Raw genomic sequence first — 57094 nt, forward strand, 5'->3', positions numbered from 1 at the left:
TGCGGGAATAGCTCAGTTGGTAGAGCACGACCTTGCCAAGGTCGGGGTCGCGAGTTCGAGTCTCGTTTCCCGCTCCAATCACTTGCAGATGACATTCTGTTGCGGGAATAGCTCAGTTGGTAGAGCACGACCTTGCCAAGGTCGGGGTCGCGAGTTCGAGTCTCGTTTCCCGCTCCAAACAGTGTCCGGTAGATATGTGTAAGTGACATTCCGTTGCGGGAATAGCTCAGTTGGTAGAGCACGACCTTGCCAAGGTCGGGGTCGCGAGTTCGAGTCTCGTTTCCCGCTCCAATCACTTGCAGATGACATCCTGTTGCGGGAATAGCTCAGTTGGTAGAGCACGACCTTGCCAAGGTCGGGGTCGCGAGTTCGAGTCTCGTTTCCCGCTCCAATCTCTCTTCGAACCCTTCGAATTCAATCTCTCCCCCAAGTACACGAATCCAGTTTCTCAGTACCATCACTGCCGCGTCCTGTTGGTAGAGCATGATCCGCGCTTGCCAAGGCTGGGGTCGCGAGTTCGAGTCTCGTTTCCCGCTCCAATCTCTCTTCGACGTCCTCATAATCCCTTTGAATTGCCCATCACATCGCGCCGCGATGATTTGTCGTATCCGGCGTTTGCCTGATTTCTCTCTTCCCCGCACATCCCAAGTCATAAGACCAAGATGTATTGCTTGCTAATAGCCTCCCGGAGATCGGGCACAACCCTTTGCGGTCGGCTAACAGGCTTGGCAGGGCCTGAATGACAGACAGTGGCTCGGTGTAAGTTAAAACCGGGGCATTTAACCAAAACTCATAATTTTGATTTATAGCGGCTGGTGGCGGCCATAAACGGCTTGCAGGTGGGGATGGCAAGCCCGGCAAGAGCTCTGCCGATCGGGGAGGGGAAATCGCGGGCAAAAAAATAGGAGGGGCGATGGCTCCTCCTACGGGTTCACTGGCGCTGGCTCAGATAACGGTGACGTTCTCGGCCTGAGGACCTTTTTTGCCCTGGGTCACAGTGAACTGGACTTTTTGACCTTCAGCCAGGGTCTTGAAACCTGCGCTCTGGATGGAGGAGAAGTGAACGAAAACGTCCGGTCCCTGGGATTGCTCGATGAAGCCAAAACCCTTGGTTTCGTTGAACCATTTTACTTGGCCGGTGCGAATGTCAGACATGTGGTAAGTCCTATCTATAACAAAATGAAACTAAGCCTGGTTGGGCAGCATTTGCCTGGAAGTCAGGGGTTGAAGCATGACTGACCACGTCTCTTTGTCCCAGTAGCATGTAGCACAATCCCTGTCTAAAGCCTGACCGATTGTACTGGAGCCCGATCCCTTGTCAATTTGGCACTTTTCATTTTTTGAGCGAGCTAAAAGTATTGTGAAGTCAGCAGTTTGTTTCATGCTTCACATCAAAAAAAACGGGAGGCCATGGCCTCCCGTCTGCATAAGGGGAAGTGGTCGAGCCCCCTTATTCCTTGAGGGCGAACCCTTCCCCCTGGCGGTCGTAGCGGTAGCTGACCTGACCGAGAGAGCGGACCTCGACCCGCTGGATGCGGCGGCTGGTGTCCACCAGGATGAACACCGACTTGCCCGACTGCAGCCGGGTCAGCGGCCTGTCCGGCCCTTCGATGGCGATGAGCCGGCTGAGCTCGGCCCCCGGCAACTCGAACTTGCGGAAGATGGAGTAGAGGGTTTCACCGGCCTGCACGTCGTGCTGCAACCAGGTGCCATCCACTTTCTCCTCGACAGGCTTGGCGGCCTGGGGCTCACCGGCGTTGCCGACGGTCAGGGCCTGGGCTGGCACGGCCAGGGGGACCGCCAGAGAGCCTGACGGCGCCGTGGTCGGGGCGGCGGGGGCGGGCTCCCAGGCCAGCACCAGCAGCCAGAGCGGGATCAGCACCAGCAACCCAATGGTGTGCTTGCGGGGCAGGGGGCTTGCCAGCTTGAACGAGGCCGCCTTCGGCTCCTTGTTGCGCTGACCCAGGCCACTCATGCCCTGGCCGAGACGCTGGCGCAGGGGCAGGGTAGCCGCGTTGATACGTTGGAGCAGGGTTCCTTGTGATTCGTCTTGGCGACGCTGCTGGGCTCGTCTGTTATGGCCACGTGGGCGACGGTCCGGGGTGGGCACGGCATTTACCTCTCACTACATTGCCTGCCATCAGGCAAATATGCCGCCTATGGTAAACGGACTCGCCCCCGAGGGGGAGAGTCCGGAGCATGAAAATTATCAGCTGAGACGAAACTGACCCAACAATTGCTGCAAACGTTCCGCCGCCTGACGCAAGGCCTGACTGGCGTTGGCCGTGCTGGTGGCGTCCCTGGCGATGTCGTTGGCCAGTGCGCTGGTTTTTGACAGATTGCCGGAGACGGTCTCGGAAACCGAGCTCTGCTCCTCGGCGGCGGAGGCGATTTGGTAGGTCATGTCGTTGATGGTGGCGATGGCCTGGAAGATGCTGCCGAGGGCTGCCTCCGCCTGATCCGCTTCCCCCACCGCCTGATGGGTCAGCTGCTGGCTCTGCTGGATGGCGTTGACCGCGTTGGTGGAGCTGTGGCGGATCTTGTCGATCAGCTCCTGGGTATTCTGCACCGCCTGCTGGGTGTTGCCCGCCAGCTTGCGCACCTCGTCGGCCACCACCGCAAAACCGCGCCCCTGCTCGCCGGCCCGGGCCGCCTCGATGGCGGCGTTGAGTGCCAGCAGGTTGGTCTGATCGGCGATCCCCTGGATGACGGTGAGGATGCTGGTGATCTGCTCGCTGTCGTGAGCCAGCCCTTCCACCACCTCGGCGCCCTTGCCCGCCTCGGCAGCCACCTTGTGCATGGAGTGGATCACCCGCTGGAAGCGTACCTTGCCCTCGTCCGCCGCGCCCTGGGCCTGCTTGGCGGAGTCGGCGGTGTTGTTGGCGTGGGTGGCCACCTCCTGGCTGACATAGGACATCTCCTGCACCGCGGTCAGCATCTGCTCCATCTCCGCCTGGTGATGCTGCAGGTTGCTGTCGGTCTGGCCGGCGATGCGATCGGTGTCCCCGGCGTGGCGATGGACCTCGCTCGCGGTCTTCTGCACATCCCCGAGCAGGGCCTGCAGCTTGTCGATGAAGCGATTGATGCCCCGGGCCAGGGCCCCCAGCTCGTCCCTTGAGCGGCTCTCCAGACGCTTGGTGAGATCCCCGTCGCCGTCGGCGATGTCATCCACCAGGCTGACCATCTGGCGGATGGGGCCCGTGATGCTGCGGGCAATGACCAGCATGGTGCCAAGGGCCAGCGCCAGTACGATGAGGGCACCGATGAGCTGCTGGGTCATGGCGGCGCGGTTCATGTCGGTGAGCTGGCGTGCCAGCTCGTCCGCTCCTGCCAGCACCACCTTGTAGGGCAGGGTGACGATGATGGCCCAGTTTCGGGCCATGCCGGGCACCGCGATGGGCACCGAGATACGGAACGCGTCGGTGAGCTCCTGGCGCTGCACGTCCGGTTTGAGGTACTGCTGCCAGCCGTTGCCGAGCACCTTGTCGGCGCGGCTGCCGAGCAGGCTGGCGTCGCCGCTGGTACCGGTGATGACGCCGGCGGCGCTGACGATCAAGGTTTCCCCCTTGCCGTCATAGATGTTGCTGTTGAGGGACTGGGCCTGGCGGCTGATGGAGTCCACCGCCAGATCCAGCGCGGCGATGCCCTTGAACTGGCCATCCACCAGGATGGGGGTGGTGATGGTGCTCACCAGCACCTGCTGGCCGTTGATGTCCACCTTGAAGGGGTCGATGAGGCAGGGGCGCCCCTCCCGTTTCGGGCAGGCGTAGTAATCGTTGGCCGGGTTGCCGAACTCGTCCGGATCGCTCTTCTCGATGGAGAGCAGCAGGTCGGTGCCTATGCTCTCCTTGTCGCGATAGAAATAGGGAACGAAGCGCCCCTTGTCGTCACTGCCGAGCGCGCTCTGGCCGGCGAAGCTTTCGTCCTGGCCGTCGAAGCCGTTGGGTTCGAAGCCCGCGAAGGCGCCATAGAGCTGGGGCTCCAAAGCAAGCTGGGCCTTGAGCAGGTCGGTGGCTTGCTGGCGATCCAGCGGCAGCTTGCCCTCCTGCTGGCGGGCGAAGACGCTGGCCATCTGCTGGGTGTAGGAGAGCCCCTTTTGCAGCAGCTGGGTGATGGTGGCGGCCTCGGCGCGGGCGTTGGCGCTCACCTTCTGCCACGCCTCCTGTTGCAGGGCGGCGCGGCTGGAGTCGATGGTGAGCTGCTGGGTCTGCCGGCCTGAATACTGGTTGAGCAGGATCAGGATGACCAGGGCCGTGGTCATGGCGACACCGGCCAGTACCAGGATACGATTCTGGATAGAACGAAACTGCATCGCGCGTTCCTTGTATCGTTGAGGGTTCGTTGACGGGGTGACTGAAGTATCGGCTGTGCGGGAGATCTCTCCAGCAACCTCGCCTAGCTAAGCGGGAAAAAAGGGAAAATTCTGAGACATCACTCTAAAACAGCGGTTTTTGCGGGAATAGACCCTATTTTCCCCTCTACCTCGCCATGGTTTTCCCATCCGTCATTGTCGGTGCTAAAATGCGACGGTTTTTTTAACGAATTGGCCCAAGGCCCTCTACACAAGGCTTAAAGATGAAAGTCAAAACCCGTTTTGCTCCCAGCCCGACCGGCTTTTTGCATGTCGGCGGTGCCCGTACCGCACTCTATTCCTGGTTGTTTGCAAAGAACCAGGGCGGTGAGTTTGTGCTGCGTATCGAGGATACCGATCTGGAACGTTCCACTCAGGAGGCCATCGACGCCATCATTGAGGGCATGGAATGGCTGGAGCTGAACTGGGATGAGGGCCCCTACTACCAGACCAAGCGCTTCGATCGCTACAACGGCCTCATCGACGAGATGCTGGCCGACGGCCGTGCCTACAAGTGCTACTGCTCCAAGGAGCGGCTGGAAGCGCTGCGTGAAGGCCAGATGGCCAACGGCGAGAAGCCCCGCTATGACGGCAAGTGCCGAGATGGCGCCCACGATCACCCGGCCGATGCGCCGCACGTCATTCGCTTCCGCAACCCGACCGAAGGTTCCGTGGTGTTCGATGACCACGTCCGTGGCCGCATCGAGTTCGCCAACACCGAGCTGGACGATCTGATCATTCGCCGTACCGACGGCGCGCCGACCTACAACTTCTGCGTAGTGGTCGATGACTGGGACATGGAGATCACCCACGTGGTGCGTGGGGAAGACCACATCAACAACACCCCGCGTCAGATCAACATCTACAAGGCGCTGAACGCGCCGGTACCGGAATTTGCCCACGTCTCCATGATCCTGGGTGACGACGGCGCCAAGCTCTCCAAGCGCCACGGTGCAGTCTCCGTCATGCAGTACCGCGACGACGGCTACCTGCCGGAAGCGCTGCTGAACTATCTGGTACGTCTGGGCTGGTCCCACGGCGATCAGGAGATCTTCACCCTCGACGAGATGATCAAGCTGTTCAGCCTGGATGCCATCTCCAAGTCCGCCTCCGCCTTCAACACCGACAAGCTCTTGTGGCTGAACAATCACTACATGCGCAGCCTGGATCCGGCCTATGTGGCCAAGCATCTGGCATGGCACATGGAACACCAGCAGATCGACACCAGCAATGGCCCGGCGCTGGCCGATGTGGTCACCCTGCTGGCCGAGCGCTGCAACACCCTGGTGGAGGTGGCTGCCCAGAGCCGCTACCTGTTCGAAGAGTACGAGGCCATCGACGAAGCGGCTGCCAAGAAGCACCTGCGCGGTGTGGCTGCCGAGCCGCTGGCGCTGGCCAAGACCAAGCTGGCGGCCCTGGAGACCTGGACCACCGAGGCGCTGCACGAGCTGATTGAAGCGACCGCCGCCGAGCTGGGTCAGGGCATGGGCAAGGTCGGCATGCCGTTGCGTGTGGCCGTCACCGGTCTGGGCCAGTCTCCTGCCATCGATGCCGTGATGGCGCTGGTGGGCAAGGAGCGGGTCCTCGCCCGTATCGACCGCGCTTTGGCGTATATCGAAGCGCGCATGGCCGCCGAGTAAGCTTGCCGCCGCACATTGCCGTCACCGGTCTGGGGTAATCTTTCCCCTGCCATCGATACTGTGATGGCGCTGGTGGGCAAGGAGCGGGTCCTCGCCCGCATCGATCGCGCCCTGGCGTACATCGAAGCGCGCATGGCCGCTGAATAAACATCGGCCATGGCATGAAAAGGGCCCCCTGACGGGGGCCCTTCGTATTTTGGCCTCAAGCGGATTTGCGACGTAAAACAGCGACATAGCGACGAGGTTGGCGGTAAAAACAGCTAACTGTCTGAATTTTGACTAAACGCTCCAGCGGGCGAGAATTTTGGGTTGACAGCAAAGCGGGTGATGCCTATCATGCGCCTCCGTTGCCAGAGATAACTTTGGTAGCGCCGAGGTGAGTTGGGGTTATAGCTCAGCTGGGAGAGCGCTTGCATGGCATGCAAGAGGTCCGCGGTTCGATCCCGCGTAGCTCCACCAAATTCTCCTCGCACAATCTGGAATCCAAGGGGTTATAGCTCAGCTGGGAGAGCGCTTGCATGGCATGCAAGAGGTCCGCGGTTCGATCCCGCGTAGCTCCACCAGGTTCCCGATTGACATGAAGTACCCAGGGCAGTGCGGTGTGTATCACCCAAGCCGACCTTTGTGGGGTTATAGCTCAGCTGGGAGAGCGCTTGCATGGCATGCAAGAGGTCCGCGGTTCGATCCCGCGTAGCTCCACCATTATTGAGGATGAATGGCCGCCAGAACCATTCATTCAGTGCCGAATTTGGGGTTATAGCTCAGCTGGGAGAGCGCTTGCATGGCATGCAAGAGGTCCGCGGTTCGATCCCGCGTAGCTCCACCAAATTCAGAGTGACTCAGCGTCACTCACACACATCGGGGTTATAGCTCAGCTGGGAGAGCGCTTGCATGGCATGCAAGAGGTCCGCGGTTCGATCCCGCGTAGCTCCACCATCTTTCGCAAGAAAGCACCAAGGCCACCGCATCGCGGTGGCCTTTTTGTTTGCCTGTCATTTGGATCTCCCATGATCTCGCCCTTTGCATTTGTCTGGCAAATGGCGTTTCACCCTGTCCGCGAGGGCATCAGCGGCCCTGGCCGCCGCTGACGGGGGTGAGGGTGGGGATTGGCGCCGATGCCGCCATGGCCATGGCGCGGGCTGCACGATGCCATCCTCTGCCGCGTGGCGGTTGGCTCGTTCGGCAGCCTGCGATGGCGCTTTACCCTGTCCGCGAGGGCATCAGCGGCCCTGGCCGCCGCTGACGGGGATTGGCGCCGATGCCGCCATGGCCATGGCGCGGGCTGCGCGATGCCATCCTCTGCCGTGTGGTGGTTGGTTCGTTCGGCAGCCTGCGGGATACGCCATCCGGCCCCTGATGTCAGCACCGGGTTTCCCCGTCGACAGGGTACCAGCCCCTGGGAAAGGGGCGAGGCGGGGGCAACAGGGTATTTATTAATCCCATGATGTGGCCCTTTGCATTTGTTTTTCAAATGGCCCTGGCACAAAAAAAGCCCGCGTTCATCGCGGGCTTTGCACCTGGCATCGAGGATGCCGCGTCTTAGCGACGGCGCCGCCAGGCGAGCGGCAACAGGGCCAGCAGCAGGGCGCCCATGGCGCCGCCACCCCCCTTGCTCGCTTCCTTGAGCTTGAGGTCAACGATGACGGGGTCGTGGTCCGAGGCGCTGAAGGGGTTGTCCGACTTGATGAGATCGCCGGTGTAGGCGCTGCCATATTCGAACAGGTTGCTCTCGAAGGAGTTGATGTGCCAGTCGGCCACCGCCACCACCTTGTCAGCCAGCGCCGGGTTGGCGAGGGCGTAGTCCAGGGTGCCGAGCTCGGCCTCGTAGCTGTAGGAGATGGCCTTCTCCTGGTTGAACTTGACGTTCAGATCCACCAGGCCGTAACCCTTGGCCACCGTCTGGCCCATCTGCTCATAGGGCTTGTCGCCGATGTAGGTGTGGGAGGCGGAGCGGATCTGGCGCTCCCCCGCGACCGGCGCATAGTCGGTCAGCACCCGGATGGGATCCTCCTTGGCGTAGGAGTTGAAGTCCCCCACCAGCAGCACCTGGCCCGGCATCTTGCTCACCGCCTCCCCCAGCACCTTGGCGGCGCTCACCCGAAACTCGGTGCACTTGCCCTGCAGATCCGCAGGCTCCGTCTTGCCATCCCCGTTCTCATAGCAGCCCGACCCCTTGGACTTGAGGTGGTTGACCACCAGTGTCAGGGGGGCGTCGCTGCCCGCCACGGTGAAGCGCTGGACCAGGGAGTCCCGCTGACCGGCGCTCTTGGTGACGCCGCCCGTGGTGTAGCGCTGCTGGGGCAGGGGGATGACGTCGGCATCCCCGCTCGGGGTGAGCAGGGCGGGGCGGTAGATCATGGCCACCATGATGGCGTCGCCGCCAAAGAAGCGATCCTCCGTGAGCAGGGCCTTGGGCAGGGTGACGAAGGCGTAGTGCTTGCTCGCCTCCTTCTGCCTGGCGTTGAGGCTCTCCACCAGATCGTGGAGGGCGGCGTGCTCGTCAAAGCCGTTGTTCTCCATCTCCATCAGGCCGAGCAGGTCTGCGTCCATTTCGGTGATGGCGTTGACGATCTTGTCGCGCTGCAACTGGAACTCCTCCAGGCTCTTGGCGCCGCGGTTGCAACCCTTGGCGCTGTCCGCATCCGCCTGATCCGCGCAGAGCACGTTGAGGGCGCCCCCCACACTGGAGTGGCTGGTGAAGTAGTTGAGCACGTTGAAGCTGCCGATGCGAAGGTCGGTGCCATCCAGGCGGGCCGGGGCGCTCTGGCGGTCGTTGTCGCCGGTGCGCAGCAGATCCCCCGCGGTGATGGTCTGATCCCGGGGCACGATCAGGCGGTACTCGTTGTAGCTGTAGCCGACCATGGCCTCCAGGTTGACCGGGGCATCGCCGATGCGCAGGTAACCCTGCTCCGGCTCCCAGGCGGGCAGCCAGGGGAGCTTGCCGTCCCCCGCCTTGACGTCCGACTCGAGGAAGACGCGGTTGCTGGCGTTGGCCTCGGCCAGCGCCACGGCCTCAGGGCTGCTCGCCACATGGAGCTGGGTCGGCTTCATCAGCGGGCCGCCGTGAGCGAGCACCAGGTTGTTGCGCCGGGCGGCATAGTCGTAGCTGAAGTTGCGGCTTATCTTGAGGGCGCTGTCGGCGTCAAGGCGTACCCGCATCCCTTCGTGACGCTCCAGGGCCCGGGCCAGGGTTTCCCCCTCCAGTACCCGCAGCGCCGTGGCGGCCGGGGCGGCGCCCTGGGCCAGGGTTGTCAGGCGCGGCGTGCTGCCGTCAAACAGGGGCTTGAGCTGGGTGTGGCCGTAATACTCCTCGACCTTGGCCTCCAGACAGACCAGAGCGCCCGGCTGGATATCCGGGTACTTGCTGGCGAAGTGCTTGTCGTTGAGGTAGACGAAAATGCCGTCCGACGTCTCGGGGTTGCCGTCCCCCTGCACATCCAGCAGGTAGAAGCCCTTGTTGAGGCTTTCCCCCAGACCCGAGACCACCGCCTTGACCGAGACGCTCTGGGCGCTTTCGAACTGATCGTCCGGGACGAGGGGGCTCTTGTCACCGCTGCCCTGGATGGCGGGGATGGGGGTGAGGGCACTGTCGGCCGGGCAACTGAAGCCGGCGGCGTAGAGAGACGGGGACGCGAGCGCGAGCCCCACGGCCAGCGACAGCAGGGTAGGTGTTCCTTTCATGGGTATTCCTTTTTTTATTTTTGCCAGTGTTTCCATAGCCTTGGCATCGTGGCCAAGGGCGCGCATTGTCACATTTCTGGCAGCTCTGACCAGTGAACCAACGCACATTATGAGGAGACAAAGGAGCCCATCTGCCATTTTTTGACGTGGCTAACAGTTTGATATTGATGATCTATTTGTCATCAGGTGGGATCGAAAAGTGTGAGGCCGCCAGCATTCACATATTTTCCTTCGAGAATAAAGATTGAGCAGTGGTCACTTGCTTCCTATACTCGAGCCGTTCCTCACGGAACCCAGGCAAAGGGCAAACCGGCAGTGATGCCGGGACGCAAAGCCTCCGATCTGTCCCATCCGGGCCAGACAGCGGGGTTACCCAGGGTGACTTGAGGGTTTGTGGCCCGTCCATGGCCTGTTGTCGCTCCCTTGTTCCCTGTTGCGATTGCGCTTTTCCCGGTATTGAAGCCAAGACAAAACAAGGAAGATAACAATATGCAACAGATCTTGAGGCCCAGCAGGCTTGCCATGCTGGTCGCCCTTGCGGCCGTCCCTGCCTGGGCGCAGGCTGCTTACCCCGCCTATCAGGCCGGCACCGCCTACAAGGCTGGCGACATCGTCAGCAACGCAGGCGCCCTCTATGAATGCAAGGAATTCCCTTACTCCGGCTGGTGCGGCGCGTCCCCCTATCACTACGCCCCCGGGGTGGGGGTGGTCTGGGCCGATGCCTGGAAGCTGTATGGTGGCGAGGTGCCGCCGCCGGCCCTGGTCGTCGCCATCGGCTCCCCCGCCGTGGGTGCCAGCGTCAGCGAGGGGGCCAGTGTGGCCCTGGCGGTGACGCTGAGCGGCCCGGTCACGGCGCTCGCCCGGGTGGAATACCTCATCGACGGCGCTCTGGTCGCCACCGCCACGGCTTCTCCCTGGAGTGCGAGCTGGTCTGCCGCCGGTGCGGGCAATCACGCCCTCAAGGCCCGGGCGCTGGATAAAGACGGCAAGGTGCTGAGCGAGGCGGATTCGAGCTTCAAGGTCGCCGCCGTGGTGGCGCCAGAGGCGCCCAGGGTGAGCATCGCAAGCCCGGCCGTCGGTGCCAGGGTGACCCTGGGCCGCGCCCTCACCGTGAGCGGCAATGTCACCGACGCCAATGACGACGTCGCCAAGGTCGAGCTCTTCGTGAATGGCCAGAAGGTGGGCGAGGACACCAGCGCCCCCTGGCAACTGAGCTGGACGCCCCAGAACAAGGGGCTGACCGGCCTCAAGCTGGTGGCGACCGACAAGACCAACCGCTCTGGCGAGTCGGCCCAGGTGGACGTGCAGGTGGAAGAGGCGGCCCTGCCCCCCACCGGCGGCAACCTCTCCTGCGACGTGCGCCAGATCTACCGCGCCGACGGCAGCGAGTGCATGGGGGATGACCACGGCCGCCGCGTCATCGGGTATTTCACCTCCTGGCGCACCGGCAAGAACGGCCTGCCCGCCTACCTGGTGAGCGACATTCCCTGGGACAAGATCACCCACATCAACTACGCCTTCGCGGCGGTGGACGAGCAGAGTCACACCATCAAGGTGGATGACGCCGCCACCAAGCTGACCTGGAACGGGGTGCCGGGCGCCGAGATGGATCCGGAGTTCGCCTATCAGGGTCACTTCAACCTGCTGTCCAAGTACAAGAAGCAGTACCCGGACGTGAAGACCCTCATCTCCGTCGGGGGCTGGGCCGATACCCGCGGCTTCTACGCCGCCACCACCAAGGGCGACTGCTCGGTCAACACCGCCGGCATCAACGCCTTTGCCGACTCGGCCGTGGGCTTCATCCGCCAGTACGGCTTCGATGGGGTGGATATCGACTACGAGTACCCCACCTCCATGAAGGATGCGGGCAACCCCAACGACTTCCCGCTCTCCAACCAGTGTCGCGGCAAGCTCTTTGCGAACTATGAAGTGCTGATGAAGACCCTGCGCAACAAGCTCGACAGCGCCGGCACCGAGGATGGTCGCAAGTACATGCTGACCATCGCCTCGCCGGCCTCGGCCTACCTGCTGCGCGGCATGGAGAACTTCCAGGTCACCCAGTACCTCGACTACGTCAACCTGATGACCTATGACTTCCACGGCGCCTGGAACCACTTCGTCGGTCACAACGCCGCCCTGTTCGACAACAAGGCGGATCCCGAGTTATCCCAGTGGGGTGTCTACACCCAGGCCCAGTTTGGCGGCATCGGCTATCTCAACTCCGCCTGGGCGGCCCACTACTTCCGCGGTGCCCTGGCGGCGGGCAAGATCAACATAGGGGTGCCCTATTACACCCGTGGCTGGCAGGGGGTCACCGGTGGCACCCACGGTCTGGGTGGCAAGGCGGCGCTGCCGAGCCAGAGCGATTGCCAGCCGGGCACCGGTGGCAGCACCATTCCGTGCGGCAACGGGGCGGTGGGCATCGACAACATCTGGCATGACCTTGACAAGAACGGCAAGGAGATTGGCGGTGGCGCCGTGCCCATGTGGCATGCCAAGAACCTGGAGCATGCGGCCAGCCTCGGCATCACCACCCTGCCGAGTTACGGCCAGGCCTGGGGTCTGGATCCCAACAACCCGGCCCACGTGATGCAAGGCCAGTATGTGCGTTACTACGACGACAAGGCCCATGCGCCCTGGCTCTGGAACGAGCAGAAGAAGGTGTTCCTCTCCACCGAAGATGAAGAGTCCATGGGTCACAAGCTCGACTACATCGTCAAGCGGGGCCTGGGGGGCGTCATGTTCTGGGAGATGGCGGGGGACTATGACTTCGACGCCGCGAAGAACGAGTACGTGATGGGCAGCACCCTCACCAGCCTCGCCTACGAGAAGTTCAGCAAGGCCGACAAGGCGGCCCTGAAGCAAAACGATCTGCCGGCTCCGGCCGCCCAGCTCGACATCGGCGTGAGCCTCTCCGGCTTCAAGGAAGGGGACTCCAACTACCCGATCAACCCGACCCTCAAGCTCACCAACAAGTCGACCCAGACCATTCCGGGCGGTACCCGCATCGAGTTCCTGGTCCCCACCTCCACCTCAGACACCATCACCGACCAGAGCGGCATGGGGCTGAAAGTGGTGGAGAGCGGTGGCAACCAGAACTCGGACGGCATCGCCAATGAAAAGGACTTCCACAAGGTGGCTCTGACGCTGCCGGCCTGGAAAGCCTGGACGCCGGGCACCGACGTGGAAGTGGCCATGACCTACTACCTGCCGGCCGCCGGCGTGCCGAGCGGCATGCGCCTGATTGCCGGCAGCCAGACCATAGGCCTGAAGTCCGACTTCCCGGCCCTGGCCGAGGCGGTGCTGGGCAGCAGTGGCGGTGGTGACGGCGGCAGCGGTGGCACCACCTGTGCCAGCCAGAACGTCAACCCGGCGGACTACAATGCCTATCCGACCTGGCCGCGCGGGGATCACGCCAATGGCACCGACCGCATGACCAACGGCAAGGCGGTGTGGCAGGCCAACTGGTGGACCAGCAGCGAGCCCAAGGCGGGCGACGGCAGCTGGAAGCTGGTGTGCAGCTACTGATGACCGTTTGAGCGGCAGGCCGGCACTTTGTATGGCCTGTTCTCTCGCAAGGCAACGACCCAATCCGGAGCCCAGGCTCCGGATTTTTTTGTGCCTTGCATCAGGAGAAGGAGGGGGAAAAGGGCAGGGGCGGTGCCATAAAAAAGACCGCTCCGAAGAGCGGCCAATTGCCACCAAGGCAATCTGCGGGGTGACCCCTTGTCGATGTGTCGCGGCCCGGATGCCGAGTCGGGGAGATCCCCGTCCCGCCAGCCGGGCCGCGCAGCTTTATTGGGTGACGGCGCCGCCCTGCTGCTCTTTCAAGAAGCTGATCCAGGGGGAAGCACGACCACTGACGTTGCCATTCTGGGCGGCCTGAGTGAAGGCGGAGAGCGCCTCCTTGGGCTTTTGCTGCTCAAAATAGGCGACCCCGGTCAGGAACTTCAGATCCGCCCGCTGCTCGCCGCTGGCGTTGGCGGCAGGCTTGGCGGCGAAGGCCACCAGATCCTGGTAGCGCTTGCTCTGGATCATCATGCGCGCCATCTTGAGCTGCAGCTCGGCATTGGGGGCCAGCTTGTAGGACTTGGCCAGGGTGTCGATGGCCGGGTCCAGCTCCTTGGCCTGATGCCAGTAGTTGGCCAGCGTCTTGTAGTTGGCCGCGGTGCTCTCGATCTGCCCCTCCTTCATGGCCTTCTCCATCACACGGGCGGCGCGGTGGGGAATGCCGGCGAAGGCGAGGTAGTTGGCGAGCCGCTGCAACTCGTTGGCTTCGGTCAGCATGCCGAGGTTGTAGGCCCCTTCCAGTGCCGCCAGGGCCTTGGCATCGTTGCCCGCCTGCATGTGCATGGCCGAGAGCTGGGTCCAGTACTTCTTCTTCTCCGGGTAGCGGTCCACCAGGGCGGTCAGCACCTCGGTAGCCGGCTTGTACTGTTTCAGCTCGTAGTGGGCCGCCATCTTCAGCAGGTACCAGGACTCCGGCGCCTTGCCCGCGGAGAGCTTGATCGCGTTGTCCACCGCCGGAATGGCTTCCCTGTACTGCTTGAGCTGCACATGGGCGTTGGCCAGGGTGATGTAGGCGTGCGGGGTCGGCTTCTCGTCCTTGCCGAGGTTTGCGAACCACTCCTTCATGGTGTTGATGGAACCCTTGAAGTTCCCCTCCGCCATGTAGAGCTGGGCCAGGTTGTAGCGCACCTGCTGGGCCACCGGGGGCGGCAGGCCGCCGGTGGCGATGGCGTCGGCGAAGTACTTGGTCGCCTGACCGTACTTCTCCTGCTGCGCCGCCACGAAGCCCAGGGTCTGCAAAATGACCCCCTTGTCGTAGACCCGCTCGCCGGCGCCGGACAGCGCCTCCTGCAGCTTGGCATTGGCCTCGCCGTATTTCTTCTCGGTGATCAACGCCTGGGCCTTGTTGACCGCGCGGTAGGCGCGGTCAGACAGGGCGGGTTGTTCGGCGGCCCAGGTGGCGGTGCTGAGCAGCACCGCCATGGCCACCGGGGCGAGGATCAGGGTATGTAACTTTTTCATCGCCACCCTCCTTAGTTGGTCGCAAACTCGATCTCTTGCTGCATGCGACTGGCCTGCGGCTTGCCGTCCACCATGGCCGGCTTGAAGGTCCACTTGGCGATGGTCTGGCGCGCCGCCTTGCCGAGGTCATAGCTGCGGGGCTCTTCCTTGACGATGCGGATGTTGCTCACGGTACCGCGCTCGGTGACGGTGAACTCCACCAGCACCTTGCCGGACGCAAGACCGGCCAGGGCCGCCTTGCGGGGCATCATGGGCTCGAAGGTCGCCATCGGGATGGCGCCGTTGTTGCCGCCCATGCCGCCGCCACCGCCGCCGGTGCTGTAGGCACCCAGGGCGTTGCCGCCACCGATGTTGACCGGGATGTCGAGTTTGGGCATGTCCATGGGGGAGCTGTCCATCTTCGGCCTGTCCGTGCTCGCCACCTCCATCTCGGGCGGGGGCGGCGGGCGTTTCGGGGGCGGCGGTTTGGGCAGTTCCCGTTGTTTCTCTTGCAAGGTCTCCTGAGGCTTGAGGCGGATGAAGTCGGTCATGGTGACGTCCTCCCGCTCCGTCAGCTCCCGGTGATCCGGCGTGATGAGCTTGTTCATTCCCAGGAACAGGAAGAACACCACCACGCAGGAGACCGCTAACGATATCAGGTATCTCATGGCATTCGCTCCGGCATCAGCTGCTCTTGTCGGCGGCGATGGAGATGTTCTGGACACCGGCCATGCGGATCTGGTCCATGACCTGCACCACCAGACCGGAACGGGATTCGCTGTCGGCCTGGATCACCACGGCGCTTTCCGGGTTCTCCGCCCGCAGCCGCTCGATGTTGGCACGCACGGCACCCACTTCGACGATGCGCTTGTCGACCCAGACCTGGCCGTTCTCGCGGACCGCGACCATGATGTTCCCCTTCTTCACCGTCTCGGCCGTGCTGGCGCTCGGGCGGTTGATCTCCACGCCGGACTCCTTGACGAACGAGGTGGTGACGATGAAGAAGATCAGCATGATGAACACGATGTCCAGCATGGGGGTCAAATCGATGGCCGCCTCGTCAGCACCGCTGTCGCTGTGACGTTTTCTCATGGCAAAAACTCCTTGCTTGTTCTGTGCCCCGGCGGGCATGGCCCGGCCGGGGATGTGCATCCTGCATCAGCCGTGTTTCAGGTTGTCTTCCAGCTTTTGCACGGCCAGCTTGGCCTTGTGATCGAGCCGGCTGACAAAAAACAGGCCGGAAAGGGCGGCAATCATGCCCGCCATGGTCGGTACCGTCGCCTTGGAGATCCCCGAGGCCATCGCCCTGGGGGAGCCGGTGCCGGTGATGGCCAGGGTATCGAACACCTGCACCATGCCTACCACGGTCCCGAGCAGCCCCATCAGCGGGCAGAGGGCGATCAGCACCTTGATGACCGGCATCCCCTTGTCCACCGCCATGGCGACCTGGGAGACCAGCTCGCGGCGGATCTGCCTGGCGGACCAGGAGAGGTGATCGGTGCGGGCCAGCCAGGCCGTCTTGGTCTGTTTCACCTGCTGGGGATAGACCGCCATGAAGTAGAACCAGCGCTCCAGCAGCAGGGCCCACATCATCAGGGTCAGGAAGAACAGGGCGACCAGTACGTCGCCCCCCAATCCCAGAAACCGGCGGACCGACTCGACTTCTTCAATCAACCAGAACCACATGGGTGACTCCTTAGGCTGCGGCTTTGGCGGCGTGCAGACGTTCCTGATAACGGGCAACGAAACCGGCGCTCTGCTCTTCCAGTACCTGGATCAGACGGCGGCTCTGGGTCTGCACGATGGTGTAGAGGAACAGCATGGGCACGGCCACGACCAGACCCTGCATGGTGGTCACCAGGGCCTCGGAGATACCGCCCGCCATCAGCTTGGGATCGCCGGTACCGAACAGGGTGATGGCCTGGAAGGTGGCAATCATCCCGACCACGGTACCCAGCAGGCCCAGCAGCGGGGCGACGGAGGCGATCAGCTTGATGAGGCTGATGCCCTTCTCCAGCTTGGGCACGTTGCGCAGGATGATCTCGTCGAGCTTGGATTCCAGATCCTCGATGTTGTCACCCCGGTGATCCTGGTAGGCACCCAGCATCTCGCCGATGGGGTTGCCCTTGATGATCTGCTCGGATTTCAGCTGCTTGCGCATGGCACCGCCGATGAGGGAGAGACGGGCACCGCAGAACAGGGCCAGCAGGGTACCGATGACACCCAGCGCCAGGATCACGTAGCCCACGGAGCCACCCTGATCGATGCGCTCCTTGAGGGTCGGCGACTGCACCAGCAGGGAGAGGATCACGCCGCGGGACGGGTCGATGAAGATGGGTTCGACGCTGCCGCCACCCTGTTCAAACTTGGCGACCGGTTCCAGCACCGCGTTCTCGGGCTGGCGGGAGAGTTGCTCGAACTTGCCGGTCTCCGGCACGAAGGTGAGGTACTTGCCTTCGGAGACGGTGTTGAACTCGCCTATCTGGGTCACGGTCTTCTGGGCCTGGTTGCCCTCGCCGTAGACCACGGTGGCCGGGATCTGGCTTACCTTGCCACCGTCGACCATGCGGCTGAGGGTGGTGGTCCAGAAGGCGGTCAGGTCATCGCTGGAGGGCAGCTCCTTGCTCTCGGCCAGGCGAGTCAGCAGGGCGGTCTGCTCCGGATGTTCGACCCGGCGGGCGGAGGCATTGAAGATCCCCTTGAATTCACCGGCGAACTGGCGCAGCACGCCAAACATCTCGCCCATGTTGCCGGAGCGCTGGCGCAGGGTTTCGGTCAGCTCGGTGAGCTGCTTGTCGTTGGCATCGAAGGTGGCCTTGAGCTTTTCGCCCCTGGCGACTTCGGCGGCGAGATCCGCCTTGGCCTTGGCGAGCAGGGCCCCTTGTTCGTTCTTGTCAGCCAGGAAGCGGGCTTCCCGCTCCTTGTTGAGCTGGGATTCGCTGGTGCTGGCGGCCTTGACCTGATTGAGCAGGGCGTTGAGATCCACCGGCTTCTCGGCGGCGGTCACCGGCAGGGTGACCAGGGTAGCGCCCGCGATCAGCGAGGCGATGGCAAGTTTGATTCCTTTCATGATGCTTTCTCCGCAGTTTGAACCGGCAGCTTGATGAGGGCGGGGGGCGCCTGCTTCTTCGCGATGCGAAGGCCTTGTTCAACCGCACTGCGATACTCCTGGGGCAGTACTTCCCACTGGCGGGTCTTCTTGTTCCACATGCCGGTCTCGTTGCCATCCGGGGATTGGTAGAGCAGGGCGATGCGGCCGACGCGCAGGAACTCGTAGGTCTTCTCGTCCCCATCCTTGTCCAGGCTCGCCTTGTAGGCTTCGATGGTGCGGCTGAAGCCCTCCTCGATCTGGTAGGCCTCGAGGATCTTGCGGTACTTCTCGGAGATGGTGACGTCGGCCCGGTTCATGAGATCGGTCAGGGCCGCCACGCGGTCCTCACGCTCCACCTTCTGGAACGGCAGGTCCAGGGAGACGAACTGCTCGAGGGAGTCGATCATCTTGAGCATCAGGGGCACCACTTCGGTGCTGGTCTGGTCGATCTGGGCGATCTGCTTTTGCATGGAGGCGAGTTCGGCGCTCTGGGAGTCGACCATCTTGCCCACTTGCTCGTTGTAGGCGCGCAGGCTGTCTACCTGGCGCAGGGCGGCCTTGTACTGGGCCAGGGCAGACTCGGCAGATTCGGCGTAGCTGTCGATCTTCTGCTGGGAAACTTTGGATGCATTGTCGGTGGCGGCTTGAGCGTCCACGGCCTGACCGGCGGTGGCGGCACTCAGATTGAAGCTGGTCAGCAAGGCAGCCGAAATCAGGCTGCCGAGGAGCGCTTTCTTCATTGTAATTGTCCTTGTCTTCATAGGATTACCCTATCTCCGTAACTTCCTTGGGACCTTGGGCAAAGCCGGCCCGAACGGGCCGGCTTGTGGTTTGCTGGTGGATTAGAACTTCTGGCTGTAGTCGAGGTAGTAGATGCGACCGTCGATGCTGTAGAGCTCGTCGTCATAGGTGAAGCCATCGCTCTCGAGGGACGGGCCCACGTTGAACATGTTCTTCACGCCGACCTGGATCTTGCCGTTCCAGGGCGCTTCCACGCCGACGTTCAGGTTCCAGGTGGTCTGGGACGCGATGTGGCCCACTTCCTCACCGGTATCGGCGATGTAGTCCTGGCTCTGGGAGTCGATGTAGTTCGCGCTCAGGTAGGTATCCATATTCCACCATTGGGGAACGTTGACACCCACACCGGAGCTGAAGCGCATCTGGGGCAGACCGTTCTGGCCGATCTTGTCGATGACGGGACCACCGGCGTACAGACCTTCCTTGTACTTCAGGATGTAGGTACCGCCCAGGTCATAACGCACGGTGGCGTAGTTCAGGTCGTAGGTGTAATCCACCTTCAGGTCGAGGCCGGAGGTCTCGAGGGTCCCCAGGTTGACCATGGGCGCGATGGCGTTGCTGATCTTGCCCTGGCTGTTGCGGGTGATGCTGCTGGAGCTGCCGCTGTTCAGTTCGTCATAGATGAGAGACTGCAGGGAGTTCAGCTGGATCACGTCCTCGATCTTGATGGTGTAGTAGTCCAGGGAGAGGTTCAGGTCATCCACCGGGCTGTAGGCCACCCCGAAGTTCCAGGTGTCCGCGGTCTCTTCCTTCAGCTCCTCGTTGGAGGTACGGGTGGTGTCGTACTGGCGGTTCGGGCAGTCAGCCGCGGAGATGCCGTTGGCCTCGCAGTAGACGTAATCCTTCGCCCAGTCGGCAGAGAAGGAGTCAGCCGAGTAGAGATCGCTCAGGCTGGGGGCGCGGAACGAACGGGACCAGGAGGTGCGCAGCATCAGGTTGTCCAGCGGCTGGTAACGCAGGCTCGCCTTGGGGGAGAAGGCGCTGCCGAAGTCGCTGTACTTGTCGAAGCGACCGGCCACGTTCAGCTCGATCTGCTCGGTGATGGGCACCAGGGACTCGATGTAGGCGGCAGTCACGTCACGCACGCCACCGGAGGAGTTGCCGGAGGAGCCGATGATGTTGCCGGCTTCGGACTGGGCGTCGTACTTGTCGGCATAGACCCAGTCGTTGTACTCGGCACCGGCGTACCAGCTGACCGGACCGGCCGGCAGTTCACCCATGTCCCACTGGACACCGGCGTACCACTGGTAGAAGTCCATGGTGGAGCGGCGGCTGGTGTCGGCGGCCATGGAGGCCGTGGTGGAGGCGTCGAACTCGCCACCGACGAACTTGCCGTCTGCGACCGCCTGCTGGGCGGCGGACTTCAGCACGTAACCGGTGCCGTTCTCCTTGTTGTCGGTCTTGGAGTACATGTAGCCGGCGTTCCACTGCATGTCGCCGACGCTTTCGGTGGCGATGGTGCCTTCAAAGCCGAGGTTCATGCTGCCGGTGGTGTCGGTGACATAGTTGTCACGGGGACCGACGTTGCTGAAGCGGTAGTAGGCGTAGGCAGCCTCACCCAGACCCTGGGTGGCGGCGGCATCCAGGCCGTTGTCGGCGAAGAACTGGGCGTTCTTCGGGTTGGCCGGGTCAATGGTGAAGGCACCGGCGGCCGGGGCGAAGCGGCCGAAACTCTCGACTCGGGAGCCGATGATCTGCGGCACGAAGTCCACGTTGTCGTTGATGTGGTAGCGACCGTTCACGTACAGGGTGTCACGGCTGCGGGAGGCCGTGGTGGCCGCGACCTGGCCGTAGTTGAAGTTACAGCCGCCCTCGAACCCGACGAAGGGCTCCTTGCATGAGCCGTCGGCATTGGTGGCGCCGGCCAGGGGGCCGTATTTCCAGATGGGGTCGCCGTTGGCGTCAAGACCCGTGATCCCTTCCACGTTGCGGCCGTAGGGGCTCGGGGAGTCGTTACCCTGTTTGGAGAGATAGTCACGATCCCGGGCGTAGATGACGTCCTTCTTGTCGTGCTCGTAGACCGCCATCAGGGAGCCCTTCTCGCCGGCCACCCCTGCCACGATGGAGCCGCTCTTCTCGTCGCCGCCCTCTTCGCTCGGGGAGCCGATGCGGCCCTGGAAGTCCAGCCCTTCGTAGCCCTCTTTGAGCACCACGTTGATCACGCCACCAATGGCGTCGGAACCGTAGATGGCGGAGCCGCCGTCCAGGTTGACCTCGACCCGCTCAACGGCGGCCATGGGGATGGTGTTGAGGTTGATGGAGGTGCCGCCCATGGTGGGGGAACCCGCTACCCGCTTGCCGTTCAGCAGAACCAGGGTACGCTCGGAACCCAGGCCGCGCAGGCCGACGGTGGATTGGGACTGGAAGGAGCTGCCGGAGGCAGGGGAGACGCCGCCAAAGGAGTTGTAGGAGGCTTGCTTGAGGTAATCGGCGACGGTCTGCTGACCGGATTGCTCGATTTTCGCCTTGGTCACGGAGACGACCGGGGTGGCGCCTTCCACATCGACCCGGGAGATCCGCGAGCCGGTGACCTTGATTTTTTGCAGTTTTTCTACGTTCTGGCCCTCTTCGGCCAGGACAGGGGTGGCCACAACTGCCGCGCTCGCCAAGGCAAACGCTACGGCAGCAGAGAGTCTGCTTTTCCTAAGCATCGCTAGTATCCTTCCTGATTGTTTATTGTTTGCTTCCATTACCGCCCTCGTTGGAGCGGTGCGTAAGGCTTATCAAGGTTTGGTGATGGACGTCAAATGGAGCGGCGGGGATGGGGGCTGCAGGGGGAATTAGATGGGAATATGCACTTGATGGAATATTTTTGGCGTTTTATTCCGTAAATGCCGCATCAACTTATGTAAAGATGTTGTTAAGTTCGATTTTTACAATTTTATTGATTATTTTTGAACTTATCGATAAGTCGCTTGTCACTCCAGTGTCGATATCGAGAAAACGGTTTTTTGCAGTATTTTCATCTGCTTTTATGGCGAGAGCGTTTTCCGGGGAACGGAGGGTGGGGGCGGCTATCCCTCTTCTTTTATAGGTAAATGAGAAAATAACCCGACTTGTTCTTAACTTGTTGATTTTGTTCTGATTGGTATGGATTAAAACACCTGTGTAATTAATTTTTTAATAATTAAAATCGAGTTTGACGGGGCGGCGTAGCAGTTTTTTATATTGAAGTTGGGTTTTTTGGAAAAAATCATCCGCGGGATATGCTGCGGGGGGACATTCCCGGTCGCAGACTGGGTTCTACTTGATTTTTGTTGCAGAGCTTTTACAGTGACCGAGCCGGATTGTCTGTCAATGCCAGTCAATTCAGTGAGTAATGCCAGGTAAGGATAGGCCCGTCACCGGATGTGACTGGCCATAAAAGAACAACAAGGACGAGGTTCCACCATGCTGTCGTATTTCCTACGTCGGATGCTTTTGATCATCCCGACGTTTCTCGGTATCACCCTGCTCGTCTTCACCATCACCCGCTTCGTGCCGGGCGGCCCGGTCGAGCGCATGCTGCTGCAGGCGCAGGTCTCGCAAAACGAGTCAGGCCGCTCCAGTGGCAGCAAGGGGGCGCAGGCACTCTCCGACGAACAGATTGAAGAGCTCAAGGCGTTCTACGGCCTCGACAAGCCCATGCTGGTCGCCTACTGGGACTGGTTGCAGAAGCTGGCGGTGCTGGATCTCGGGGAGTCGACCCGTTATTACGAGCCGGTGTGGGATCTCATCAAGGAGAGGTTGCCGGTGACCGCCTTCTTCGGGCTCGCCACCTTTCTGCTGAGTTATGCCGTCTCCATCCCGCTCGGGGTGGCCAAGGCGCTCAGGCACAACAGCCGCTTCGATTCCCTGAGCTCGATGCTCATCTACATGGCCTATGCGCTGCCCGCCTACGTGGTGGGGATCTTCCTCATCACCGTCTTTGCGTTCCATCTGGAGTGGCTGCCCATGGGGGGCTTCCCGGGGGACGAGTTTGACGGGATGGAGAGCAGCTGGGATCAGATCCGCACCGTCTTCGCCCACGCCCTGCTGCCCCTCATCGCCTACGCCATCGGGGATTTCGCCATCCTCACCATGACCATGAAGAACAGCCTGATGGAGAACCTGTCGGCGGATTATGTGCGCACCGCCGTGGCCAAGGGGCTGCCGTTTCGCAAGGCGGTGACCGATCACGCCATGCGCAACAGCCTGATCCCCATCGCGAGTCACCTGGGGTCGGTGCTCACCGTCTTCTTCGGGGGCTCCTTCCTCATCGAGACCATCTTCAACATCGACGGCATCGGCCTGCTCGGTTATGAGGCCATTGTCGAGCGGGATTACCCCACCGTCATGGGCATTCTGGCCATCACCTCCATGCTGATGCTGGTGGGCAACATTGTCTCCGACATCTGCGTTGCCCTGGTCGATCCCCGCGTGCGGTTTGGAGAGTGAGCATGAACCTGAATCCGGTAACGCTGAAAAAACTCAAGCGCTTCAAGTCGATAAAGCGCGGCTACTACTCCTTTGTCATCTTTTCGGTCCTGGTGGTCATCTCTCTGCTGGCGGAACTGCTGGTCAACAGCCGGGCCCTAGCGGTGAGTTATCAGGGGGAGCTCTATTTCCCCACCTATGGGGACGTGATCCCGGGCCAGCACTTCGGGCTCGACTACGAGTACGAGACCAACTACCGCCAGCTCAAGAGCCAATTTGCGAAGGAAGATAAGGGGGATTGGGTGTTGCTGCCCCTGGTCCCCTGGAACCCCTATGAGCAGGACTTCAAGGAGGAAGCCTATCCGCCCTATGCCCCGAGCCTGGCGGAGCGCCACTTCCTCGGCACCGACACCAGCGGTCGCGACGTATTGGCACGGCTGGTCTACGGCTTTCGCATTGCCATCGGCTTTGCCTTCATCGCGCTGGTGGCGAGCTATGTCATCGGGGTCAGCATCGGCTGCATGATGGGGTTCCTCGGCGGTCGGTTCGATCTCCTGATGCAGCGTTTCATCGAGATCTGGTCCCAGGTGCCCTTCCTCTACGTCATCATGATCCTGGTCTCCCTGGCCAAGCCGAACTTCGGCCTGTTCGTCGGCATCAACGTGCTGTTCGGCTGGATGGGGATCACCTGGTACATGCGCACCCTCACCTACAAGGAGCGGGCGCGGGACTACGTGATGGCGGCGCGGGCCCAGGGGGCGAGCACCAGGCGCATCATCTTCAACCACATTCTGCCCAATACCCTGATGATGATCGTCACCCTGGCCCCGTTTGCCGTGGTGGGCAACATCTCCACCCTGACGGCGCTGGACTACCTGGGCTTTGGCCTGGCGCCGCCGACCCCGAGCTGGGGGGAGCTGCTCTCCCAGGGGATCAACAACCTCGACGCCATCTGGATCGTGAGTTCGGTGGTGGCGGCGGTGAGTCTGGTGCTCATCATGGTCTCCTTCATCGGGGAGGCCATCCGGGAGGCGTTCGATCCGCGCAAATTTACCCGTTATCAGTGAGCGGTGGCGCCTTGCCTGGGCACATCGACAGGACCCTTAATGAAGACGCCCCCAGTGCAGGGGCATGACCAGGAAGTCAAACATGAACAATAAAATCAAATGGACAGGTGCTCTCTTTCTGCTGTTGAACGGATCCTGGGTGTGGGCGGCCAGCCTGCCCGCGGATCTGACGTGGGAAACCAACGACACCGACCCCGTGTTCGCCTCTCCCAAGGCGCTGCCCGGCGGCAACCTCAATCTCTTCGTCGACAGCTTCCCGCTGACGTTTCGCACCGTGGGGCCGGATTCCAACGGCTCGTTCCGTTCCTTCATCCTCGACAACCAGATGAGGCTCATCAGCTTCCATCCCAACACGGGCAACCCCATTCCGGCCCTGGCGAGTGCCTGGGCCATCGCGCCGGACAGCCAGACCGTCTATTTCAGGCTCGACCCGCGCGCCAAGTGGTCCGACGGCAAGCCGGTCACCGCCGATGACTACACCTTCGGCTACGAGATGATGCGCTCCAAGGACATCAAGGGCCCCTGGTTCAACAACTACTACACCACCGAGGTGGTGGCGGTGGAGAAGATTGACGACCACACCATCCTGGTCAAGGCGGGCAGCCGCAAGGCCAAGCTCGATCTCCTCAACACCACCGAACTGTGGCCCCAGCCCAAGCACTACTACAAGATGGGCCCGAACTGGGTGAAGCAGTACAACTGGGCCGTGGTACCCACCACGGGCCCCTACGTGATGAGCGACGTAAAAAAGGGCAAGTCCGTCACCTTCAGCAAGCAGAAGGAGTGGTGGGCAAAAGACGATCGCTACAACCAGCACAGGTTCAACCTCGACACCATCAAGGTGCAGGTGATCCGCGACCACAACATCGCGTTCCGCCACTTCCTCAAGGGGGAGCTGGACACCTTCGAGATGATCCTGCCCAACTGGTGGCATGAGAAGGCGGTCACACCGGAGTACAAGCAGGGATACGTGCAGAAGGTGATGGCCATGACCGACACCAAGCAGGGGGGGCAGGGGGTTCACCTCAACGTGGCCAATCACAAGCTGGCGGATCTCAACGTGCGGCTCGGTATCCAGCACGCCTTCAACATCGACAAGATGATAGAGACGGTGCTGCACGGCGACTATGACCGCGCTACCACCTTCGGCTCTGGCTTCGGGGCCTTCACCGACATCGCGCTCCCTGAGCGGGCCTACGACATCGCCAAGGCACGGGAGTACTTCGCCAAGGGCGGTTACGGCAAGCAGGGACCGGACGGCATCCTGCAAAACGACAAGGGAGAGCGGCTCACCCTGGCCCTCACCTACACCAGCCAGGAGCACTCCAAGCGGCTGACCGTGCTCAAGGAAGAGGCCAAGAAGGCGGGCCTGGATCTGGAGCTCAATCTGGTGGATGGCGCCACCGGCTTCAAGGTGATGCTGGAGAAGAAACACGAGGCGGCCTGGCTTGGCTGGGGGGGCGGCGGTCTCTATCCGCAATACTGGGAGTCCTTCCACTCCGACAACGCCAACAAGCCCCAGACCAACAACCTGTTCAACGTGGCTGACAAAGAGCTCGACAGCCTGATCGACGCCTACAACGTCGAGTTCGACATGGACAAGCGGGCCGCGCTTTCCCACCAGATCCAGCAGCGGATCTATGATCTCGCCATCTTCGTGCCCGGCGTCCAGCTCAACTACGTGCGAGCCAGCAGCTGGCGCTATGTGATGCTGCCGGAGGTGCCCGCCACCCGCAACACCCCGGATCTGCTCTACTGGCCCATGGATGGCTACCCCCACAGCAGTGGCGGCCTGCTCTGGATCGATCCCAAGGTGAAGGAGGAGACCCAGAAGGCCAAGGCTGACGGCAAGGCGCTGGCCCCCATCACCCTGATCGACAAGACCTATGCACATCATTGATGTGGCCCAGAAGGGAGCAGCAGTCATGCCCAACACACAGGCCACCGCCCCCGGCACCAGAGATCATGAGGGGCAGTCTCTGTCCCCCATCCTCGAGGTGCGGGATCTCGAGGTGGAGTTCGCCGTCGACGACGGCAAGATCAAGGTGCTCGACGGGGTCAGCTTCCAGGTCGCCCCGGGCCAGACCCTGGGGATCGTCGGCGAGTCCGGCTGCGGCAAGAGCGTCACCTCGCTGGCCATCATGGGGTTGCTGCCAAGGCCTCACGGTCAGGTGGTAGGGGGCTCCATCCGCTTTCAGGGGGAGGAGCTGCTCAATCTGCCGCCGGAGCAGATGTACAAGGTGCGCGGCAACCGTATCTCCATGATCTTTCAGGAGCCCATGACGGCCCTCAACCCGGTGCAGACGGTCGGCGATCAGCTGATGGAGGTGTTTCGCCTCCACCGCCCCGATTACAGCAAGGCCCAACGCCGTGACGCCGCCATCGCCATGTTGAAGAAGGTGGGGATCCCCGAGCCTGCCCAGCGTTTCGCGGCTTATCCCCACAATCTTTCCGGCGGCATGCGCCAGCGGGTGATGATCGCCATGGCGCTGGCCTGCGAACCTGCCCTGCTCATCTGCGACGAGCCGACCACGGCGCTCGATGTGACCATCCAGGCCCAGATCCTGGATCTGATGAAGGAGCTGCAAGCCCAGACCGGCATGGCCATCATCTTCATCACCCACGATCTCGGGGTGGTGGCGGAGCTGTGCGACGAGGTGGTGGTGATGTATGCCGGGCGTGCGGTGGAGCGGGCCGATATCTATGAACTGTTTGACCACCCGCGCCATCCCTATACTCATGGTCTGATGGCCTCGATCCCGCGTCTGGAAGATGTGCCAAAGAGCCTGCTCAAGACCATCAAGGGTCAGGTGCCCGCCCTGCACGAGATGCCGGCGGGGTGCCGTTTCTCCAACCGCTGCCCCCATGCCACGCCCCTTTGCGTGGAGACCATACCGGTGACCGAGCAGTTGAGCGAACGCCACGGGGTGGCCTGCCACCACTGGAAGGAGGTGAGCCTATGAACGGCCTGGTGTGGGTACGGGGTGTCGCAGGGCAGCCTGGCGGCGGGAAGGCGACCTGGTCGTCTGCTGCCATGAATCGTCGGGGATGGAAGTCATGACCAGCTTGTTGTCGGTAAGCAATTTAAAGCAGCATTTCAAGATGGGTGGCGGTTTCTTGCGCAAGCAATACACCGTCTACGCGGTGGATGGCATCAGCTTTGATCTCAGGCAGGGGGAGACCCTTGGCCTGGTGGGGGAGTCGGGATGCGGCAAGTCCACCCTGGGGCGTTCGTTGCTCAAGCTGTTCGAGCCGAGCGCCGGCTCCATCACCTTCGAGGGGCGTGACATCACCCACCTCTCGCCCAAGGAGATGCGATCCCTGCGTCAGGAGATGCAGATCGTGTTCCAGGATCCCGCAGAATCCCTCAACAGCCGCCACACGGTTGGGCAGATCCTGGAGGAGCCCTTCATCATCCACGGTAAGGGCAACGCCGAACAGCGCCGGACATGGGTGCAGGAGCTGCTGGAGAAAGTCGGCTTGCCCGGCAGCGCGGTGGATCGCTACCCCCATGAGTTCTCTGGCGGCCAGCGACAGCGCATCGGCATCGCCCGCGCCATCGCCCTCAAGCCCAAGCTGCTGGTGTGTGACGAGGCGGTGTCGGCGCTCGACGTGTCGGTGCAGTCCCAGATCGTGAACCTGCTGCTCAATCTGCAGCGGGAGATGAACCTCGCCATCATCTTCATCGCCCATGACCTGTCGGTGGTCAAGCACATCTCGGACCGGATTGCGGTGATGTATCTGGGCCGGATCGTCGAGCTGGCCGAGGCCCAGGCACTCTACCTGGCACCGCGCCATCCCTATACCCAGGCGCTCATCTCCGCCATTCCGGTGCCGGATCCACGGCGGCGCAGCCAGCGCATCCTGCTGACGGGGGATGTGCCGTCCCCCATCTCGCCGCCGAGTGGCTGCCACTTTCACCAGCGCTGCCCCCATGCAACGGATCTGTGCCGCACCCGCTCGCCCGCCCTTGAGGCGTGCGGCGGGCAGGGGCATCAGGTGGCCTGCCATTTCCCCTTGCCCGTGCAGGAGGCGGTGCCACTGGGAAAGGCGATATGATGCCGGCGCCCGCCGCGTCGCGACCGGCATCGCTGCAAGGTGGCACCGAGGAGGCGCAATAGAGGCGGAAACGGGATAAAAAAATGGGGCCTGCGGGCCCCATCTTCATGGTTGGAGTTCAGGTTTGGCCGTGGGAATTCTGGCCCGGGCAGGACAGCGCCCCGATGGGGGTGGCTGTTGTGTGGATTGCTGAGTTGTTTTGTAGTTTTATTACGTTGCCAATTTCAACTTCCGGACAGGCGATATCAGGCGCCATAACGGAAGTAGTAATTGCGGGTTGCAGGCGCATAAGTGTCTTTCTCTTCAGCACCTTTCTTGCTGGTTGCACCCTTCAGGTGGAACAGCACTGCCAGATTCTCGAACATATGATGACCTCGTTTCTCTGTGGTTCATGGGTTGTGTGACCTTGGTCACGTTCTGATCCTAGGGGTATATGTGAGCTGGATCAACTTTTTGTGTTGTAAATTTACATAAATCATGGAAAGGGTTTTCAAATGCAGACCTGTTCATGGATACGGTTTCAAGCCAGTGCCACGCGTGGAATCGGGGATATGAGAGAGGTGGCCGAGGAGGGAGCACAAAAAAGATGCCCCGCACGGGGCGGGGCATCGGTATGGTCGTGAGCTGGCTTACTTGGCCGGGATATGTTCCAGCACGTGAACCAGCAGTTGCCAGAAACGCTCGACCGCCGGGATGTGTACTTTCTCCCCCGGTGCGTGGGCGCCACGGATGGTCGGGCCGAAGGAGACCATGTCCCAGTCCGGGTAGGCGCTCTTGAACAGACCGCACTCGAGGCCTGCGTGGATCACCATGACATTCGGCATCTCGCCAAACAGGGTCTGGTAGCTGCTTCGCACCAGCGCCATGACCGGTGAGTCAACGTTCGGGGCCCAACCCGGGTAGGCGCCGGTGAACTCGCAGCTGGCGCCGGCCAGGGTGAACAGGGAGCGGGTCATCTGCTCGATGTTCTCGCGACCGGAATCGATGAGGGAGCGGATCAGGCACTGCACATAGACTTCCCCCTCGAGTGTCTTGATGACACCCAGGTTGGTGGAGGTCTCGGTCACGCCCGGGATGGCGTCGCTCATGCGCATCACCCCGTTCGGGCAGGCCATCAGGGCATCCAGCAGGCGGCTTTGCAGGGACTCGCTCATGAGCTGGGCCGGTTTCTCCCGGGCGGTGAGCAGCACGGTGAGGTTGGCCTCGGTGGCGGCCAGCTCGCTCTGATAGATGCCGGCGTAGCGGTCCACCAGAGCCTTGAAGTCAGTCACGTTGGCGGCGGGCACCAGCAGGCTGGCGCGGGCCTCGCGGGGGATGGCGTTGCGCAAGGTGCCGCCACTGAGATCGCCAAGGCGCACCCCCAGCGGTTCGGCGGCCTTGAGCAGACGGACCAGCAGCTTGTTGGCGTTGCCGCGGCCGCGATGGATGTCGACCCCGGAGTGGCCGCCGCGCAGGCCCTTGACCTGCAGCTCGAATCCTTCACCCTCGGTGGCAGCAACCAGCGCCAGGGGGAAGCGGATATTGGCATCGACCCCGCCGGCGCAGCCCATGTAGACCTCGCCATCCTCTTCGGAGTCGGTATTGAGCAGGATCTCGCCCTCCAGCCAGCCCGCTTCCAGACCGAAGGCGCCGGTCATGCCGGTCTCCTCGTCGGTGGTCAGCAGCACTTCCAGCGGGCCGTGCTTGATGGTCTTGTCGGCCAGCACGGCCAGGCAACCCGCCATGCCCATGCCGTTGTCGGCACCCAGGGTGGTACCACGGGCGGTGACCCATTCGCCATCGATGTAGGCATCGATGGGATCGGTGGTGAAGTCGTGCTGGGTGTCGGCGTTGGCCTGGGGCACCATGTCGATGTGGGCTTGCAGCACCACGGCCTTGCGGTTTTCCATCCCCGGCGTGGCCGGTTTCTTGATGATGATGTTGCCGACGGCATCTTGCTTGACCGCCAGGCCTTCTCCCTGGGCCCACGCCACGATCCAGGCGCTCAGCTGGGCTTCGTGCTTGGAGGGGTGGGGGATGGAGCAGATCTGCTCGAAGAATTGCCAAATCAACTTGGGAGACAGAGAACTGAGCTGTGCCACGTCGGGACTCCTTACCAGCATGGAAAATGTCGGGCCCCACTCTGCGGGCCGGGGAAGAGGATAACGATAATACAGTCAATCACGCAAAAATGTGAGCGATCAGCGCAAATGACGCTCTGCTTGTGCTGGGAAAGGGAGCATGGATGGCGAACTTCACTACCTGCCTTATTCGTGTCAGCACAACATCAATTTTGTGATGCCAGTCACAAAAATATTGTCTTTTGGGCGCCGGGTGGTAAATTAGCCGCCGTGGCCAGCCCACTTGTCAGGATGACAATCAATGCCTCCAGGGAACCGAAGCAAAGCAAGTGCGCCTCCATGGAACCGAGTGTCAGTTCAAGGATGTGAACCCGCATTAAGGTACGTAACTTGTTAAGCAATCAGGAGTTTATGATGTCAGGCAGCAATTCAACCTATTGGTTTGCCCAATCTCTCTATACCCAGGGCTTCAACTATCCGAATCCCTACGCTACCCGCCGTTAAGGCTCGCAGGCGTCACAGGTAACAGCAGCAGGTGCGTGAGGATCCTCTCCTCCCCCTGCTATTTTTTTGCCCGAAAGTCATTTGGGTGTCGAACGGCTACCATTTCGGTGCCGCCGGAGCCCTCCCAAAAGGGCGACAGAGCGGAAGATGGCGGACATTTCCTGTTTTTCGCATACGTTTGCCGCTCAATTTATCCATAAAGAGTGCTATCATACCGGCCCAACAGCCGGCCCGAGATCGGGAGTCCACCCGACATGGCCGCCAGCTACACCCCATCCCTGTTCGCATTGCATCCGTTTTTGCCGCCGAGGCGTCAGCCCCGAGGCCGAAAAAGTGCAAGCAAAATTCGGGAAACGGGGTGCCAGAATTGACCTGAACCCGTCTCTTTGCCGGGTTTCGCCTCATAAGTGATTGCTTTATAACTCGTTGAGATCGATAGCATGCCAAAAAAGTTCTATGTATCGTGGGATAACCTGCAACGCGAAGCGCGCCGTCTGGCCCGTCGTCAACTGCCTGTCAGCCAGTGGAAAGGGATCATCGCCGTCAGTCGCGGTGGTCTGGTGCCTGCGGCCCTGATGGCCCGCGAACTTGGCATTCGCAATGTCGAAACCCTCTGCATCTCCAGCTATGACCACGACAACCAGCGCGAGCTGGTGGTGGTGAAGGCTGCCACCACCGCAGGTGACGGCGAAGGCTGGCTGGTGGTGGACGATCTGGTGGACACCGGCGGCACCGCCAAGGCGATCCGCGAGCTCTACCCCAGAGCCAAGTTCATCACCATCTTCGCCAAGCCCATGGGCGAACCCCTGGTGGATGACTTCGAAGTCGCCATTCCGCAGGATACCTGGATTGAACAGCCCTGGGACATGGCGCTGGAGTTCGCCAAGCCGATCTGCGACGAAGCGTAATCGCCGCACTGGTCGCGACCAGTGACTCCCCGGCATTCGGGAGCGGACTGATCCGTCGTGATGCAAGGTTGACCACATTGAGCCCCTTTTGGGGCTCAATGCGTTTCTGGTGTGGCTGCTCGATGTGAAAAGTGGTTAAGATGGGACATTGTTTGAGACAGAAGAGCCACCATTTTGGAACCAAACGACGATACCAATCTGACGGAAAAGCTGTTTACCCGGGTCAAAAAGGTATTGGAAACTTCCGAAGTCTCCAACTCTAGCCCCGTCGACGAGCAAGACAGCGCACTGTCTGACAGCTTCATCGATGGCGCCCTGTCGCCCCGCTGGTATCGCCTGCTGCGCAGACCGACCTGGGCCTGGCAGGGGGCCGATCCCGTCGAGGTGGAGCAGACCCTGGCGCACATCGCCATGGGGCAGGGGGAGCGCAGTCACGAACGCTATCTGGACACCATCAAGGGCTATGTGCCCGGCAACTGGGTCTATGAGTGGAGCCAGCTCGCCGGCCGTTATTTCAATACGGGGCGGACGCTGCTGGGGGAAGGGGATCGCGCCGCGGCGCTGAAGAGCCTGCTCAAGGCAGTGCGCTACTACTCCATCGCAAGCTACCCCCACCTCAAGCACGACGAGCTGGCGGATCAGGCCCAGTTGCTCGGCAACATGGCCTATCGCGAGGCCGGACGCCTGTTCAAGGTGCCCCTCAAGGAGTTGCAGGTCCCGTTTCGGGGCAAGACCATCCAGGGCTACCTGCATCTGCCCACCACCGAGAAACCTGTGCCCCTGGTCATCATCAGCGGTGGCATCGATTCGCTTCAGGTGGACTTCCTCAACTTCTATTTCAAGTGTCTCGAGCCCCACGGCATCGGGATGCTCTCCCTGGACATGCCGGGCACCGGCTATGCCGAGCACTGGCCCCTGGTGCAGGACACCAGCCGCCTGCACCAGGCGGTGCTCAACTACCTCTCGGAGGTGGCCTGGGTCGATCACCAGCGCATCGCCATGGTGGGGTTCCGCCTCGCCGGCAATGTGGCGGCTCGTCTCGCCTTCGTCGAGCCGTTCAAGCTTAGGACCGTGGTCTGCATCGGTGCCGGCATCAACCAGGTGTTCACCAATCAGGAGATGTTCGCCCGCTGCCCGCGCATGATGCGCGACGGGCTGGCGAACCGGCTGGGGGCGGACGCGGCCCAATGGGATCTGCTGCGCACCAAGTGCCAGGTCTTCTCCCTCAAGACCCAGGGATTGCTGGGGAGTCGCACTTCCGTGCCGATATTGAGTATCGGGCACAAGAAAGATTTTATTTGTCCCGAGCAGGATGTCCGGGCATTGGCCGCTGCGAGTCGCAACGGCAAGGCGGTGGTGTTTGACAAGCAGCCGCTGCTCGAGGTCTATGACGAGGCACTGAAAGAGACGGTAGATTGGCTCAAAAAGCACTTATGTATATGATATAAAACTAAAAATGTAACATCACCATGTGATGGTATGGCTTGTTCAACAGGGAGGTTAGCATGTCAGAAAGAGTGACTTACAAGCGATTGCTGCGGCAGTTCGCGGCCATTGGCCCCTATTTGCGTGAAGACCTGTGCGAGGAGGGCCGCTACCGCTTTGACTGCCTGTCCGTCTGCGTCAGCGCCAAGCCTGCCCCGGACAAGCGGGAGTTCTGGGGCTGGTGGCTGGTGCTGGAGCAGGCGGATCACAGCTTCAGCTACCACTATCAGACGGGATTCTACAACGCGGACGGGGAGTGGATCGACAAGGCGCTGCCCAAGAAGCATCAGGCGGAAGTGGAACGCACCCTGCAACATTTCTACAAGCTGATCAGCGGCAAGTTGACCCAGCTGGAGTGTACTCTCTCCCCCGCGAAGCAGGTGACTGCCGAACTGAGCGTGACGGCAGCCTGATCCCCAAGCCCCGCATCTTCCCGGTGCGGGGTACCCCGATGCTTTGTCACCGAGCCCGCAACTGCCTGGCGAGGCTTAATTGCCTTGCAGGGCAGGGGGGGCGTGGGTATAAAGGGATTCCTTACTTTTCTAACCCTTCGTTCCCATGGAAAACAGAACCATAGTCGTCAAACTGGGCACCAGCGTGCTCACCGGGGGATCTGCCCGCCTCAACCGTGCCCACATGGTCGAGCTGGTCAGACAATGTGCCGCCTTGCATCGACACGGGCACCGTGTCGTGCTGGTCACGTCGGGGGCCATCGCCGCCGGTCGTGAGCATCTGGGCCACCCTCCGCTGGCGCCTACCCTGCCGAACAAACAGATGCTGGCGGCGGTGGGTCAGACCCAGCTCATCCGGGTATGGCAGGACCTGTTCAACCTCTACGGGCTGCACATCGGCCAGATGCTGCTGACCCGCGCCGACCTGGAAGACAGGGAGCGCTACCTCAATGCCCGCGACACCCTGCGCACCCTGCTCGATCACCGCATCATCCCCGTCATCAACGAGAACGACGCCGTGGCCACTGCCGAGATCAAGGTGGGGGATAACGACAACCTCTCCGCCCGTGCCGCCATCCTGGCGGATGCGGACTTGCTGATCCTGCTCACGGATCAGAAGGGACTCTTCACCGCCGACCCGCGCACCAACCCGGATGCCCAGCTCATCGAAGAGGTGCAGACCATAGACGACACCCTGCGCTCCCTCGCCGGTGACAGCGTGAGCGGCCTTGGCACCGGTGGCATGGCCACCAAGTTGCAGGCCGCCGACGTGGCGCGCCGCGCCGGGGTGGACGTGGTGATCGCCACCGGCCAGATCCCGGAAGTGATCGGCCGCCTCGCCGCCGGGGAGCGGGTGGGGACCCTGTTCCCGGCCCTGGCATCCCCCCTGGAAGGGCGCAAGAGCTGGATCCTGGCAGGGCCCCCTCCTCACGGCGAAGTGCAGGTGGATCAGGGGGCCGTGGCCGCCATGCAGGAGAAGGGCTCCAGCCTGCTGCCCAAGGGCATCGTCGCGGTGAAGGGAGATTTCGTGCGTGGCGACGTGGTGCGTATCCTGGATCCCAAGGGGAGCGAGCTGGCTCGCGGTATCTGCCGTTACGACCATCTGGAGCTGGATCGGCTGCGGGGTGTCCACTCGGATCAGATTGAACAGGTATTGGGTTACGGCTATGGGGCCGTGGCCATCCACCGTGATGACATGGTGCTGCTCTGAACAGGGCGGTACCGCATGAACAAAAGGGAACTGTGATGAGTCTGGAGAAAATGGGGCAGGCGGCCCGTGAAGCCGCCTATCAACTGGCCACCGTCAGCACGGCACAGAAGAACCGGGCGCTGGCGGCCATCGCCGATGAACTGGAAGCACGCAGTGCCCAGATCCTGGCGGCCAACGAGAAAGACATCGCCGCCGGGCGCGAGGCGGGGCTCACGGAAGCCATGCTGGATCGCCTGCTGCTCAACCCGGCGCGCCTTGCCGGCATAGTGGCGGATGTGCGCAAGGTGATCACCCTGGACGATCCGGTCGGGGCCGAAATCGACAGCCGGGTGCTGGAGAATGGCCTGCGCCTCTCCCGTCGCCGGGTGCCCATCGGGGTCATCGGCGTCATCTACGAGGCGCGCCCCAACGTCACCATCGACATCGCCAGCCTCTGCCTCAAGACCGGCAACGCCAGCATTCTGCGTGGCGGTCGCGAGACCTTCCACTCCAACCTGGAGCTGGTGCGGGTGATCCAGCATGCCCTGGCGGCGTCCGGCCTGCCCGAGGCGGCGGTGCAGTACATCGACAATCCGGACAGGGCGCTGGTGGCCGAGTTGCTGCGCCTCGACCGCTACGTGGACATGATCATACCCCGCGGCGGCGCGGGTCTTCACAAGATGTGCAAGGAGAACAGCTCCATCCCCGTCATCATCGGCGGGTTCGGTATCAGCCATATCTTCGTGGACGAGAGCGCCGATCTGGCGCGTTCCCTGGCGGTCATCGAGAACGCCAAGGTGCAGCGCCCCTCCGCCTGCAACGCCCTCGATACCCTGCTGGTACACGAGAAGGTGGCGGCCACCTTGCTGCCGCAACTGGTGGCTCTGATGAACGAGCGCAAGGTGACCTTGGTGGGGGCGCCCAATGCCATGGCGCTGCTGGCTGGCAGTGACAACCTGTGCGACGCGGGGCCGGAAGATTTCGACACCGAGTGGCTGGGGCTGACCCTGGGGGTCAAGGTGGTGGCGGACGTCAACGAGGCGCTCGCCCATATGCGCGAGCACAACGCCGGCCACTCCGATGCCATCCTGACCAACTCCCTCGCCAATGCCGAGCGTTTCGTCAACGGGGCCGGTTCGGCGGCGGTCTATGTCAACGCCTCCACCCGCTTCACCGACGGCGGCCAGTTTGGCCTCGGGGCCGAGGTGGCGGTCTCGACCCAGATGCTTCACGCCCGTGGCCCCATGGGGCTGACCGAACTCACCAGCTACAAGTGGGTGGGGCAGGCGGATTATCTCAGCCGTGCCTGATCCAGGCACGCTCAGCAAGCAGGACAATGCCGACTCAGGTCGGCATTTTTGTGCTTTTTTATTGCTCGCAATCAATGGCTTGCATATAACTATCCAGCAGGATGCGGTGTCACCCGGGGCATCAGGCCAGCGACAGCAAGGGGAGCAACTTCAAGGATGAAGGGACAGGATAGGAGTGCGTGGTGGGGCAGCCTCTGGCTGAGCCTGCCACTGCTGCTGGGGGCGCTCTGTTTCAGCGGCGCCAGCCACGCCAGCTGGGACCAGGATCTCTATCGTCAGCTCGGCCTGGCTGGCAAGCTCGACAGCCGCGTTTTTCGCAAGGCCCTGGACGGTTACCAGAGCGTGCGCCACAAGCGAAAACCCATTCTCACCATCATCGACTACAGCAAGCCCTCGACCATGCGCCGGCTGTTCGTCATCGACGTCAAGCGCCACAAGCTGCTCTACCACACCTGGGTCAGCCACGGCCGCAATTCGGGGGAGCTGGCCGCCCGCCAGTTCTCCAATCAGATGAATTCCCGGCAAAGTTCCCTCGGGGTCTATCGCACCGCCGAGACCTATCAGGGCAAGCACGGTTACTCCCTGCGTCTCGACGGCCTCAGTCCCGGCAAGAACAGCAATGCCCGCAAGCGCGCCATCGTGGTGCACGGGGCGGATTATGCCAGCCCCAGGCATCTGCAGAAGTTTGACAAGCTGGGGCGCAGCTGGGGATGCCCGGCCCTGCCAAGGGAGCAGTCCAGGGCCATTATCGACACCATCAAGGGAGGGAGCGTCATCTATGCCCATGGCTGAGACCTTGCCCGCGAGCCTGCTGCGAGGGCGTTACCAGGGCTGGTGGGTGGCACCTTGCCGACGATCTCTCGTTATCCCTCGTGCATCGGTTCTGAGATGAGCATCTCATGGCAATCAACAGCAAAAAGGCCAGCATATGCTGGCCTTGGCGCATCAGGCGGGGATTATTTGCGGACCACCAGCACAGGGCAGGGAGCGTGGCGCACCACGGATTCCGCCACGCTGCCCACCAGCAGGTGGCTGATGCCGGAGCGGCCATGGCTGCCCATGACCACGAGATCCACCTTGTCTTCCTTCGCCTGGAGGACAATTTCATCGGCGGCGCGGCCAAAGCGGACCTCGAATTTGGCCGGAATCGGCAGGCAGGCGACCAGTTCCTTGAGCTGACTCTTCGCCTGGCGTTCCATCTCGTGGGTGATCTCGATGGCCGTCATGTGCAGGATCTTGTAGCTGTCGAAGCCGTGCAGCTGATCCACCACGTGGACCAGTTTGAGCTCGGCCTGGTGGGTGTTGGCCATGAAGACGGCGTAGTCGAGTACCGCTCTGGACATCTCGGAGAAATCGACGGGGCAGAGCAGGGATTTGATGGTTGGCATGAGAATCTCCCCTCAAGTTGGGCTACTAATGAATCTTGTTTGCCATGATACGCTGTGGGGCGACAATAACCCTCGACCCGCTCGCAAAATGGGGAAAATGTCGGCCGGGACTCTGTTTTTCTATGCTATCTGTATGCCTGAACGGGCCGTCCGGCGGTGAGCATCTGCCGAGTGCCATATCACTGAGGATATTCATGGTTCGTCTTTTTCTGTTCTGTTGCCTGCTGATCACCTCGTTCGTGCGGGCAGACACCATACACGTCTATTGCGACGACTGGCCCGGCTTCTGTCACCGGGACGGCAAGGGGGTCTATCTGGATGTGGTTCGAGCCATCTATGAACCCCTGGGGCACGAGGTGAAGCTTCACATGGTGCCTTACAAACGGGCACTGGCGGTGGTGTCGCAAAAGGAGGGGGACATGGCGATGGGGGTCTATCGGGGAGAAGTGCCCGGGGTCCATCAGCCCGACTACCCCGACTCGGCGGACTACGTGAGCGTGGTGATGCAAAAGCGCTGGCTGCCGCACTGGGCAGGGGAGCACAGCCTCAAGGAGCAGGAGGTGCTCTGGCTGAGGGGGTGGGCCTTTGACAAGTTCATCCCGGAGCCGATGCGCTGGTTCGAGATAGACAGCCACGAGATGGCGCTGCAATTGCTGCTCAAGGGGCGTTACCGCTACTACCTGACCGACGGCGCCCTCTACCCCGAAGGCTCCCTTCCCCCCGAGCTGGTACAGGTATTCCTGCGCTGGATTCCGACCTACCCCATCTTCGCCGATACCCCGAAGGGCAGGCAGTTGCACGGGCTCTGGGATCCCGGCATGCGGACACTGATAAGGCATGGCAAGCTGGCGGAGATCTATCGGCAGAACAAGCTCTACGACTACTACCAGGACTTTCTCAGGGAACAGGTGGTGCGGGCGAACAAGCCACAGCCCTAGCTGTCGGGCCTGATACCGTCATCGGGCCCCGCTTGTCCTGCCTCAGCCTTTGGCTCTGTGCGTCTTGGCCAACCTGTCATAGAGGATGACGTTGACCGAGGCGGCCAGGTTCATGCAACCCTGAGTCGGCACATAGATGACCTCCTTCACCGCCGCGAAGCGGGCGGGTTCCAGGGTGCCATCCTCCGGGCCGAAGATGTAGAAGGCTCTCTCGGGGTGCACGTAATCCGGCAGGGGCGTGGCCCCCTCGATCAAATCCACCAGCACTGGGGTGCAGCCCTCGGGCACGAAGTCCAGCAGCTCCTCGACCCCGAGCAGGGGGATCTTCTCCACCATCTGCTTGGTGTCGGTGACAAAACGCCTCGCCAGCTCGAAGCGCTGCCCCGTGTAGTAGACCTCGTCCGCCCCGTAGCAGCCGGCGGCCCGCATCACGGCACCCACGTTCTCCGGGGATTTGGGATTGACCAGCCCGATGGCGCAATAGTCCCCACCCTCCCGGGCATCTGCCCGGTGCTGCCCGGCAGCGCCTTCATCTGACACTTTCATCTCTCTCTCCTGTGTGGCGGCGCATTATACCCCCGGTGGGCCCCTTGCCCAGTGTGTGGGGCGGATTCCCGCAAGGCGGGCCCAACAAGGGGGCGGTTGCACCGTGGCGGCGCAGCCCGACCCCCTGATGCGCAATGGCGGCGCCCCTTGCATCCTGGCGCGGGGTTTGCAGTCACTTCCCCATACAAGACGATGAGGCATCCGGACAAAGGCGTCCGTCCCCGCAGGGGGGCGGACGCTTTTTTTATGGGCCCCTCGTCAGACACATGACAAGGAGCAAGGGAATGAAGACCACCTGTGCCTATTGCGGAGTGGGGTGCGGCATCCGGCTGAGCCGGGAGGGAGACAACTGGCAGTTGCAGGGGGATGAGCAGCATCCGGCCAACGGCGGCGCCCTGTGCGTCAAGGGGGCCAGCCTGCTGGAGAGCCTGGCCTTTCCCGACCGCCTGCTCTATCCGCGCTGGATGGGGCAGCGCATCGGCTGGGAGGAGGCCCTGGACACCCTGGCGGAGCGCTTTGCCGCCATCCTGGCCGAGTCCGGGCCGGATGCCATCGGCATCTATCTGTCGGGCCAGCTCACCACCGAGGATTACTACGTCGCCAACAAGCTGATGAAGGGGTACCTCGGCAGTGCCAACGTGGACACCAACTCCCGGCTCTGCATGTCGTCGGCGGTGGTGGCCCACCAGCGCGCCTTCGGGGAGGATCTGGTGCCCGCCTGTTACGAGGATCTGGCGCTCGCCGATCTGGTGGTGCTCACCGGTGCCAACACCGCCTGGACCCATCCCGTGCTGTTTCGCCGCCTGCAGCAGGCCAGGGCGCGGCGCCCCGAGCTCAAGCTGGTGGTGCTGGATCCCCGCCGCACCATGACGGCGGAGCAGGGGGATCTGCATCTGGCACTCAAACCCGGCAGCGACGTGACGCTCTGGAACGGCCTGTGCCGCTACCTGCTCGATGTAGATGGCTGGGACAAGGCCTATGTGGCGCAGCACGTGAGCGGTTTCGAGGAACTTGCGGGCGCGCTGGACGACCCCGCCTGGCAGTTGGACGAGGTGGCCCGCAGCTGCGGCCTCTCCCGCAGCGATCTGATCGGCTTCTACCAGCTCTTTGCCCGTACCCCCAAGACCGTCACCCTGTTCTGCCAGGGGATCAACCAGTCCAACCAGGGTGTGGACAAGGCCAACGCCATCATCAACGCCCACCTGATGTGCGGTCGCATCGGCAAGCCGGGGGCGGCTCCCTTCTCCATGACGGGGCAACCCAACGCCATGGGAGGGCGTGAGGTGGGGGGGCTCGCGACCCAGCTCGCCGCCCACATGGGCTTTGGCGAGGCCGAGTGCGATCGGGTACAGCGCTTCTGGGGAAGCCCGACCATGGTGCGCGGGCCGGGGCACAAGGCCGTCGAGCTGTTCGAGGCGGTGCACCGGGGGGAGATCCGCGCGCTCTGGGTGCTCGGCACCAACCCGGCGGTCTCCCTGCCGGACGGCAACCGGGTGCGCGAGGCCCTGAGCCGCTGCGAGCTGCTGGTGGTCTCCGAGGTGACGGCCAACACCGACACGGCGCGCCTCGCCCACCTGCTGTTGCCTGCCGCCGCCTGGGGAGAGAAGAGCGGCACCGTCACCAACTCCGAGCGCACCATCAGCCGCCAGCGCGCCTTCCTGCCCTTGCCGGGGGAGGCCAGGCCCGACTGGTGGGCCCTGACCCGGCTCGCCCGTCGCCTCGGCTTTGGTGAGGGGTTCGCCTATGAGCACGAGCACGAGATCTTCTGCGAGCATGCCGCCCTCTCAGGGTTTGAGAACGACGGATCCCGCCAGTTCGACATCTCCGGGCTGGCGGGTCTCACCCGTGCCGAATTCGAGGCGTTGGAACCCTTGAGCTGGCCCGTCAACGCCGACTGGCCCCAGGGGAGGGCCCGCCTGTTCGAGGGCGGGCGCTTTGCCACCCCGGATGGCCGGGCCCGCCTGCTGCCCCTGGCCCAGCGCTTCCCCGAGCAGCCAGAAACGCCCCCGCTTGCAGGGGCTGTCTCCCTGCTCCTCAACAGTGGCCGCCTGCGGGATCAGTGGCACACCATGACCCGCACCGGCCATGTGCCCCGGTTGCAGGAGGCCGAGCCCTGGCCCAGGGTGCGGATGGGGGCCGCCAGCCTGCTGGCGCTTGGCGTGAAGGAGGGGGACCTGGTGCGCCTTTGCAACGGGCTTGGGGAGGCGCTGCTGCTGGTGGGACTGGATGAGGGGCTCAGGGAGGGGGAGGCCTTCCTGCCCATGCACTGGACCGACAGCCAGTGCAGCCAGGGGGCGGTCAACCGCCTCATCGCCCCCGTGGTGGATCCCCTTTCCGGCCAGCCGATGTTCAAACAGGGGCGGGTGCAGGCCAGGGCGCAGCTCACCTGCTGGCAAGGGCTCTGGTGTGGCCGTGGTGAGTGGCGCGAGCCGGTGGACTGGTGGGCCAGGCGTCCCCTGCCCGAGGGGAACTGCACCCTGCTGGCCTCCTGGTCAGAGAGCACAGAGAGCCTGTGGCAACGGCTGGGGACCGAGGGGCACTGGCTCAGGCTGCCCATGAAGGAGGGGTGGCTGGCCGTGGCCCTGGCCGGAGATCGTATCGAGGGGATCCTGCTGGTGGGGGCGCGGTGCCCGGACATCAAGGTCGACCTGCTGGCCAGTCTGCTCGGCACGCCGCTCCAGGCGGGGGCCCTGAGCCAGACCCTGAGCCAGGCCCTGGCCGGGGAGAGCCGGCTGGTCTGCTCCTGCCTGCGGGTCTCGGAGCAGAGCATCGTCGATGCCATCACCCGGCAGGGGGTGAGCGAGTTGGTGGGGCTGCAGGCCCTGCTTGGCTGTGGCAGCAACTGCGGCACCTGTCTGCCCGAAATCGACAAGCTGTTGATCAAACATGTTTTCCTGGCATCCGCTTAGTGCGGTGCCAGGACACAAGGAGCCTGAGATGAGCCAAATCAGTCTGGTGGGAGCGGGCCCCGGGCCCCTCGAATTGTTGACCCTGCGCGCCCTGCACTGTCTGGAGGCGGCAGAGGTCGTGGTCTATGACCGCCTGGTGGGGAGCGAGATCCTGGCCCGCATTCCCCACGGGGCGGCCCGCTTCGACGTGGGCAAGCGCTGTGGTGAGCCGAGCCCGACCCAGGAGGAGATCAACGCCCTGCTGCTGGCCCTGGCCCGCACGGGCAAGCGGGTGGTGCGCCTCAAGGGAGGGGATCCCCTGGTGTTCGGGCGCGGTGGCGAGGAGGCGCTGCACCTGGCCCGGCACGGCATTGAGGCCGAGCTGGTGCCGGGGATCACGGCGGCCCTGGGGTGCGCCGCCAGCAGCTTCATTCCCCTGACCCACAGGGGGCTGGCCCGCTCCCTGACCCTGGTGACGGGGCACCTGATGGACGAGCGCGACTATCAAGGCTGGCAGGGGCTGACCCGGGCGGGCCACACCCTGGTGTTCTACATGGGGCTGGAGCGGGCGGCCCGCATTCGGGAAGGGATGTTGAGGGCTGGGGCCCCGGGCGCGCTGCCGGTGGCCCTGGTGGTGGCTGGCAGCAGCCCCCGCCAGCAGGTGCACGAGGCCACGCTCGATGGCCTGGAGCAGGCCGCCCGTGCCCTGCTGGGCCAGAGCCCGGTGCTGATCATCATGGGGGAGGTGGTGCGGCTGCGCGCCGAGCTGCAGGGACTGCTGACGGAGGCCCTGGAACGGGTCGCCTGAGGGGCGATTTTCCCTCTACCCCCACTACCTCCTGATAGATAAAAAGGAGGTAGATTCAAAGAGTTGGCCTTCATGTTGCGGCATTTTCGCCAGACAGAACGCGATCGTCGCCGGCAAGGAGCGCCATGACCACTTTTTCCACCCGGGGCCAGGACGGCCCCGCTTCCCGGCTGTTGATCCACGCCGATGACCCGGGCCAGGCGAACCGCCTGGCCCTGCTGGTCAGTCACTACGGCCATCAGCCCGGGATCCTCGATACCCGCCAGTTGCTGACTCCGACGCAGAGGGGGGATGCCCTGCTCGTCAGTTGCCGCCAGTTCAGCGCCGAGGTACGCCTTGGCCTCTCCCTTTGGCCCGACATGCCGCGGCTCTTGTTCTGCGAGCGGCTGGGGGGCGATACCCAGCTCGCCCTGTTGCAGCAGGGGGTGTTGCTGGTGCCCCACCCTTGCGGCGAGCGTGAGCCGGTGGAGCAGTGGCTGCGCCTGGCCCGCAGTCAGCTCGCCATGGTGCAGGCCCTGATGCAGACCGAGAGCGAGCTACGCCAGAAGCTGGAGGATAGGCGGCTCATCGAGCAGGCCAAGGGACGCCTGATGCGCCATCAGGGGTTGGACGAGGACGAGGCCTATCGCCTGATGCGCAGCACCGCCATGAGCCGTCACCTGAGCCTGGGGGAGCTGGCGCGGCAACTGCTGCAGGCTTTGCCCGCCTGAGCGCTCCAGTGGCCAACCGTTTTGGTGCAACTGCGCCTAATTGAGGCAAATTTGAGGGAGGATCAGGGCACCACAGGCCGCAAAGGGCCGCCTGATGCACCCTGGACGAGCTGGCACGGAAAGTGAATAACAAAAACACGATAGCAATGAAGTAACGATGCGCAGTGAGGGGCCGGTCAGGTCACTCACCCGCAACAGGGCAAAGAAGCCCCGCCGATCCCGGATCGGCGGGGCTTTTTTTTGGTCGCGACGCACCTTGGGTCGCAGCGCTGCAACGAGGTGGCACTGCGATTCCAGGCAGCCTGGCGCCATGGCCCTGACCCGGAACCGAGGGAGGAGATGCAATGAACGGACGACAAGGATGTGCGGGGCTGCTGCTGGCGGCGTTGTCGCTGCCGGTGCTGGCACTGGGAGCCCCGGAGCAGGAGGAGCTCAGGCTCGGCTTCATCAAGCTGACCGACATGGCGCCGCTGGCGGTGGCCTACGAGCGGGGCTATTTCGAGGATGAGGGACTCTACGTCACCCTCGAAGCCCAGGCGAACTGGAAGATCCTGCTGGATCGGGTGATAGACGGCGAGCTGGACGGTGCCCAGATGCTGGCGGGCCAGCCCCTGGCGGCCCACATCGGCATCGGCACCCAGGCCGAGCTGGTGACGGCGTTTGCCATGGATCTCAACGGCAACGCCATCACGGTGGCCAACAGCGTCTGGGCCGCCATGGCGCCCCGGTTGCCCAGGCCGCAGGCGGGCCAGGTGCCGCCCCCGGTGAGCGCCGCCGCCCTCAAGCCCGTGGTGGCGGAGTATCGTCAGGAGGGCAAGCCCTTCAACATGGGGATGGTCTTCCCCGTCTCCCCCCACAACTACGAGCTGAGGTACTGGCTGGCGGCAGGCGGCCTACACCCCGGTTTCTATGCGCCCAAGCTTGGGGACAACTCGGGCCAGCGCCAGGCGGACGTGCTGCTGTCGGTGACGCCGCCCCCCCAGATGCCCGCCACCCTGGAGGCGGGGACCATCGCCGGCTACAGCGTGGGGGAGCCCTGGAACCAGCAGGCGGTCGCCAGGGGCATAGGGGTGCCCGTCATCACGGATAACGAGATCTGGCGCAACAACCCGGAGAAGGTGTTCGGCGTCACCCGGCAGTGGGCCGAGCGTCACCCCAACACCCATGTGCGGCTGGTGAAGGCGCTGCTGCGGGCGGCCTGGTGGCTGGATGCAGACGACAACGGCAACCGGCGCGCGGCGGCCAAGCTGCTTGCCAAACCCGAGTACGTGGGGGCGGACGAGCAGGTGATCGCGAACTCCATGACGGGCACCTTCGAGTACGCCAGGGGAGACAAGCGTCAGGTGCCGGATTTCAACGTCTTCTTCCGCCACCACGCCACCTATCCCTACTACTCCGACGCCATCTGGTACCTGACCCAGATGCGGCGCTGGGGCCAGATCCCCGAAGCCAGGCCGGACGCCTGGTTCGAGCAGGTGGCCAAGGCCGTCTATCAACCGGATGTCTATCGCCAGGCCGCCGAGGCCCTCATCGCCGAGGGCAAGCTCAAGGCCAGTGACTTCCCGGACTTTGCCAGCGAGCAGGGCTATCGCGGCCCCCAGGATGGCTTCATCGACGGCCTCATCTACGACGGCCGCCACCCCAACGCCTACCTGCAACAGTTCGCCATCGGCCTCAAGGGCGATGAGCGGGTGCAATGAGCAAGGAGATCCCGATGAAACGACACACATGGCCCCTCATCCATTTAAAAGCCATCAACTGGAAAATCATGGTGCAGCCCCTGCTCGGCGTGCTGCTCTTCCTCGGCCTCTGGCAGTGGGGGGCGAGCCAGGTGCAGACCAGTCTGGGCACCCTGCCGGGGCCGCTCGCCACCGTCAGCCAGCTCTGGTCCCTCGGGCAGGAGCATCTGCAGGAGCGGGAGAAGGCGGCGGCCTTCCTCGAACGCCAGCAGGTGCGCAACGCCGAGCGACTGGCGGCGGATCCGGCGGCCGAGGTGAAGCTGCGTCCCTACACAGGACGTCCCACCTTCTTCGATCAGATAGCCACCAGCCTGCTCACCGTGCTGTGCGGCTTCGCGCTGGCGACCCTGATCGCCATTCCGTGCGGGGTGCTGCTCGGCATGAATCAGGGGCTCTATCGCGCCGCCAACCCGGTGATCCAGCTGCTCAAGCCGGTGTCGCCGCTGGCCTGGCTGCCCCTCATCACGCTAGTGGTGAGCGCCCTCTACGCCAATCCCGCCCCCTGGCTTGCCAAGTCCTTCCTCACCTCGGCCCTGACGGTGACTCTCTGCTCCCTCTGGCCGACCCTGATCAACACGGCGGTGGGGGTGGCGGGGCTGGATGGGGATCTGCACAACGTCAGCCGGGTGCTGCGTCTCTCCTTTGTGACCCACGTGCGGCGCATCGTGCTGCCCGGGGCCCTGCCCATGATCTTCACCGGGCTGCGGCTCTCCCTGGGGGTGGCCTGGATGGTGCTGATCGCGGCGGAGATGCTGGCCCAGAACCCGGGGCTCGGCAAGTTCGTGTGGGACGAGTTCCAGAGCGGTGGCTCGGCCTCCCTGGCCCGCATCATGGTGGCGGTGATCACCATAGGCCTCATCGGCTGCGCCCTGGACAGGGGCATGCTGGCCCTGCAGCAGTGGTTGTCCTGGGACAAGCGCCAGGTGCTGCGTTAATCACATTTCTATTCAGGCAGGAGAAGAGCCAATGAAGAGTTATCTGGAGATAAGCGACGTCGGCATCTCGTTCGAGACGGAGCAGGGCAGCTTCGAGGCCTTGAGCCGGGTCAACCTGCGCATCGAGAAGGGGGAGTTCGTCTCCCTCATCGGTCACTCGGGCTGCGGCAAGAGCACGGTGCTCAACCTGGTGGCCGGGCTGCTGGAGCCGACCCTGGGGGGCATCATTCTCGATGGTCGCGAGGTGGCGGGCCCGGGGCCCGAGCGGGCCATGGTGTTCCAGAACCACGCCCTGCTGCCCTGGCTCAGCGTCCAGCAGAACGTGGCGCTGGCGGTGGCCCAGGTGGAGTCTGACAAGCGGGCGGTGGCGGAGCGGGTGGACTACTACCTCTCCCTGGTGCAGATGGATCACGCCAGCCAGAAGATGCCCCACGAGCTGTCGGGGGGGATGAAGCAGCGGGTCGGCATCGCCCGCGCCCTCTCGCTCTCCCCCAAGGTGCTGCTGATGGATGAACCGTTCGGCGCCCTCGATGCCCTGACCCGGGCCCATCTGCAGGATGCCCTGATGGCGATCCAAGCGGAGCTTGGCAACACCGTCATCATGATCACCCACGACGTGGACGAGGCGGTGCTGCTCTCTGATCGCATCGTCATGATGACCAATGGCCCCAGCGCTACCGTCGGGGAGATCCTGACCGTGGACCTGCCAAGGCCCAGAGACAGGGTCGCCCTGGCGGACGATCCCCACTACCACAAGCTGCGTCAGCAGGTGCTGCGCTTCCTCTACGAGAAGCAACGCAAGGTGACCCCCCTCAAGGCAGCCGGGCAGGTGCGCAGCAAGCTGCGCGCCTGAGCCCGCCGGATTCAAGGAAGAGAGACATGACTGACAAAGAGCAACAGTGGGTGACAGGGGGCGGCATGGACCTGCTCGGTCGCCAGAGCGCCGGATCCGCTGAAAAGCAACGTCTGCTGGTGGTGGGCAACGGTATGGTGGGTCATCACTTCGCCGAGCAGCTGGTGGCGGCGGGCGGCCTCGAGCGGTTCGACGTGACGGTGTTTGGCGCCGAGCCTGACGCCGCCTACGACAGGGTGCACCTCTCCGAGGTATTCGGCGGCAAGGCGCCCCAGGCCCTGCGCATGGCCGACCCCGCCTGGTATGAAGAGAGCGGCATAACGCTGCGGCTGGGGGCCGAGGTGGAGGTGCTCGACCGGGCCACCCGCACCCTGACGCTGGCCAACGGCGAGCAGTTCCCTTACGACCGTCTGGTGCTGGCGACCGGCTCTGTGCCCTTCGTGCCCCCCATCCCCGGCCATCAGCGAGAGGGCTGCTTTGTCTACCGTACCCTGGGAGATCTCGCCGCCATCCGCGATGCCTGCGCCCAGGCCCGCAGCGGCGTGGTCATCGGTGGCGGCCTGCTGGGGCTGGAGGCGGCCAACGCCCTGCGCCTGCTCGGGCTCAAGACCCAGGTGGTGGAGTTCGCCCCCAGGCTGATGCCGGTGCAGCTCGACGAGAGCGGCGGCGCCGTGCTGCGGGACAAGATCCAGGCCCTCGGGGTCGAGGTGCTGGTGGAGAAAGCCACCGAGTGCATCGAGCAGGGGGAGCAGGCCCGTCATCGCCTGCGTTTCAAGGACGGTTCCCACATTGAGACCGACGTGCTGCTGTTCTCGGCGGGGATCCGCCCCGCCGATACCCTGGCCCGGCAATCCGGGCTGGAGGTCGGGGAGCGCGGCGGCATCTGCATCGACGACGGCTGCCACAGTTCGGATCCCGCCATCCTCGCCATCGGCGAATGCGCGCTCTGGCAGGGGCGCATCTTCGGCCTGGTGGCTCCCGGCTACCAGATGGCCCGGGCCGCCGTGGCCAGTCTGTGCGGCGGCGAGACCCGCTTTATCGGGGCCGACATGTCCACCAAGCTCAAGCTGATGGGGGTGGACGTGGGCTCCATCGGCGATGCCCACGCCAGCACCGCCGGCGCCCAGGAGTTGCTGCTGCTGGACAGGGTCAAGGGCATCTACAAGAAGCTGGTGACCGACGGCGAGGGCAATCGGCTGCTCGGCGCCATCCTGGTGGGGGACGGGGCCGATTACGAGCGGCTGCTGCAGTACTACCAGAACGGGGTGGCGCTGCCCCAGCCGCCGCTCTCCCTGCTGGTGGGGGAGGTCGGGGCCGCCCCCGCGCCCCTGGTGCTGCCGGACAGCGCCATCCTCTGCTCCTGCCACAACGTGAGCAAAGGGGACGTGGTGGCCGCCGTTCGGGCGGGCAATCACGAGCTGTCGGCGGTGAAGAGCTGTACCAAGGCCGGCACGGGTTGCGGCGGTTGCAGCAACCTGCTCAAGCAGGTGGTGGATCAGACCCTGGCGGACCTTGGCGTCGAGGCGGACAAGGGGTTGTGCGAGCACTTCGCCTACGGCCGTCAGGAGCTCTATCACCTGGCCCGGGTGGGCGAGCTGAAGAGCTTCGAGGCGCTGCGGGACAAGCACGGCCAGGGGCTGGGGTGCGACATCTGCAAGCCGACGGTGGCCTCCATCCTGGCGTCCCTCTGGAACGAGCACGTGCTGGAGAAGCCCCACCGCGCGTTGCAGGATACCAACGACGCCTTCCTTGCGAACCTGCAAAAGGACGGCACCTATTCGGTGGTGCCGCGTATCCCGGGGGGGGAGATCACCCCGGAGGGGCTCATCACCATCGGCGAAGTGGCGCGCAAGTACGGCCTCTACACCAAGATCACCGGCGGCCAGCGCATCGACTTGTTCGGCGCCCGCGTCGACCAGCTGCCCGCCATCTGGGGCGAGCTGGTGGCGGCGGGCTTCGAGACCGGTCAGGCCTACGGCAAGTCGGTGCGCACCGTGAAGTCCTGCGTGGGCTCCACCTGGTGTCGTTACGGGGTGCAGGACTCCATGACCCTGACCCAGACCCTGGAGCACCGCTACAAGGGGCTGCGGGCGCCACACAAGCTGAAGTTTGCGGTCTCCGGCTGCACCCGGGAGTGCGCCGAGGCCCAGAGCAAGGACATCGGCGTCATCGCCACCGAGCGGGGCTGGAACCTCTATGTGTGTGGCAACGGCGGCATGCGGCCGCGCCACGCGGACCTCTTTGCCACGGATCTCGACGAGCAGACCCTGATCCGCTACATCGACCGGCTGCTGATGTTCTATGTGCGCACCGGGGACAGGCAGCAACGCACCTCGGTCTGGATGGAGAACATGGAAGGGGGGCTCGACTATCTCAGGTCGGTGATCATCGAGGACAGGCTCGGCATCGGTGCCGAGCTGGAGGCCATGATGGAGGGGATCGTCGGCACCTGGCAGTGCGAGTGGAAGAGCACATTGGCGGATCCGGACAAGCTCAAGCTGTTCGAGGCCTTCGTCAACCGGCCCGAGGACGAGACGCCGCCGCGCCGTGAGGAGCGGGGGCAATGGGTGCCGGATATCGCTGTCAAGGAAGTGGTATGAGCGGGGGCAACGGGTTGCACGCCCGCCATCAGCATCAAGGAGGTGGTATGAAGGATTTCAAGGAGGGCACAGCGCACCTTGAGCATGGGCAGTGGCACCGGGTGTGCGAGCTGGCGGCGCTGCCGGAGCAGGCCGGGCGCAGCGCCTGGCTGGAGGGGCGGGTACTGGCGCTGTTTCGCCTCGGGGAGCATGTCTATGCCCTGGACGGGGTGGACCCCCTGGCCGGCGTCGCCGTGCTGGGGCGTGGCCTGGTGGGGGATGCCGGTGGGGAGCCCGTGGTGGCCTCGCCGCTGTACAAGCAGCGCTACGCCCTGATGGACGGTCGCTGTCTGGACGATCCTGCCCTGAGCGTCGCCTGCTGGCCGGTGCGGCTGGAGGGGAGCGAGGTCTGGGTACAGCTGGGGTGAGTGGCCCATCTGAAAACCATGTTGTGATCGCCGGGCACTGCCCGGTGATTTTTTGTGCGCGACCCGACATTTCTTGTACGAGAGGATGGCGGAAAAACGTTTTTCGGAAATAATGGACAAACGTTTGCAACTGGATGTTTGTCTATGACGGAACGTGAGCAAGAGATCCTCGCCCTGCTGCGCCAGGATCCCATGATTGCCCAGCAGGAGCTGGCGGACAGGCTCGGCATCAGCCGCTCCGCGCTGGCGAGCCACATCTCCAGCCTGATGCGCCAGGGCTATGTGCATGGGCGCGGCTATGTGCTGCGCGAAGGCCCCTACGCCGTGGTGATCGGCGGCGCCAACATGGATATCTGTGGCTGCAGCCACGACAACCTGCGCATCGGGGATTCCAACCCGGGCCGGGTACGTACCTCCGCAGGCGGGGTGGGGCGCAACATCGCCGAGAACCTGGCGCGCCTTGGCACCGATACTCGCCTGCTGACTGCGGTGGGCAACGATCAATACGGCCACCACCTGCTGGAGGTGAGCCAGCGCGCCGGGGTCGATGTGCGCCAGGTGCTGGTGCTGGAGGGTCAATCGACCTCCTGCTATCTCAGCCTGCACGATGGCAGCGGCGAGATGAGCTGCGCCGTCAACGACATGGGGATCATCGAGCAGCTCACCCCGGCCCGGCTCACCCCCCTGAGCGGTTTTCTCGGTGCGGCCCGGCTCTGGGTGCTCGACACCAACCTCGCCACCCACACCCTGGACTGGTTGTTCGAGCGCCAGGGGGAGCACATCATCTTCGTGGACACCGTGTCGGTGGCCAAGGTGGAGAAGATCCGCCCCTGGCTGCACCGCATCCACACCCTCAAACCCAACCGCAGCGAGGCGGAGCAGCTGTGCGGCTTCACCATCGGGGGGCCCGACACCTGGCCCATGGCGGCGGCCTGGTTCCACCGCGCCGGGGTGCAGCGGCTCTTCCTGAGCCTCGGCGATCAGGGGATCTTCTATAGCGACGGGGCCTGCCAGGGCCATCTGCCCGTGCTCGGCAGCCCGGTCGTCAACGTGACCGGCGGCGGCGATGCCTTCATGGCAGGGCTGGCCCACGCCTGGTTGCAGGAGCAGGGCATCATGGAGACAACCCGGTTCGCCCTCGGTTGCGCCGCCCTCACCGTCAATTGTTCCGATACCGTCTTTTCCGGCCTATCCAAGGCCGCCGTTGAACGCATGCTGGAGGAGTACCCATGTTGAACGCTTACCTCGATATCCAACCTGAAGTTGCCGCCGCGCTGGCCGCCGGCAAGCCGGTGGTGGCCCTGGAGTCCACCATCATCTCCCACGGCATGCCCTATCCGCAGAACGTGGAGACGGCGCGCCAGGTGGAGCAGGTGGTGCGGGACAACGGCGCCGTGCCGGCCACCATCGCCATCATCGATGGCCGCCTCAAGGTGGGTCTGGATGCGGGGGCCCTGGAGGCGCTGGGCCGGGCCGGTCATGTCGCCACCAAGTGCAGCCGCCGCGACATTCCCTTCGTGCTGGCCAACAAGGGGCTGGGGGCGACCACGGTGGCCTCCACCATGATAGTGGCCGCCATGGCCGGGATCCGGGTGTTCGCCACCGGCGGCATCGGCGGCGTGCATCGCGGCGCCCAGGAGACCTTCGACATCTCGGCTGACCTGCAGGAATTCGCCCAGACCCCGGTGGCCGTGGTTTGCGCCGGTGCCAAGTCAATCCTCGACATCGGTCTGACCCTGGAGTACCTGGAGACTCAGGGGGTGCCGGTGATCGGCTACCAGACCGAGGAGCTGCCCGCCTTCTACACCCGGGAAAGCGGCTTCAAGGTGGATTACCGCCTGGAGAGCCCGGCGGCGATCGCGCAGGCGCTGCGTCTGAAGTGGGAGCTGGGGCTGGCTGGGGGCGCCGTGGTGGCCAACCCGATCCCGACCCAGTTTGCCATGCCCAAGGCCGACATCGACGCCGCCATTGCCCAGGCACTGCGAGAGGCGGACGAGCAGGGGGTGAAGGGCAAGGAGTCCACCCCCTTCCTGCTGGCCCGGGTGTGCGAGCTGACCGGTGGCAACTCCCTGGCGGCCAATATCCAGCTGGTGCTGAACAACGCCGCGCTGGGGGCGCGCATCGCTGCCAGTCTGTAAACACCTTTGCGAAAGATGCAAAAGAGGGCCAACAGGCCCTCTTTTTATTGCGCGAATCGGTGAGATAACCCCCTTATTCCAGCACCAGTCGCCCGTTGAGAGGTTGGACGGGGCGGTTGTTGGGGTGGTGCATCACCGCCTTGAAGGCATCGATCTGGGCCTGGCTGGCCTGGACCGGCTCCTTCATCACCAGCCAGCGCACTCCTTCCGAGCAGGGTGGGGTGGTCAGGGACCCGCTGAAGCGGTAGTAGTCGTGCTGGGCGGGCAGCAGTTGCTCTGCCGAGATGGGTTCCTTGAAGGCATGGAGCTCCCCCGCCTTGGCTGGCAGCACCTGCCAGGCCTGGCTCAGTGCCCCATTGGCCTGGCCCGGCTCGAACATCACGGCGACCACCGCCAGCTCCCCCTTGTCATTGGCATGGACCAGGTGACCCTCCAGGGGGTAGGACCTGCCTTCGATGAGGTTTTCGCTGGGGGCGTGGAAGTGGAACTGCTTGAGCTCGAAGTGCATGCCGTCGAGCTCAAGGGTGCTGCCGGGGGCATAGTTGACCTGCACCGTGTGGCCGTTGTTGACCAGCGTCTTGCCACCCGCCTGATAGTGGAACTGCAGGGGGGCCAGATCGGCCTTCACCAGACCCGAGAGGTTGACCGGCGACTGGTTGCTGCCGGCACACTGGCCATATTCCGGGGTCAGGCTGGCCCATTTCGCCGGGCCGGCCTCGCCGCTGTATTCCCAGTGTGTGGTGGCGGCAAAGGCGGCAGGGCAGAGCAGCAGGGCGCCAGCCAGCAGGGACTTTTTCATCATGCATCCTTATCCTGATTGAAAAGCACGGCCATTCCTGGCCTTCCGGCAGGAAGGCCAGGAATGGCATCGTTGGAAACGCAGGGTACGCGGTGCCAGACCGGATTAATTGTTATGAAAGGTCTGTCGTCATCGTTATTTGAAGCGTGGCATGAGGCTGCGTCATGATGTATTCCGGCAACGGGGCACGCTTATTCATGAAGGAGAAATCCTGCGGGCATTTTTGCCATGAACGGCCCCCTTTCATGGCGCCCCAAATAGATGACGGGCTGATTCTAGAGGGCTTTTCATGGCTTCGTTTGATCTCGAGCAAACAAGCGCGGACTAATTATCGGGCTTGAGGATCCCTTATTTCGTTGGGTTTTTTCGATATTCCCTGACCCGGCCAGGGGCGTGCGTGGCGGGAGCCGGGCGCTGCGCTGACAGAGTGCCTCGGTGTTGACCCCTTATCTCTCTGATAGTGCTGGAGAAATTCCCCCCTCAGCACAGTGACAGCGGGATGACAATCCCCCGGTTGGCGGCGCCTTGTTTGCGGTTTTGCCGTTCTCTTCACATTTCCGGATTGCTCGCTATTTGTGCGATTGCCTTACTCATCCGACCTGGTGTCAAATCACTCCGCCTAACACAAGGAGTGGCATAATAATGAATAATATCAATAAATTAGTTCTGGCTATCGGATTCACTCTCACCACCTTCCCGAGCCTGGCGGCGGGATTCCAGTGCGGGGAGCACGTCACCCTGGGGGTACCCGGTCAATCCAGTCAGCTGTTGTGCCGGGAGGGCTATGCCGCCGGGTACAACTACGACACCAAGGTCTCTGACTGGGTCTCTTACCGGATGACGGCGACCAGCGCCCAGGGTCAGGTGCCGCGCAAGGATGCCTTCGCCGAGGACAAGGAGGTGCCGGTGCAGTTTCGCGCCACCCTGGCCGACTACAAGGGCTCGGGCTATGACCGCGGCCACCAGGCACCGGCGGCGGACATGCGCTCCACCGCCAACACCATGAAGCAGAGCTTCCTGCTGACCAACATGACCCCGCAACTGCCGGCGCTCAACCAGGGGGCCTGGCGCATCCTGGAGGAGAAGACCCGGCAGTGGGCCATCACCTACAAGAGCGTGCAGGTGATCACCGGCCCCATCTTCACCCACTCCGATGGCGCCATCGGCAACGGCGTGACCGTGCCCCACGCCTACTACCGGGTGGTGATGGATCTGGCGGGCAAGCGGGCCATCGCCTTCATCCTGCCGCAAGAGAACGTCTCGGCCAGCAGGCTGGCGGACTATGTGGTGACGGTGGATGAGGTGGAGGAGCAGACCGGGCTCGACTTCTTCACCGAGCTGCCGGATGAGCAGGAAGAGGCCATGGAGTCGCGGCTGTCGGCCATGTGGGGCGGTTAGCGCGTCCGGCAGGGGTAACGGGGGCCCAGGCCCCCGTTACCCACACGGGCCTCCGGCCATTGTCATGGCCCCTGGTACAGGGCCAGTACAGCTTGGGTCTGGCATCGGGCCCTTATCATGACTCCTTTTTTCAGGAGGCATCATGTCAGCGCTGTTTTCCCTTCACTCCTCGTCCACTCTTGCCCGCGCGTTGCGCATCTGCGTACCCATGGCGCTGCTGGGGGCTGCTGTTCCCCCGGCCATGGCCGACGAGGATATCCGCTTGGGGCAGACCATTCTGCTCGGGGTCGGCGATCATCCCGCCATCATTCCCATGCTCGCCTGCCGGCCGACCAAATCCATCATGGTCAAGGCAGGGCGGGAGTTGACCCTGGAGCGGGTCAAGGTGTTCTACGGCAACGATCGCAGCAAGACCCTCTATTTCGACAAAGTGTTGAGAGAGGATCAGGAGTCGGGGTGGCAATCCCTCGGCGGCCGACTCTGCATCAAGCGCATCGAGGTGTACGGCAATTCGGAAGGGAGCAGGGCGGGGGTCAAGGTGTACGGGCGCAAATGAGCAAAGGGCGGGGGAAATCCCCGCCCAGTGCTTATTTCTTCGGGCGGAACGGTTTGATGATGGCCTCGTCGCACTCGAGATAGGGCCCTTCCATCAGGTCGATGCAGTAGGGAATGGCAGGGAAGACCGCATCCAGGCACTCGCGGATCGATTTGGGCTTGCCCGGCAGGTTGACGATGAGCGAGCTGCCGCGCAGGCCGGCGGTCTGGCGCGACAGGATGGCGGTCGGCACGAACTTGAGGGACTCGGCCCGCATCAGCTCGCCAAAGCCCGGCATCATGCGATCGCACACCGCCTCGGTGGCCTCCGGGGTCACATCCCGCCTGGCCGGCCCGGTGCCCCCCGTGGTAACGACAAGGCAGCACTGCTCATCGTCCACCAGCCGAACCAGGGTCGCCTCAATCTGATCCTGCTCGTCGGGGATCACCTGATAGACGGGCTCCCATTCCGAGGTCAGGTAGGCGTTCAGGGTGTCGATGATGGCCTTGCCGGAGAGATCTTCGTAGATGCCTGCACTGGCGCGATCGCTGACGGTGACGATACCGATTCTTGCCTTGCTCATGGTCTGCCCTTGGTTGCCGCAATAAAGTGGTAAATAAAATAACATAATCAGTGAGATATGTTAAACCGCAGGATGAGGCAAGGGGAGGGCGTCGAGCCAGGGAGAGAGTCGAATGAAAAACAATTTTGAGGAAAGTCCCTTAATAAGGCATAAGGCCGAGAAAAATGGTGCTGAAATTTTATAAAAAAACTGACGCAGGCCGGATTCGGTTAATTTCATGAATCATAAGGAATAAATGATTTTTTCCGCCAACAATGCGCAATCCGTGCCAAAAACCGGACTCCTGTGGCTCGGCGGTGAATGGCCCAAAATCGCCACCATCCTATATAACCTTCCCTAGGGACAGTGAAATAGTGATGTGCCCGGCGTCGTTCCATTCCATGGGCGAGGTCCGGCCAGGAGGGTATATGGAGCTGCCTGATTTCGATACCCTGAAGTACTGGGCGCTGGCCGAGCCGGAGCGACTCGACGCGCTGCTGCACCAGCAGATAGAGACCCTGATCGCCCAGGTGGGACCAGAGCGGCAACGTCGGTTGCGAGGTCTGCAATTTCGCATCGACTGCCAGCGCCGCCTGGCAAGAAACAACCTCGACAGCTGCATCCGTATCGCCAACATGATGCATGACTCCGTCTACGCCATGCGCCAGCACATTCTGGATCTGCAGAATGAATCTTGTCAGGAAATGGCAGAGCCCCCGCTGCCGGATAATGTGATAGCGTTTTCCAGTTATCTGAAACGGAAATAATTCACGGCCCTGTTCAAGATATAAAAAAACAGGGTTTTTATTAATTTTTTTCACCCCTTCTCAAACAAGTTGTTAAGCAAGTTGGGTGAATTGTTTTTTATTTGCTGCAAATATTCCCCGGGCGGCTGAATAATAGTGACCAGTGCCCGCAGTCCGATAGAGATGGATGAAGGTGTATTTATTTTGGGGTAATATCCAGACACATTTCATCTTGCTATGACTCAAAGGGATCATGAGAAGCATCACACCAGGAAGGGTGCTGTCGCGAGAGCAGCAGACGGAGATCACCCGGATCATCGTCAAGGCGGGCCAGATGCTGGCCCAGTTTGGGGCGGAGAGCCGCATCATCGAGCAGACCACGGTCCGCCTGGGCATGGCGCTCGGGCTGGAGAGCGTCGAGATGGCCATCTCTTCCAGCGCCATCGTCCTCACCAGCCTCTATCAGGGCAGTTGCGTCACCACCACCCGCCGGGTGCGGGAGCACGGCATCAACATGCAGGTGGTGTGCGAAATCCAGCGCATCTGCATCATGACGGAGAAGTCGCTTATCGGTGCGCGCGAGGTACGTCAGCGCCTCGAGGCCATCACGCCGTTCCACTATCACCCCTGGCTGGTGGTGCCCATGGTGGGGCTCTCCTGCGGTGCCTTCAGCCTGCTGTTTGGCGGTGACTGGCCCATCTTCCTGGTGACCTGCTGCTCGGCCTCGGTCGCCATGCGGGTGCGCCAGCTCATTGCCCGCCATCACCACAGCCCCCTCATCAACTTTGCCGCCACCGGGTTTATCGCCACCCTGCTCGCTTCCAGCGCCACCTTCTTCGGCTGGGGCGAACAACCCTATCTCGCCATGGCCGCCAGCGTGTTGCTGCTGGTGCCGGGGTTCCCGCTCATCAATGCGGTCTCCGACATGGTGAAAGGTTACTTCAATATGGGGCTGGCCCGCTGGGGCACGGCGACACTGCTGACCATCAGCGCGGCCATAGGGATCATTCTCGCCATGTCGGTGACCGGCATCTGGGGGTGGAAAGTATGAAGATCTTTGACGTTGTATCGACCCTGTTGATCGGGGCAAACCGGCTATCCATC

The 57094-nt window shown here is 63.0% G+C and carries 44 protein-coding genes, 9 tRNA genes and 1 riboswitch; of the genes, 37 read left to right on the forward strand and 16 right to left on the reverse strand.

Annotation, left to right across the window (positions count from 1 at the left end; genetic code table 11):
- Nucleotide 1 precedes the first annotated feature (1 nt).
- From AB5Y93_RS09410 to AB5Y93_RS09425, 4 genes are all read left to right on the forward strand, one after another.
- Nucleotides 2-77 (forward strand) — tRNA-Gly (locus AB5Y93_RS09410).
- Between the two features lie 24 nt (nt 78-101).
- Nucleotides 102-177 (forward strand) — tRNA-Gly (locus tag AB5Y93_RS09415).
- 38 nt (nt 178-215) lie between these two features.
- A tRNA-Gly gene (locus tag AB5Y93_RS09420) sits at nt 216-291 on the forward strand.
- Nucleotides 292-315: 24 nt separating this feature from the next.
- Nucleotides 316-391: transfer RNA gene (locus tag AB5Y93_RS09425), tRNA-Gly, on the forward strand.
- 554 nt (nt 392-945) lie between these two features.
- On the opposite strand, the gene AB5Y93_RS09430 is transcribed toward AB5Y93_RS09425, so the two are convergent.
- The 3 genes from AB5Y93_RS09430 to AB5Y93_RS09440 form a co-directional block, all read right to left on the reverse strand.
- Nucleotides 946-1155: a cold-shock protein gene (locus AB5Y93_RS09430; protein WP_005297820.1), complete on the reverse strand. Its 210-nt coding sequence runs from the start codon at nt 1153-1155 to the stop codon at nt 946-948.
- A 295-nt stretch (nt 1156-1450) separates the two neighbouring features.
- Nucleotides 1451-2110, reverse strand: coding sequence for a LysM-like peptidoglycan-binding domain-containing protein (locus AB5Y93_RS09435; protein ID WP_010675484.1), 660 nt, complete (start codon nt 2108-2110; stop codon nt 1451-1453).
- Nucleotides 2111-2209: 99 nt separating this feature from the next.
- Nucleotides 2210-4312 carry a methyl-accepting chemotaxis protein gene (locus AB5Y93_RS09440; protein ID WP_368229229.1) on the reverse strand — a complete coding sequence of 701 codons (2103 nt, stop codon included), beginning with the start codon at nt 4310-4312 and terminating at the stop codon, nt 2210-2212.
- A gap of 263 nt (nt 4313-4575) precedes the next feature.
- On the opposite strand from AB5Y93_RS09440, the gene gltX reads away from it, so the two are divergent.
- The 6 genes from gltX (at nt 4576) to AB5Y93_RS09470 (ending at nt 6927) form a co-directional block, all read left to right on the forward strand.
- Nucleotides 4576-5991, forward strand: a complete 1416-nt coding sequence (gltX, locus tag AB5Y93_RS09445) for a glutamate--tRNA ligase (protein ID WP_039040158.1) — start codon at nt 4576-4578, stop codon at nt 5989-5991.
- A gap of 383 nt (nt 5992-6374) precedes the next feature.
- A tRNA-Ala gene (locus AB5Y93_RS09450) sits at nt 6375-6450 on the forward strand.
- A gap of 28 nt (nt 6451-6478) precedes the next feature.
- Nucleotides 6479-6554, forward strand: a tRNA-Ala gene (locus AB5Y93_RS09455).
- 63 nt (nt 6555-6617) lie between these two features.
- Nucleotides 6618-6693 (forward strand) — tRNA-Ala (locus tag AB5Y93_RS09460).
- 48 nt (nt 6694-6741) lie between these two features.
- Nucleotides 6742-6817 (forward strand) — tRNA-Ala (locus tag AB5Y93_RS09465).
- 34 nt (nt 6818-6851) lie between these two features.
- Nucleotides 6852-6927 (forward strand) — tRNA-Ala (locus AB5Y93_RS09470).
- Between the two features lie 603 nt (nt 6928-7530).
- Here AB5Y93_RS09470 and AB5Y93_RS09475 read toward each other — a convergent pair.
- Complete coding sequence (locus AB5Y93_RS09475; RefSeq protein ID WP_368229230.1) at nt 7531-9672, reverse strand: ExeM/NucH family extracellular endonuclease; 2142 nt, start codon at nt 9670-9672, stop codon at nt 7531-7533.
- A gap of 293 nt (nt 9673-9965) precedes the next feature.
- A riboswitch (cyclic di-GMP riboswitch) is annotated at nt 9966-10049 on the forward strand.
- A gap of 145 nt (nt 10050-10194) precedes the next feature.
- Between AB5Y93_RS09475 and AB5Y93_RS09480 the strand changes: the two genes are divergently transcribed.
- Nucleotides 10195-13200, forward strand: a complete 3006-nt coding sequence (locus AB5Y93_RS09480) for a glycosyl hydrolase family 18 protein (protein WP_368229243.1) — start codon at nt 10195-10197, stop codon at nt 13198-13200.
- 267 nt (nt 13201-13467) lie between these two features.
- Here the strand turns inward: AB5Y93_RS09480 and AB5Y93_RS09485 are convergent, their stop codons facing one another.
- From AB5Y93_RS09485 to AB5Y93_RS09515, 7 genes are all read right to left on the reverse strand, one after another.
- On the reverse strand, nt 13468-14703 hold the full coding sequence (locus AB5Y93_RS09485; RefSeq protein ID WP_042014300.1) for a lipopolysaccharide assembly protein LapB: 1236 nt from the start codon (nt 14701-14703) through the stop codon (nt 13468-13470).
- Nucleotides 14704-14714: 11 nt separating this feature from the next.
- Nucleotides 14715-15350 (reverse strand): energy transducer TonB, encoded by a 636-nt coding sequence (locus AB5Y93_RS09490; protein ID WP_010675477.1) that lies wholly within the window; start codon nt 15348-15350, stop codon nt 14715-14717.
- 16 nt (nt 15351-15366) lie between these two features.
- Nucleotides 15367-15774, reverse strand: a complete 408-nt coding sequence (locus tag AB5Y93_RS09495; RefSeq protein WP_010675476.1) for a biopolymer transporter ExbD — start codon at nt 15772-15774, stop codon at nt 15367-15369.
- A gap of 66 nt (nt 15775-15840) precedes the next feature.
- On the reverse strand, nt 15841-16368 hold the full coding sequence (locus AB5Y93_RS09500; protein ID WP_045525714.1) for a MotA/TolQ/ExbB proton channel family protein: 528 nt from the start codon (nt 16366-16368) through the stop codon (nt 15841-15843).
- 10 nt (nt 16369-16378) lie between these two features.
- Nucleotides 16379-17752: a MotA/TolQ/ExbB proton channel family protein gene (locus AB5Y93_RS09505; protein WP_010675474.1), complete on the reverse strand. Its 1374-nt coding sequence runs from the start codon at nt 17750-17752 to the stop codon at nt 16379-16381.
- The gene (locus AB5Y93_RS09510; RefSeq protein WP_010675473.1) at nt 17749-18513 is read right to left on the reverse strand and encodes a DUF3450 domain-containing protein; all 765 of its coding nucleotides are present in this window, start codon (nt 18511-18513) and stop codon (nt 17749-17751) included. Before AB5Y93_RS09510 ends, AB5Y93_RS09505 begins: the two co-directional genes overlap by 4 nt.
- A gap of 102 nt (nt 18514-18615) precedes the next feature.
- Nucleotides 18616-21222, reverse strand: a complete 2607-nt coding sequence (locus AB5Y93_RS09515; protein ID WP_069652064.1) for a TonB-dependent siderophore receptor — start codon at nt 21220-21222, stop codon at nt 18616-18618.
- A 739-nt stretch (nt 21223-21961) separates the two neighbouring features.
- Here AB5Y93_RS09515 and AB5Y93_RS09520 point away from each other — a divergent pair.
- The 5 genes from AB5Y93_RS09520 (at nt 21962) to AB5Y93_RS09540 (ending at nt 28092) form a co-directional block, all read left to right on the forward strand.
- Complete coding sequence (locus AB5Y93_RS09520; RefSeq protein WP_010675471.1) at nt 21962-22987, forward strand: ABC transporter permease subunit; 1026 nt, start codon at nt 21962-21964, stop codon at nt 22985-22987.
- Between the two features lie 2 nt (nt 22988-22989).
- On the forward strand, nt 22990-24033 hold the full coding sequence (locus tag AB5Y93_RS09525) for an ABC transporter permease (RefSeq protein WP_041212459.1): 1044 nt from the start codon (nt 22990-22992) through the stop codon (nt 24031-24033).
- Between the two features lie 82 nt (nt 24034-24115).
- Nucleotides 24116-25933, forward strand: a complete 1818-nt coding sequence (locus AB5Y93_RS09530) for an extracellular solute-binding protein (RefSeq protein WP_368229231.1) — start codon at nt 24116-24118, stop codon at nt 25931-25933.
- Between the two features lie 25 nt (nt 25934-25958).
- Nucleotides 25959-26996 carry an ABC transporter ATP-binding protein gene (locus tag AB5Y93_RS09535; RefSeq protein WP_368229232.1) on the forward strand — a complete coding sequence of 346 codons (1038 nt, stop codon included), beginning with the start codon at nt 25959-25961 and terminating at the stop codon, nt 26994-26996.
- A 94-nt stretch (nt 26997-27090) separates the two neighbouring features.
- Nucleotides 27091-28092, forward strand: a complete 1002-nt coding sequence (locus AB5Y93_RS09540; RefSeq protein ID WP_041212969.1) for an ABC transporter ATP-binding protein — start codon at nt 27091-27093, stop codon at nt 28090-28092.
- Between the two features lie 629 nt (nt 28093-28721).
- On the opposite strand, the gene AB5Y93_RS09545 is transcribed toward AB5Y93_RS09540, so the two are convergent.
- Complete coding sequence (locus AB5Y93_RS09545) at nt 28722-30173, reverse strand: aminoacyl-histidine dipeptidase (RefSeq protein ID WP_368229233.1); 1452 nt, start codon at nt 30171-30173, stop codon at nt 28722-28724.
- Nucleotides 30174-31096: 923 nt separating this feature from the next.
- Here AB5Y93_RS09545 and gpt point away from each other — a divergent pair.
- From gpt to AB5Y93_RS09575, 6 genes are all read left to right on the forward strand, one after another.
- A complete protein-coding gene (gpt, locus tag AB5Y93_RS09550; RefSeq protein WP_039040347.1) occupies nt 31097-31564 on the forward strand; it encodes a xanthine phosphoribosyltransferase in 468 nt (155 codons plus the stop codon).
- A gap of 174 nt (nt 31565-31738) precedes the next feature.
- Nucleotides 31739-33007 carry an esterase FrsA gene (gene frsA, locus AB5Y93_RS09555; RefSeq protein WP_368229234.1) on the forward strand — a complete coding sequence of 423 codons (1269 nt, stop codon included), beginning with the start codon at nt 31739-31741 and terminating at the stop codon, nt 33005-33007.
- A 62-nt stretch (nt 33008-33069) separates the two neighbouring features.
- Nucleotides 33070-33462 (forward strand): sigma factor-binding protein Crl, encoded by a 393-nt coding sequence (gene crl / locus AB5Y93_RS09560; protein ID WP_039040346.1) that lies wholly within the window; start codon nt 33070-33072, stop codon nt 33460-33462.
- Between the two features lie 145 nt (nt 33463-33607).
- A complete protein-coding gene (gene proB, locus AB5Y93_RS09565) occupies nt 33608-34711 on the forward strand; it encodes a glutamate 5-kinase (protein WP_010675460.1) in 1104 nt (367 codons plus the stop codon).
- A gap of 32 nt (nt 34712-34743) precedes the next feature.
- Nucleotides 34744-36000, forward strand: a complete 1257-nt coding sequence (locus AB5Y93_RS09570) for a glutamate-5-semialdehyde dehydrogenase (protein ID WP_262512438.1) — start codon at nt 34744-34746, stop codon at nt 35998-36000.
- 156 nt (nt 36001-36156) lie between these two features.
- Complete coding sequence (locus tag AB5Y93_RS09575; protein WP_042016892.1) at nt 36157-36792, forward strand: murein L,D-transpeptidase catalytic domain family protein; 636 nt, start codon at nt 36157-36159, stop codon at nt 36790-36792.
- A gap of 164 nt (nt 36793-36956) precedes the next feature.
- Here AB5Y93_RS09575 and AB5Y93_RS09580 read toward each other — a convergent pair whose 3' ends face one another.
- The gene (locus tag AB5Y93_RS09580; protein ID WP_010675457.1) at nt 36957-37388 is read right to left on the reverse strand and encodes a universal stress protein; all 432 of its coding nucleotides are present in this window, start codon (nt 37386-37388) and stop codon (nt 36957-36959) included.
- 194 nt (nt 37389-37582) lie between these two features.
- Here AB5Y93_RS09580 and AB5Y93_RS09585 point away from each other — a divergent pair, with 194 nt between their 5' ends.
- Complete coding sequence (locus AB5Y93_RS09585; protein WP_368229235.1) at nt 37583-38326, forward strand: hypothetical protein; 744 nt, start codon at nt 37583-37585, stop codon at nt 38324-38326.
- A 42-nt stretch (nt 38327-38368) separates the two neighbouring features.
- Here the strand turns inward: AB5Y93_RS09585 and AB5Y93_RS09590 are convergent, their stop codons facing one another.
- Complete coding sequence (locus tag AB5Y93_RS09590; protein WP_368229236.1) at nt 38369-38872, reverse strand: RNA methyltransferase; 504 nt, start codon at nt 38870-38872, stop codon at nt 38369-38371.
- Between the two features lie 284 nt (nt 38873-39156).
- Between AB5Y93_RS09590 and AB5Y93_RS09595 the strand changes: the two genes are divergently transcribed.
- The 10 genes from AB5Y93_RS09595 (at nt 39157) to AB5Y93_RS09640 (ending at nt 51950) form a co-directional block, all read left to right on the forward strand.
- Nucleotides 39157-41781, forward strand: a complete 2625-nt coding sequence (locus tag AB5Y93_RS09595) for a molybdopterin-dependent oxidoreductase (protein ID WP_368229237.1) — start codon at nt 39157-39159, stop codon at nt 41779-41781.
- Nucleotides 41782-41809: 28 nt separating this feature from the next.
- Complete coding sequence (cobA, locus tag AB5Y93_RS09600; RefSeq protein WP_368229238.1) at nt 41810-42568, forward strand: uroporphyrinogen-III C-methyltransferase; 759 nt, start codon at nt 41810-41812, stop codon at nt 42566-42568.
- Between the two features lie 125 nt (nt 42569-42693).
- Nucleotides 42694-43278, forward strand: a complete 585-nt coding sequence (locus AB5Y93_RS09605; protein WP_010675452.1) for an ANTAR domain-containing response regulator — start codon at nt 42694-42696, stop codon at nt 43276-43278.
- Between the two features lie 344 nt (nt 43279-43622).
- Nucleotides 43623-44978 (forward strand): CmpA/NrtA family ABC transporter substrate-binding protein, encoded by a 1356-nt coding sequence (locus AB5Y93_RS09610; protein ID WP_368229239.1) that lies wholly within the window; start codon nt 43623-43625, stop codon nt 44976-44978.
- Between the two features lie 14 nt (nt 44979-44992).
- Nucleotides 44993-45952: an ABC transporter permease gene (locus tag AB5Y93_RS09615; RefSeq protein ID WP_319921308.1), complete on the forward strand. Its 960-nt coding sequence runs from the start codon at nt 44993-44995 to the stop codon at nt 45950-45952.
- Between the two features lie 31 nt (nt 45953-45983).
- Nucleotides 45984-46805, forward strand: a complete 822-nt coding sequence (locus tag AB5Y93_RS09620) for an ABC transporter ATP-binding protein (protein WP_010675449.1) — start codon at nt 45984-45986, stop codon at nt 46803-46805.
- 26 nt (nt 46806-46831) lie between these two features.
- Entirely contained in the window at nt 46832-49405 is a 2574-nt protein-coding gene (nirB, locus tag AB5Y93_RS09625) for a nitrite reductase large subunit NirB (protein WP_368229240.1), read from the forward strand.
- Between the two features lie 47 nt (nt 49406-49452).
- On the forward strand, nt 49453-49812 hold the full coding sequence (gene nirD, locus AB5Y93_RS09630) for a nitrite reductase small subunit NirD (RefSeq protein WP_319883778.1): 360 nt from the start codon (nt 49453-49455) through the stop codon (nt 49810-49812).
- A gap of 144 nt (nt 49813-49956) precedes the next feature.
- Nucleotides 49957-51048 (forward strand): PfkB family carbohydrate kinase, encoded by a 1092-nt coding sequence (locus tag AB5Y93_RS09635; RefSeq protein WP_368229241.1) that lies wholly within the window; start codon nt 49957-49959, stop codon nt 51046-51048.
- On the forward strand, nt 51042-51950 hold the full coding sequence (locus AB5Y93_RS09640) for a pseudouridine-5'-phosphate glycosidase (protein WP_368229242.1): 909 nt from the start codon (nt 51042-51044) through the stop codon (nt 51948-51950). The genes AB5Y93_RS09635 and AB5Y93_RS09640 overlap by 7 nt, the downstream gene beginning before the upstream one ends.
- 73 nt (nt 51951-52023) lie before the next feature.
- On the opposite strand, the gene AB5Y93_RS09645 is transcribed toward AB5Y93_RS09640, so the two are convergent.
- Complete coding sequence (locus AB5Y93_RS09645) at nt 52024-52749, reverse strand: carbonic anhydrase (RefSeq protein WP_261999763.1); 726 nt, start codon at nt 52747-52749, stop codon at nt 52024-52026.
- A gap of 642 nt (nt 52750-53391) precedes the next feature.
- Here AB5Y93_RS09645 and AB5Y93_RS09650 point away from each other — a divergent pair.
- Both AB5Y93_RS09650 and AB5Y93_RS09655 read left to right on the forward strand, forming a co-directional pair.
- Nucleotides 53392-54147, forward strand: a complete 756-nt coding sequence (locus tag AB5Y93_RS09650) for a DNA/RNA non-specific endonuclease (RefSeq protein ID WP_128296741.1) — start codon at nt 53392-53394, stop codon at nt 54145-54147.
- Nucleotides 54148-54355: 208 nt separating this feature from the next.
- Complete coding sequence (locus tag AB5Y93_RS09655) at nt 54356-54703, forward strand: DUF2541 domain-containing protein (protein WP_368229244.1); 348 nt, start codon at nt 54356-54358, stop codon at nt 54701-54703.
- A gap of 31 nt (nt 54704-54734) precedes the next feature.
- On the opposite strand, the gene mog is transcribed toward AB5Y93_RS09655, so the two are convergent.
- A complete protein-coding gene (mog, locus tag AB5Y93_RS09660; RefSeq protein WP_041212474.1) occupies nt 54735-55265 on the reverse strand; it encodes a molybdopterin adenylyltransferase in 531 nt (176 codons plus the stop codon).
- Nucleotides 55266-55672: 407 nt separating this feature from the next.
- Here mog and AB5Y93_RS09665 point away from each other — a divergent pair, with 407 nt between their 5' ends.
- Nucleotides 55673-56011, forward strand: a complete 339-nt coding sequence (locus AB5Y93_RS09665) for a DUF3135 domain-containing protein (protein ID WP_010675440.1) — start codon at nt 55673-55675, stop codon at nt 56009-56011.
- Nucleotides 56012-56243: 232 nt separating this feature from the next.
- On the forward strand, nt 56244-57041 hold the full coding sequence (locus AB5Y93_RS09670) for a threonine/serine exporter ThrE family protein (RefSeq protein WP_042014428.1): 798 nt from the start codon (nt 56244-56246) through the stop codon (nt 57039-57041).
- Nucleotides 57042-57094: the final 53 nt, after the last annotated feature.

Origin of the sequence: Aeromonas sp. R10-1 (assembly GCF_040908465.1) — a bacterium.
In the GTDB taxonomy this organism is placed as follows: Bacteria; Pseudomonadota; Gammaproteobacteria; order Enterobacterales; family Aeromonadaceae; genus Aeromonas; species Aeromonas caviae.

What these genes read in the sequence shown, in the direction of transcription:
- AB5Y93_RS09430 (WP_005297820.1), bottom strand. Translation starts at nt 1,155, where the DNA reads ATGTCTGACATTCGCACCGGCCAAGTAAAATGGTTCAACGAAACCAAG.
- AB5Y93_RS09440 (WP_368229229.1), bottom strand. Translation starts at nt 4,312, where the DNA reads ATGCAGTTTCGTTCTATCCAGAATCGTATCCTGGTACTGGCCGGTGTC.
- gltX (WP_039040158.1), top strand. Translation starts at nt 4,576, where the DNA reads ATGAAAGTCAAAACCCGTTTTGCTCCCAGCCCGACCGGCTTTTTGCAT.
- AB5Y93_RS09475 (WP_368229230.1), bottom strand. Translation starts at nt 9,672, where the DNA reads ATGAAAGGAACACCTACCCTGCTGTCGCTGGCCGTGGGGCTCGCGCTC.
- AB5Y93_RS09480 (WP_368229243.1), top strand. Translation starts at nt 10,195, where the DNA reads ATGCTGGTCGCCCTTGCGGCCGTCCCTGCCTGGGCGCAGGCTGCTTAC.
- AB5Y93_RS09485 (WP_042014300.1), bottom strand. Translation starts at nt 14,703, where the DNA reads ATGAAAAAGTTACATACCCTGATCCTCGCCCCGGTGGCCATGGCGGTG.
- AB5Y93_RS09490 (WP_010675477.1), bottom strand. Translation starts at nt 15,350, where the DNA reads ATGAGATACCTGATATCGTTAGCGGTCTCCTGCGTGGTGGTGTTCTTC.
- AB5Y93_RS09495 (WP_010675476.1), bottom strand. Translation starts at nt 15,774, where the DNA reads ATGAGAAAACGTCACAGCGACAGCGGTGCTGACGAGGCGGCCATCGAT.
- AB5Y93_RS09500 (WP_045525714.1), bottom strand. Translation starts at nt 16,368, where the DNA reads ATGTGGTTCTGGTTGATTGAAGAAGTCGAGTCGGTCCGCCGGTTTCTG.
- AB5Y93_RS09505 (WP_010675474.1), bottom strand. Translation starts at nt 17,752, where the DNA reads ATGAAAGGAATCAAACTTGCCATCGCCTCGCTGATCGCGGGCGCTACC.
- AB5Y93_RS09510 (WP_010675473.1), bottom strand. Translation starts at nt 18,513, where the DNA reads ATGAAGAAAGCGCTCCTCGGCAGCCTGATTTCGGCTGCCTTGCTGACC.
- AB5Y93_RS09515 (WP_069652064.1), bottom strand. Translation starts at nt 21,222, where the DNA reads ATGCTTAGGAAAAGCAGACTCTCTGCTGCCGTAGCGTTTGCCTTGGCG.
- AB5Y93_RS09520 (WP_010675471.1), top strand. Translation starts at nt 21,962, where the DNA reads ATGCTGTCGTATTTCCTACGTCGGATGCTTTTGATCATCCCGACGTTT.
- AB5Y93_RS09525 (WP_041212459.1), top strand. Translation starts at nt 22,990, where the DNA reads ATGAACCTGAATCCGGTAACGCTGAAAAAACTCAAGCGCTTCAAGTCG.
- AB5Y93_RS09530 (WP_368229231.1), top strand. Translation starts at nt 24,116, where the DNA reads ATGAACAATAAAATCAAATGGACAGGTGCTCTCTTTCTGCTGTTGAAC.
- AB5Y93_RS09535 (WP_368229232.1), top strand. Translation starts at nt 25,959, where the DNA reads ATGCCCAACACACAGGCCACCGCCCCCGGCACCAGAGATCATGAGGGG.
- AB5Y93_RS09540 (WP_041212969.1), top strand. Translation starts at nt 27,091, where the DNA reads ATGACCAGCTTGTTGTCGGTAAGCAATTTAAAGCAGCATTTCAAGATG.
- gpt (WP_039040347.1), top strand. Translation starts at nt 31,097, where the DNA reads ATGCCAAAAAAGTTCTATGTATCGTGGGATAACCTGCAACGCGAAGCG.
- crl (WP_039040346.1), top strand. Translation starts at nt 33,070, where the DNA reads ATGTCAGAAAGAGTGACTTACAAGCGATTGCTGCGGCAGTTCGCGGCC.
- proB (WP_010675460.1), top strand. Translation starts at nt 33,608, where the DNA reads ATGGAAAACAGAACCATAGTCGTCAAACTGGGCACCAGCGTGCTCACC.
- AB5Y93_RS09575 (WP_042016892.1), top strand. Translation starts at nt 36,157, where the DNA reads ATGAAGGGACAGGATAGGAGTGCGTGGTGGGGCAGCCTCTGGCTGAGC.
- AB5Y93_RS09580 (WP_010675457.1), bottom strand. Translation starts at nt 37,388, where the DNA reads ATGCCAACCATCAAATCCCTGCTCTGCCCCGTCGATTTCTCCGAGATG.
- AB5Y93_RS09585 (WP_368229235.1), top strand. Translation starts at nt 37,583, where the DNA reads ATGGTTCGTCTTTTTCTGTTCTGTTGCCTGCTGATCACCTCGTTCGTG.
- AB5Y93_RS09590 (WP_368229236.1), bottom strand. Translation starts at nt 38,872, where the DNA reads ATGAAAGTGTCAGATGAAGGCGCTGCCGGGCAGCACCGGGCAGATGCC.
- AB5Y93_RS09595 (WP_368229237.1), top strand. Translation starts at nt 39,157, where the DNA reads ATGAAGACCACCTGTGCCTATTGCGGAGTGGGGTGCGGCATCCGGCTG.
- cobA (WP_368229238.1), top strand. Translation starts at nt 41,810, where the DNA reads ATGAGCCAAATCAGTCTGGTGGGAGCGGGCCCCGGGCCCCTCGAATTG.
- AB5Y93_RS09605 (WP_010675452.1), top strand. Translation starts at nt 42,694, where the DNA reads ATGACCACTTTTTCCACCCGGGGCCAGGACGGCCCCGCTTCCCGGCTG.
- AB5Y93_RS09610 (WP_368229239.1), top strand. Translation starts at nt 43,623, where the DNA reads ATGAACGGACGACAAGGATGTGCGGGGCTGCTGCTGGCGGCGTTGTCG.
- AB5Y93_RS09615 (WP_319921308.1), top strand. Translation starts at nt 44,993, where the DNA reads ATGAAACGACACACATGGCCCCTCATCCATTTAAAAGCCATCAACTGG.
- AB5Y93_RS09620 (WP_010675449.1), top strand. Translation starts at nt 45,984, where the DNA reads ATGAAGAGTTATCTGGAGATAAGCGACGTCGGCATCTCGTTCGAGACG.
- nirB (WP_368229240.1), top strand. Translation starts at nt 46,832, where the DNA reads ATGACTGACAAAGAGCAACAGTGGGTGACAGGGGGCGGCATGGACCTG.
- nirD (WP_319883778.1), top strand. Translation starts at nt 49,453, where the DNA reads ATGAAGGATTTCAAGGAGGGCACAGCGCACCTTGAGCATGGGCAGTGG.
- AB5Y93_RS09635 (WP_368229241.1), top strand. Translation starts at nt 49,957, where the DNA reads ATGACGGAACGTGAGCAAGAGATCCTCGCCCTGCTGCGCCAGGATCCC.
- AB5Y93_RS09640 (WP_368229242.1), top strand. Translation starts at nt 51,042, where the DNA reads ATGTTGAACGCTTACCTCGATATCCAACCTGAAGTTGCCGCCGCGCTG.
- AB5Y93_RS09645 (WP_261999763.1), bottom strand. Translation starts at nt 52,749, where the DNA reads ATGAAAAAGTCCCTGCTGGCTGGCGCCCTGCTGCTCTGCCCTGCCGCC.
- AB5Y93_RS09650 (WP_128296741.1), top strand. Translation starts at nt 53,392, where the DNA reads ATGAATAATATCAATAAATTAGTTCTGGCTATCGGATTCACTCTCACC.
- AB5Y93_RS09655 (WP_368229244.1), top strand. Translation starts at nt 54,356, where the DNA reads ATGGCGCTGCTGGGGGCTGCTGTTCCCCCGGCCATGGCCGACGAGGAT.
- mog (WP_041212474.1), bottom strand. Translation starts at nt 55,265, where the DNA reads ATGAGCAAGGCAAGAATCGGTATCGTCACCGTCAGCGATCGCGCCAGT.
- AB5Y93_RS09665 (WP_010675440.1), top strand. Translation starts at nt 55,673, where the DNA reads ATGGAGCTGCCTGATTTCGATACCCTGAAGTACTGGGCGCTGGCCGAG.
- AB5Y93_RS09670 (WP_042014428.1), top strand. Translation starts at nt 56,244, where the DNA reads ATGAGAAGCATCACACCAGGAAGGGTGCTGTCGCGAGAGCAGCAGACG.